Here is a 54954-nt window from a genome sequence, read left to right on the forward strand (position 1 = left end):
GGGGCCGCTGGCAACATCGCCAGCGGCCCCGCTTTTTGCGCGATACGCTATCCTCTACTCGGCATCCTCGACCTCATACGAATCCGCCTCGGCGGGCTCATCGCCTGTCTCCGACGCGGTCTCGCGTGCCTCATCAAACGCTGCCTTCATGGTTTTGTTGCCCCAAGTGAGCTTGCGAATGGTAAGCTCATCAGCCTTGTTGTGGGCCAGGCGCAGATTCTCGGTGCTGCGGCGCAAATCGTCCTTGGTCTTCTCGAGCTGCTTGATGGCGGCATCGATTTCCTTGATCGCCGACTCGAATTGCTTACTCGCCAGGTTGTAGTTGCGTGAGAAGCCGTCCTTGAACTTTTCCATCTTGGCTTCGAAGTTCGTGACATCGATATTCTGCTGTTTGTACTCCGCTAGCTCCTGCTTATAGCGCAGCGAACCCATGGCGGCGTTGCGCAGCAGCGTAATCATGGGAATGAAGAACTGCGGGCGGATCACGTACATCTTCTCATAGCGGTAACTCACGTCGACGATACCCGCGTTATAGAGGTCACTCTCGGGCTCCAGCAGGGTGCAGAGCACCGCATATTCGCAGCCTTTCTGGCGACGATCGTGATCGAGTTTCTTAAAGAAGTCCTCGTTTTTATGCTTGGTCGCGGTCTCATCGTTCTCGTTTTTCATCTCGAACATAATCGAGATGATCTCGTTGCCGCTCGCATCGCACTCACGGAAAATGAAGTCGCCCTTGGTGCCCTCGGACGCATCGTTATCTTTCTCGAAGTACGCGTTGGGAAACGCCGTCATGCGCAGACGGTTGAACTCGGTCTCGCAGTGCTGCTCGAGCGACTCGCCCACCATCTTGGTAGACAGACGAACCTTCATGTCCTTAAGGCGCTCGATCTCTTCATCCTTATAACGAATCAGGTCATCGCTCGCGCGCTTGGCCTGTGCAAGCTCGAGCTCGTGTGCCGCCTTGGCCTGCTCCTCGCGAGAATCGCGCACCGCCAGCTCGCTCGTCAGCTTGGCACGTGCCTCATCGCGCTCTCGTTCCGCCGCGGCGACCGCCTCCGACAGGTTCATTTTTGCCATCAGTTCCTGCTCGCGCAACTGGGCACGCAGGCCCTCGGCCTCTTGCTCAGATTGTGCCTTTGCGGCGGATAACTTCTCTTGCGCCTTCGCGCGGTAGTCAGCAAGCGCGCGTTCGGCCTCGCTGCGAGCGGCATCGAGCTCGCGCTTCGACTCAGCCGCAGCAGCGGCAAGCGCCATCTCCTGGGCTTTATCCGCCGCGGAGAGCTTTGCCTGCAATTCGGCAATCTGCGCATCGCGTGTGGCTAAATCGTTTTGAGCAGCATTGCGCGCCGCCGACTCGACGAGCTTGGCTTCATCATCTTTGCGTTCCAGCTGCGCACGCAGATTGTCGATTTCTCGCTGAAGCTCGGCGTTTTCCTTTTGAGCATCGGCACGGGCCTCAACCGCCGCGCGCTGACTTGCACTCTCGCGCTCTGTGGCAGCGCCCTCGAGCTTGGCGCGCAGCTCGGCAAGCTCAGCATCGCGCTTGGCAACCTCTTGTGCCAGCTTCTGCTCCGCGGCGTTCTTCTGCTCGACAAGCTGAGCGTTGCGCTGAGACTCTGCCTCCTGCAAAGCAGCCGTCGAACGCGAGCGCTCAAGCTCCAGCGCCTGCTCGCCTTCGCGCTGGACTGCCCTCACACGCTCATCCAGATCGCGCGAAAACTCGGCATTGCGCACTTGTTTGACGATATCCGCATAGCCGGACGCGTCGACCTTAAAAATTTCGCCACAATGCGGGCACTTGATCTCGTTCATAGCAGCTCCTCGATGGACGCAAATTTCAACCGCTTACACTCTACCGCGCCGCACGGACAAAAAAAGGCGCCGCCGCCATAATGGCAACGGCGCCAAAACCACCACAAAGGGGACAGGCACCTTTGTAGTGGCTTGTGTGGTGGTTCGAGGATTACAGTTCAAAGAAGCCGAGGATTTGATCACGGCTTACGGGCTTGTAGTCGTTGGCATCGAGACCGACATCGTAGCGAAAGATAGGGCGCTCGCGATCGCGGTTGCGCGCGTTGGTGCGGTCTCCCCTGCTATGGATATGCCCGTGCAGCATGATGGCGCCGCGCGCCTTGCCATTCCAACTGAGCATGGGGTAATGGCTCATCACCAGGCGATGGCCCTTAGCGTAACCGGGAGCAATCTCCAGGTAATCGCGCACGTCTTCCCAAATCTGCGGTACGTCGGGATCTTCCCAGTCACCGTCATGGTTACCACGGATGAGCGTCACGTTCTGGCATTCGATACGCTCGCGCAGGCGCACCGCCTCCGCCAGGGGCAAACGATAGGTAAAGTCTCCCAATATATAGAGGCGGTCGTCCACAGCCACGCACTCATTGATGACATCGATAACCTTGCGGTTCATCTCCTCGACTGAATCAAACGGTCGATCCATGTCGTGCAAGATATTCGTATCGCCCAGGTGCAGGTCGGCGGTAAACCACATCATCGTCTATGCCCTCATTTCGCAACGTGTTCAACTCGTGCTAAGTATACAGACGTAGCGATGCGGCGGTTATCCAAAGAGCCCGCCGAACAGTCCGCGGCGGCGCTTGTCTTGCTTTTTCGAAGCGTCGCCCTGGGCTTTCTTGTCCTGCCGCTTCTTACGGTCCCGCTCCAGCTCGTCATCATCGAGCAGCAGCTCCCACTCAAACGGACCATCTGTCAGATCGAACAGGTCGTCGTCATCAAACATGACCGCCTCCATTGCCAGTTAGCGAGCGTCCACCACATAGTTGAGAAGTCTACGGACCCGTGCGGACACAAATTCATCCTGTCTGCGTCTTTCAATCGCTTGTCGCAACGCTTGCGCGACAGAGCGCTTGCAGATAAGACGGGAACACGGATGGCACCCGTTGCCGCGGATCTTGCCAACTCCGATACACGTTTTCATCGTGAGAAGTGGCCGTCTTCGCTTACGCGGGGGCAGCCACTTTGTTTATTCCTATGCCATCGACTCTAATGCACAAAAAGGCACGCATGCCACGTTGCCCTGACTCTATTGCGCCGCACGGACAAAAAAGGCGCCGCCGCCATAATGGCAACGGCGCCAAAACCACCACAAAGGTGCCTGTCCCCTTTGTGGCGGCTTGGGTCCCTACAGGTCGCGGTAGTCGATCAGGCGAAGATCGGGTTGAGACTCAAGCCAAGCGCGAAGCCCGGGGTCGATCAGAGCATCGACTTCCTTGGTGCGATCGGTCGTAAGCGAGCTGTTCTCGAGGATAAAGCGGTCGAGATAACCCGGATGGCAGACAAAGATCACCGTCTCACCGTCCACCATCTCGCGGACCGTCTGCATGATTGCCTCTTTGGGCTCGTAGTCCGGCTCCATCGAGCGCATCACCATGCGCAGGTCGGTATCTCCGCAATGCACCACCGCCGCAGGATCGAAGCTCGCCTTTTGCTCCTTAAGGCCCAGCTCCCGGGCAACCGCCGAGATCGCTCGGTTAAGGTTTTCGCTCATGACCGCATGGGCCTCAAAGTAATCCGGCTCGCGGCCCACGATCTCGACAAAGCGGTCATGCTGCGCGCGGATCTCGACGCAGGCCTCGTCGAAGTCTATCAACTCCTCGCCGCGCTTAAAATGCTCGCGGAAGGTACGGCTGCTATGGAACTCGCCGTTTTCGTTGAGCATGCTCGGAATGCGCGCCGGATCGGCACACGGCCTGCCCAGACACACGTTGGTATGCTGGCCCACTGCAACACCGGCGTCTGCCACGAGCGACCAGCCACGTGCGGCCTCGGGCATATTGGGCATAAGGCCCACCGAGCGCACCAGCCCCTCATTGACGCTGCGAGCGACGCCTAAGTCAACGGCATACGAATACCCGATATCATCGGCACGGATTAAAAGCCGTTTCATAACAACTCCCCCAATCTATGGAAAACTCACCACAAGGGGATACCTTTGTGATGGTTCGAGAATTACAGTTCGAAGAATCCAAGGCTCCAGTCGCGGCTTGCGGACTTGTGACCGTTGACATCGAGCCCCGCGTCATAGCGCAGAATCGAGCGCTCGCAATCGCGGCTGCGCACATTTCGCCCTCCCCAAACTACTATATTCAGAGGGGCAAGCGGAATGCCGAGAGCCTAGCCCCGACGCCGGGCGATTGCCCAAAACGTGCAGGCGATAGCGGCCGTTGCCAGGCTTGCGCCAACAAGCACCCCCTGCACGCCAAAGGCATCGGCCAAAAACGGAGCAACGACCAGCGGCAGCACGCCGGCGCCGTTGAGGCCCACGCGCATCACGCCCAGCACGCGCCCCACCTTGGCAGGATCGCTCAAGCGCTGGGTGAGTGTGACGCGCACCGGTCCCATGGCGCCAAAACCAATGCCACAGACAAGCTGCCCCACCGCAGCAACGGCAACATGGGCGGTACCCACATACACAACGGAGCCCATACCCGTCACCAGCAGCATCGCCGCAAGAAGCTCCAGCCTGATGCGTCCCGACGGCACGCGCATGATCAGGTACGACCCCAGCGTTCCGCCGATGCCGGCGATGGCCGACAGCCATCCCATCCACTCCGCACCCACGCAAAGAACATCGCGGTAGAACAGCGACTCGAGCGAATCGAACGCCCCATAGGCAAAGAAGCCCATAAAGCCCATGAGAAAAATCAGGCGCAGGTCGGCATCGGCCGCCGTGGCAATAACGCCTTCCCAAAGCGATCGCAAGCCCGTCGCCTCAGCGCAAGACTCCGGCTTAGCGACGCCCTGAACAGCAGCGCCTTCACGCAACGAGGTCGCAAGCAGCAGAGCGGGAACAGGTGCCACCGCAAGCAGGAAAAACACCCCTTGGTTGGAAAAGACCGAAGCGATAACGCCTCCAAGCGCAGGTCCAACGATCACCGCGACGCTTGTCGCGATGTTGTTGAGGCCGTTGATGCGCAGAAGCTCATCGGGGGCCTCCGTCAAAAAGCGCGGATAGGCGTCCATGGCCGTGGTCCCCGCGCCAAACAACAACCCGGTAGAGATGGCGAGTAGCGCAAGCGCGGGATAGGACACGGGGACAACAAGGCCAAAAACGCCCGATGCGCAAAGCAGGACGCAAACGGCCAGAAGCACATGACGCGGGCCCAAGGAGTCCACAAGTGCGCCGGCGCAAAACGTTGCAAAGATGAGCACCAGGTTGAGTCCAAACACGAGCGCGGACGTCTCAAATGCGCCGGCCCCGAGAACGTAGGTGCCGCAGCCAATGATGCCGACAAAATACGTCGACTGAAATGCAAGCTGAATAAAGAAATTTACCGCAACCAAACGGTGCGATGGAGAAAGAAGACGGGACATAGCAAACCCCTCATGCATATGGAAACCAAACAAGACAACCTGAGCGTCATCAGTCCATGTAGGTCTCGAACATATGCATAGTCTCCCCTTCGCTGCGGTCGTCCCGTATTCTAGCACCGATCTGGCGTCCCGCCCCTGCGCGCTGCCATCAGAACGCTCCACGTCCCAGCGCTTGGGCATGAGAAATGGCCGTCTTCGCTTACGCGAGGGCGGCCATTTTACTTGTCTCTATGTCATCGATTCTAATGCACAAACATGCGCACGAACTTGTGCTTCCAGCTTGCGTAAGGGGCATAGCGAAACGGCACGTCCAGCCACGTTGCCTTGTTCACGATGCTCTTCTTGTGGCTAAACGTATCGAAGCTCTCGCGTCCATGGTACTGTCCCATACCGCTCGCCCCCATGCCGCCAAAGCCCATATGGCTCGTGGCCAAATGCATAATGGTGTCATTAACACAGCCACCACCAAAGGACACGTAACGCACAAAGCGCTGCTGAACCTCACGGTCTTGGCTAAAGATATACAGGGCCAGCGGCGTCGGACGATCCGTAATAAACGTCTCGGCCTCGTCTAGGCTCTCAAACGACAGCACCGGCAAGATGGGGCCGAAAATCTCCTCTTGCATCACGGCGTCATCGGGGGACACGCCGTCCAAAATCGTCGGCTCGATCTTGAGCGAAGCCTCGCGCGCGGCGCCTCCAAGCACGACCTTATCGGGATCGATCAGCCCGCGCACGCGCGCAAAATGCTTGGCGTTGACGATATGCCCGTAATCCTCGTTATCGAGCGGATGCTCTCCAAACATACGGCGGGCCTCCTCCTTGATGAGACCCAGCAGCTCGTCGTGCACGCGCGTATCGACCAGCAGGTAGTCGGGCGCCACGCAGGTCTGCCCCACGTTGAGCCATTTACCAAAGGCGATACGGCGTGCCGCGACCTTCAAGTTAGCCGTCGCATCCACGATGCAGGGACTCTTTCCGCCCAGCTCAAGCGTCACGGGCGTAAGGTTTTTACTTGCACGCTCCATAACGAGCTTGCCGACCGGAACGCTACCGGTAAAGAAAATCTTGTCCCAGCACTCGTCGAGCAGCACTTCGTTCTCGGCGCGCCCGCCTTCGACAACTGCCACCAGGCGCGAATCAAACGCTTCTTCGCAGATTTGCTTGAGCACTGCGCTCGATGCCGGAGCATAGGCACTCGGCTTGATGACCACGGTGTTGCCCGCGGCAAGAGCGCCAGCGAGCGGCTCGAGCGTCAGCAAAAACGGGTAGTTCCACGGAGCCATGATGAGTGTGACGCCATAGGGCACGGACTGCGTCTTGCACACACTAATAGCATTGGCGAGGTCGCACGGGCGCAAGTGGGCACGGCTCCATCGGGCCACATGCGCAATCTGATGTCGAATCTCGGAAAGCGAGGTGCCGATCTCGCACACATACGCCTCGTCATGTGACTTACCCAAATCGGTCTTGAGCGCATGGGCAATATCGGCCTCGTGGGCCCGCACCGCATCGCGTAAACTCACGAGCGCACGACGTCGAGCATCGACATCAAACGTGGCGTGCGTCTTAAAGTAGGCGCGCTGATCGGCAACGATGCGCGCGATTTCCTCGGTGTTCATGGGCCCTCCTAGTTCTCGTCTTCAAACATACCACCCGCAACGACCTCGTACATATGCTCGAGCTCCAAACGGTCCATTAAAAGCGGAACGGGGTACAGGGGATTGGCCTCGGCATCGGCATGCGCCGCCATCTCAGGAATGTCGGAGCGGCGAATGCCCGTCACATATTTGGGTATGCCCAAGGCGGCGTTCATGCGGTCGACCCAATCGATAAAGGCCTCAGCAGCCACGTTGTCCAGCGCATTAGCCGGCGCAATGCCGGCCATGCGGGCGAGATCGGCGAGCTTGGGAGCAGCAGCTTCGCCATAGGCGCGAAGCATGTGCGGCAGGATGATGGCGTTGGCCAAGCCGTGGGGAATCCCGTAACGCCCGCCCAGGCTGTGCGCGATGGCATGGACGTATCCAACATAAGAGCGCGTAAAGGCAACGCCCGCTTTATACGCCGCCGAAAGCATATTGCGGCGCGCACGCATGTTGCCACCGCACTCATAGGCCTCGAGCAAATTGTCGTGGATGAGCTGCACCGCCTGGCGCGCCATCTTGCGCGTATAGGGCGTGGTGCTGCGCCCGATAAAGGCCTCGACGGCATGCGTCAGGGCGTCCATGCCCGTTTGCCCCGTAATGGAGGCGGGCAGGCCGCGCGTAAACTCGGGGTCGTGCACCGCAAAGCGCGGGATCAGCACAAAGTCGTTAATGGGATACTTGTAGTGCGTCTCGTCGTCGGTAATTACCGCTGCAAGCGTGACCTCGCTTCCCGTGCCCGCCGTGGTGGGAACGGCGATGAGCAGCGGCAGGCGACGATGGATACGCAACAGGCCGCGCATCTTGTTGATGGGCTTCTTTGGCTGCGCGATGCGCGCGCCCACGCCCTTGGCGCAGTCCATGGCCGAACCGCCGCCAAAGCCGATAATGGCCTGGCAGGCGCTCTCTCGATACAGAGATGCCGCTTCCTCCACGTTTGAGACCGTGGGGTTCGCACGCGTTTCGGCATAGACCGCAGCGCTAATTCCCTTGGACGCGAGCGCTGTCTCGAGCGGTGCCGTGAGCCCCAGACGGGCAATGCCGGGATCTGTCACGATAAGAACATGGTGTATTGAACGCTTTTGAAGCACTGCGGGCACTTCCTCAGCGTGCTCTAAAATGCGTGGCTCGGTACAGGGCAGCACCGGCAATGCGATGCGAAAAACCGTTTGATACGTTCGGCACCAGGCGCGGCGGGCTAGATGCATAAAGGAAGCTCCTTCATTTGTTGATTGGTCAACATTTGCTCGACCGATTGTACTCATCGGAGGTCGCACGAGGTCTAGCAATCGTTAATCAATCAACATCTACACATGCTTAAATTGTTTTATTAAAAATCATTCCTAATAGGCTTCACATTCGGTCTCATTTATGGATAATAGAACTCGTCAAGACGCACGTCCGGAGAGGGCCCTTACGGGACCGGACGAGCGCACCATCGCCATCGATCGAAAGGATCGAATCATGAAGTTTGTTTGCCCCGTTTGCGGTTATGTGGAAGAGTTCGACGGCGACCAGCTGCCCGAGGATTTCAAGTGCCCCCAGTGCGGCGTTCCCGGCTCTCGCTTCCTGAAGCAGGAGGAGGGCCAGCTCGAGTGGGCTGCCGAGCACGTCGTGGGCGTCGCCAAGATGGAGGGCGTCTCCGAGGACATCGTTGCCGACCTGCGCGCCAACTTTGAGGGCGAGTGCTCCGAGGTCGGTATGTACCTGGCCATGGCTCGCGTCGCTCATCGCGAGGGTTATCCCGAGATCGGCCTGTACTGGGAGAAGGCTGCCCACGAGGAGGCCGAGCACGCCGCCAAGTTCGCTGAGCTCCTGGGCGAGGTCGTGACCGACTCCACCAAGAAGAACCTCGAGATGCGCGTTGAGGCCGAGAACGGCGCCACCGCCGGCAAGACCGATCTTGCCAAACGCGCCAAGGCCGCTGGCCTCGATGCCATCCACGACACCGTGCACGAGATGGCTCGCGACGAGGCTCGCCACGGCAAGGCTTTCGCCGGCCTGCTCAAGCGCTACTTTGGCTAAGCCAGCAGCCTGAGAGATAATCTCTAGCTCGATAAGGCCCGGACCGCAAGATCCGGGCCTTTTTCGTGTCTTGCGAACCAGTTAACGTCCCAAAAATAGGACCACCTTCGGCATCTAGAGAACGTTGCCCCTTAGCTGCGATTCAGGGTATTAAGCGCATTTGGACTCAAATCGTCATACTGGACAAGGATTCGGGTTGGGTTTTTAGGGACAGATGCATCATCGGCACACCATAAACAGTCGCTGATATCGATATAAGGGATGCTCGAGCGCGTGAGGGCCCGTGCAAAAGAGCTTCCGCCCGCGTCACGCTCCACGGCCACGACGCAGTAAAGGCCCGCGTCTGCATGCTTGATCGAGACCTCCCCCGCCGGAAACGCCTTCCGCACAAGCGCCACCAGGCCATCGCGCGCCTCGCGAGCGCGCACGCGCACGCGGTTTACATGCCGCTCGTAATCACCCGATTCCAGCAAACGCGCCAAGGCAACCTGGTCAACAGAGCTCACCGACGAGGCGTAAAAACCAAGGTTGTGCTTAAACCGCTCCATTAGTTCATCGGGCAACACCATGTACGCTAGACGCAACGCCGATGACAGGCTCTTCGAAAACGTGTTGGTGTAGATAACTGACTGGGCGGCATCGATCGACGCGAGCGCGGGAATCGGCTTGCCGGCAAGGCGAAACTCACAATCAAAGTCATCTTCGATGAGATACCGACCTGGTCGCTCGGTGGCCCAGCTCAGCAGCGCGTAGCGACGCGCAATGCTCGTCACAAGACCGGTCGGATACTGATGGGACGGCATCAGGTGAAGGACATCGGTCCCGGTTTTCTGCAGAGCGCTCAGGTCCACGCCGTCATCATCCAACGGGATATGTCGTACTTGGCAACCCATAGCCTGATAGATGCGCGTCAGGCGCAAATACCCCGGATCCTCAACGGCATACACCTTGTCGGCTCCAAGCAATTGAACCAACATGGTATCGAGCAGCTGGGCGCCCGCACCGATAACGATGTTGTCGGGGTCGACATTCATGCCCCTCGTCCCGCGTAGATGGTGCGCAATCGCACGTCGCAGCCGAGCGGTGCCCTGCGCCGGCGCGGGCGAAAAGATTTCACGTTCGTCTTCGGATGTCAGCGTCGCCCGTAGCGCGCTTTGCCAAAGCCGCGCCGCCTCCAAAGCGGAAGGAGAAAGCGCATCGAATCGCTCGACCTGTCCGTTGACATCATGCGCGCTGGGGTCCACGGAGGCGACATCTCGGTCGATGCCCTCCGCAGCCGAAGCCAAAACCGGTGCATCCGGAAGTTCGCACGCGTAGTAGCCGCGCCGCGGCTTTGAGCAAATATAACCCTCGGCAAGCAACTGGCTATATGCATTTTCGATTGTAATGACACTGATTCCCAGATGACTGGCAAAGGCGCGCTTAGACGGCAAATGCTCTCCCGCCGCAATGCGCCCAGCAACGATATCATCTCGAATTTGCTGGTAAACATACTCATAGAGCGATGCCTCGCCGCGTTGTTCCAAATTGTAGTCGAGCATGAGTTTGTCACCTGACCTTATCGAGTCATTCAATCTGATATTAGTCTGACCTTGTTATTATCTTGAAAACTGAGTATTTCGCCATACCCAGCTCCCCGATAGGATGTTCCGTCAAGCAATGCACATGCCAACCAAGGGAGCAACCATGGCAGAACAGACCAGCAAGGCCGATCGCGTCAAACTCAACCGCGAGCTCGCGCAGATGCTCAAGGGCGGCGTCATCATGGACGTCACCACGCCCGAGCAGGCACGCATCGCCGAGGAGGCAGGCGCCTGCGCCGTCATGGCTCTCGAGCGCATCCCGGCCGACATCCGTGCCGCAGGCGGCGTCTCGCGCATGAGCGATCCCAAGATGATCAAGGGAATCCAGGAGGCCGTCTCCATCCCTGTTATGGCCAAGTGCCGCATCGGCCACATTGTCGAGGCGCAGGTCCTGCAGGCCATCGAAATCGATTACATCGACGAGTCCGAGGTTCTCTCCCCCGCCGACGATGTCTACCACATCGACAAGACCCAGTTTGACGTGCCGTTTGTCTGCGGTGCCCGCGATTTGGGCGAGGCGTTGCGCCGCGTCGCCGAGGGCGCCACGATGATCCGCACCAAGGGCGAGCCGGGCACGGGCGACGTGGTCCAGGCCGTGCGCCACATGCGCAAAATCCAAAAGCAGATCCGCAACGTTGTTGCCCTGCGTGACGACGAGCTCTTTGAGGCAGCCAAGCAGCTGCAGGTTCCGGTCGAGCTGGTGCGCGAGGTCCATGCCACGGGCAAGCTTCCCGTCGTGAACTTTGCTGCCGGCGGCGTAGCGACCCCCGCCGATGCCGCGCTGATGATGCAGCTGGGCGCCGAAGGCGTCTTTGTCGGATCGGGCATCTTTAAGAGCGGCGACCCCGCCAAGCGCGCAGCCGCCATTGTCAAGGCCGTGGCCAACTTCACCGATGCCAAGCTCATCGCTGAGCTTTCGGAGGATCTAGGCGAGGCCATGGTCGGCATCAACGCCGACGAGATCGAGATCATCATGGAGGAGCGCTGACGCTAGTCCAGCAGAAAGGATCGCGCATGAGCGATTACGCAGACCATACGGTCGCCGTGCTGGCGGTCCAAGGTGCTTTTGCCGAGCACGAGGCGAGGCTGTCCGAGCTGGGCGCACGTTGTATTGAGCTGAGGCAGGCGGCTGATTTGAAGCAGGACTTTGACCGCCTGGTACTTCCCGGCGGCGAGTCGACCGTTCAAGGCAAACTCCTTGCCGAGCTTGGCATGCTCGAGGATCTTCGTGCTCGCATTGCGGACGGCATGCCCGTCCTGGGCACCTGCGCCGGCTTGATCCTGTTGGCGCGCGATCTTGCCGCCCATGACGATAAGGGCACGCCGCGTTTGGCAACCATGGATGTACTTGTCGAGCGCAATGCCTACGGCAGACAGCTCGGCAGCTTTCGAACCAAGGGGCAGGTAGCCGGCATCGACGGTGAAGTGCCGCTGACGTTTATCCGTGCGCCCCGCATCGTCGAGGTCCACGGCGACGCCAAGGCCTTAGCGAAAGTCGACGGGCGCATCGTCGCCGCCCGCCAAGGCAACCAGCTCGGCGTAACCTTCCACCCCGAACTCGACGAAGACACCCGCCTCCACGAACTGCTCCTACAAATGTAGGAAGAACAGAAACGAGAGTGGATAATCCCCCACCTTGAGCATGAATATGGGCTCATACCAGGAGATTATCCACTCTCATACTATGTAGTCGTTGGGGACGTTCTTAAACGACTACTCAAACAAGAACGTCCCCAAACGACTACATTGCGATAGATGACCACGTTTGCCCAGATAAAACCGACCAAAATAAACCTGTCCCTTTTTGGCAGGTTTCGACCAAGGCAATGTCGATGTTTCGGCAACGAAAGCGAGCGCCCACCAGAGCGAACAAATTGGCATGAAAAGAGGACGGCATAGACCTTCTGGTCATGCCGTCCTCTTTGAATGACAAGTTGTCGCTCTGGTGGGCGCGCAGCGTCGAGCAGTTGCGCGGTTTGGTAAAACCGCGCAACCCAATTAGAAGCGGTTGCCGCGGAAGCCGCCACCGTTGCGGCCGCCGCGATCACCACCGCGACCGCCGCGGTCGCCGCCACGGTTGCCGCCGAAGCCGCCACGGTTGCCGCCACGGTCGCCAAAGCCACCACGGTTGCCGCCAAAGCCGCCGCGACCGCCGCGGTCGCCGCCACGGTCGCCAAAGCCGCCACGGCCGCCGCGATCGCCGCCGCGACCGCCGCGGTCACCGCCACGGCCACCGCGATCGCCAAAGCCGCCGCGACCGCCACGGTCACCGCCACGGCCACCGCGCTCGTCACGGCCGCCACGAGGACCGCGGTCCTCGTCCAAGCCCATGGCGACAAGCGGAGCGATAACCTTATCGAGGGCGGCCATCAGCTCGGTGGCCTCCTCATAAGAAAGCTCGGGCAGGAGCTTCTCCTTCTTGTTGGCAAGCTCGACCAGGCCCTCAGCAGCATCCTCGGCAGCGAAGACGACGATCTTGCGCATATCGCCCTCGGCGTCGTCGATGCGGCCGACCAGATCGGCAGCCTCGGCCTCGGCCATCAGGCCATCAAGCTCACGAAGGCGCATGCCCAGCAGGTCGGACATCTCCTTCTGCTCCATCTTGGGCTTGAGGTCAAGGAGCTTGATGGCGCGCTCGATGTTTGCCATGCGCTCGGCCTTGGCCTCCTCCTCCTTGGAAATAGCAAAGCGACGGCTACGCAGCAGGCGGGCGGCCTTCTGCATCTTGTCCATCAGCTCTTCGTCATCGTAATCAGCGGTGGCCTCGACAACCTCGGCCTCCTCCTCGACGGAAACCTCGTCAGCAGCCTCAACCTCGGCAGCTTCGGTCTCCACGGTCTCGACTGCCTCAACCTCGGCAGCCATGGTCTCGTTCTCGGTCTCGTTCATGATCTCTTCGTTCTCGGACATGAGACTCCTTCTTGGCCCTCTCGGGCCTCATCGCCCCATTCGCGGGGCCCGTCGCGCACTCTTTGCGCTTTAAACATTCATGCCTCTCGGCAAAACGTCCATTAGTTTATGGTCTCGCCCGCCAATCTAGCTGCAGAATCTATGTGCACACATTAATGCGACATGTCGCGGTATCATGACCTGAACCAAACGTGTCCATCTTAAGGAGCCCGCCATGATTAAGCCCATCATGAAATCCGAGTTCTTTTTACGCCCGCCCTCCGACGACGCCGGCCCCGAAGACGCCGCGACCGGGCAGGATCTCCTGGATACACTCCACGAGCATGAGCGCGAGTGCGTGGGCCTCGCCGCCAACATGATCGGCGTGCGCAAACGCATCATCTGCGTAAAGGACGGCAACAGGACACTCCTGATGTACAACCCTCAAATTCTTGAGCAGGTCAATGCCTATCAGACGAGCGAAGGATGCCTCTCGCTGATCGGTGAGCGCTCCTGCACCCGTTACCGTCGCATTAAGGTGGAATATTTGGACGAGAACTTCGTCCACCGCATCAAAAACTTCTCGGGCTACACCGCCGAGATCATCCAGCACGAAATCGACCACTGCCAAGGAATCGTTATTTAGACAGCCAAGAAAAATAACCAGCTTTGCTCCGTTAAATGCGAATCGTGATAACGATGCGGGTTGAGCACACGACAGCGAGCGAGCCGCATTTGCACCAAGGTGACGTGAAACGAAAGGGCGCTGACCTTCTGGTCGCGCCCTTGAAGTTGAACGTCAGATTGGTGTGAATGCGGCTCGCGCAGCGTCAAGCGGTCCGCCGTTCGGCAGAACGGCGGAACTATTAATTCTGGCGGTAGTGATCGAAGAAGTCGGCGAGGTCTTCGAGCGACTCTTTGAGCACTTCCATGCGCGGCAGGTACACGATGCGGAAGTGGTCGGGCTCGGCCCAGTTAAAGCCGCCGCCACGCGTGATCAGGATCTTCTTCTCGTGCAGCAGGTCGAGGGCAAACTGCTCGTCATCGGTGATGTTGAACTTCTTAACATCCATCTTGGGGAAGATATAGAACGCCGCACGCGGCTTGACCACCGAGATGCCGTCAATCTTGCTGAGCGCCTCATACACAAAGTTGCGCTGCTCGTAGACACGACCGCCGGGGCGGATGTAGTCGTTGACGGACTGGTGTCCGCCGAGCGCCGTCTGGACGATCGACTGAGCCGGCACGTTGGAGCACAGGCGCATGTTAGAGAGCATGTTGATGCCCATAATGAAGTCGCTCATGCAGCGCTGGTTGCCCGAAAGCACCATCCAGCCAATACGATAGCCCGCGATCATGTGCGACTTGGAAAGGCCGCTAAAGGTAATGCAGGGCAGATCGGGAGCGAGCGAGGCAATCGAGACGTGCTCGTAGCCGTCCATGCACAGACGGTCGTAGATCTCGTCGGCAAAGATCATCAGCTGATGCCTGCGCGCAACCTCGACGATGCCCTCGAGCACCTCGCGCGGGTAGACCGAGCCCGTGGGGTTGTTGGGGTTGATGATGACGAGGGCCTTGGTCGCGCTCGTGATCTTGGACTCCATATCCTCCAGGTCGGGATACCAATCCGCCTGCTCATCGCACAGATAGTGCACGGGATGACCACCGGCAAGGGTTGCGCACGCCGTCCAGAGCGGATAGTCGGGGCTGGGGATCAGAATCTCGTCGCCGTTGTCGAGCAGCGCGTTCATCGAAAGCTGAATGAGTTCGGACACGCCGTTGCCCGTGTAGATGTGCTCCATCTGAACATTGGGCAGGCCCTTGATCTGCGAGTACTGCATAATCGCCTTGCGTGCAGAGAACAGGCCGCGCGAGTTGGAATAGCCTTCGCAGTCGGGTAGCTGCTGGCGCATATCCTTAATGACCTCATCGGGCGTGCGGAAACCAAAGGGGGCGGGGTTGCCAATGTTGAGCTTGAGGATGCGCTCGCCCTCGTCCTCCATACGGGCGGCCTCGTCGACGACAGGACCGCGCACGTCATACAGGACGTTATCGAGCTTGGTGGATTTAGAAAAAGTACGCATGGTGGTGCTCCTTGGAATTTGAGCTGAGGGATGGGGTTCGGGCCTGGAAACGTTGCGGGGCGATGATGCCTCGCTTTGATCGGCGTCACCGGCGAGCAGCCAGGTAACATCGACCTCCAAAATGCGGGCGAGCAGCTCTGCCACATCGCGCCGCGGGATCGTCTTGCCGCTCACATATTGGCTCATCTGACTCTTACCGAGTTTTTTGCCGAACATCTCCGATGCACGAATCACGTCCGACTGTCGAACATCGCGATCGGACATAGCCTGTCGCAGGCGATCGCTAAACGTCTCTTGGGCCACAGGAACCTCCTTGCTGGCAAAGTTCAATTTATAGAACACGAATTGAACCAAGGTTCAATTTAGGCAGCAGTATAGCGCGGCACCTCATTCGAAAGTTCAATTTCATAAGAAAATGTACCGAACTCCAAGATTTGCCCAAGGCGGACAATGGCGTGTACACGTTTAGAGGTATTCAAGGAATCGGGCGGCGGCAAGCGAAACATCAGTCGTGCGACATATCGCATTGATTTGCCGACGGGGATGCCCCTCGAGCGGGCGCACGGCAACATCGAACTGACAGCGGCGCAAGATGAGCGCCGGAAGAATACTCACGCCCAGACCGTCCTCGACCATGGCCATAATCGCATAATCATCCCAGGTCGATAGCTTAGAACGCACCGCCAGACCCGCCCGACGAAACAGCGGCGTAATCTCGTCATCGGTGCCGCGTTCCAGCAGAATAAACTGCTCGTTGGCCAAATCGGCAAGGGAAACGACCTCCGCGGTGGCAAGCGAGGAGTCCGCTGGCACCACGGCCATCAGCTCGTCTTGCACCAACGGCCGCGACGCCATGCCGGCGCCGCGTGGCTCACGCGGGATAAAGCCCAGATCGCAACGGCCCTCTGCCACCCATTGTTCGATCTCTGAGTAATCGCCCATCAGCAACTCATAATCGACGTCCGGGTGATCGGCGCGAAAGCGCGCGATCACCGGCGGCAGTACGTGGGTCGCCACGCTCGAAAACGTTCCGATGTAGATTTTGCCGCGCATGAGCCCACGCATCTCATCCACCCGTCGCTGCAAACGAACAAATTCCTCGCATAACGCCTCGACCGCTGGCATAACTTGCCGCCCATCGGCAGAAAGCACTACGCCCTCGCGGCTTCTATCGAGCACCTTAAAGCCCCAGTCGGCCTCAAGATCGGCCACCATACGGCTCACGCCCGACTGCGAATAGCTCAGCCGCTCGGCGGCGCGCGTAAAACTGCCGGCGCGCACGGTCTCGAGCAGCACCTGCATCTTTTGAATATTCGTTTCCACGACACGCCTCCACCTTTGCATGAGTTTTTGTCATGTTATCCATGCATTATATTCGCTTTTATTCTAAATCCACCTCACCCATAGTGAACATGCTCGGATATAGAGGGGATGTCAGCGCATGAACAACGGACTGTTTACGTACTTAGCAGCATTGCTATTGTTTGGCTCCAACGGCATCATCGCCGCTGCCATCGCGCTGCCGAGCTCCGATATCGTGCTGCTGCGCACCTTTCTGGGAGCCCTCTCGCTTGTCGCCATCCTCATCATCACCCAACGCCATAAGCTGCAGGCGCCATCTCGTCCCCGCGAAGCCGCGGCCCTGATCCTCTCGGGAGCCGCGCTGGGCGCCAGCTGGATTTTTCTGTTCCGCGCCTACCAGACGATCGGCGTCGGCGTATCCTCGCTGCTGTACTACTGCGGCCCCATCATTGTCATGGCGCTCTCCCCACTCATCTTTGGCGAAAAGCTGACCGGCGGCAAAATCGGCGGCTTCATCGCCGTTGCTTGCGGTGCTTTTCTCATTGCAGCGCAAGGTCTAGGCGGCAATATGCCCATTGCAGGTATCGCTTGCGGCATCGCCTCGGCATTTTGCTACGCGCTGATGGTCATCGCCAGCAAGGGTGCGCCACACATCGAAGGCCTCGAAAACTCCGCGCTCCAGGTGAGCGCCGCCTTTGTGACCGCGCTGGTCCTCACGCTCGTCACGCAGGGCGTCCCCTCATTCCTGTCCGCCGGTGCCGCCGCCAGCATTGATTGGCGCGCCGTCATCATGCTCGGTGCCGTCAATACCGGCATCGGTTGCCTGCTCTACTTTAGCGCCGTCGCCAAACTGCCCGTACAGACTGTCGCCGTCGTCGGCTACCTCGAGCCACTTTCGGCGGTCGTGTTCTCGGCCGTCCTTTTGGGCGAAGCCATGACACCGGTCCGCCTGATGGGCGCCGCGCTTATCATCGGCGGCGCGCTCTTTTGCGAACTCGCCGACAAACGCGCAGGCGCCAAGGCCGGCATCGCCCAGACAGCACGTGCTTAAAAGCCCCTCTTCAGTTTTGAAGCATGGGCGCGTCCGCGGTTATCACATTGCAGCACGCCATTCAGCGGATGCGCCCCTGCTTTGAAATGCTGCCTGCGTACATGAATAATCCCCAGATGGGGAATTATTGTCTAAAACAACCTGATGTGCCAAACTGCTCTTGTATGTATAAAGACGGCATAAAGGTTTTCTGTCCTAGACAGATAACCGGATGTCTAGGGAGTCCACGTGGCACACAACAAAATGGAGGTAAGCCCCCAAGACCAGCGTAGTCAAGGCGGGCATGGAGCCATTCCCCTCTCCGCTGGCATGCTGCTCGTAACGCTCGGCGTCGTCTATGGCGACATCGGCACGAGCCCTATGTACACCATGAAATCAATCGTCGCCAACAACGGCGGCATCGGCACCGTCAGCGAGGATATGATTCTGGGCGCGCTTTCGCTCGTCATCTGGACCATGACGCTCGTGACCACGGTCAAGTACGTGGTAATCGCCATGAAGGCCGATAACCATAACGAGGGCGGCATCTTCGCTCTGTTCAGTCTCGTGCGCAAGGTGGCGCCGTGGCTGATTCTCCCCGCCATGATCGGCGGCGCGGCGCTGCTCGCCGACGGTATCCTCACCCCCGCGGTCACGGTCACCACGGCCATTGAGGGCCTGCGTACCATCGAGTGGGGCCACGCGCTTTTGGGTGACGGGCAAACCAACGTCATCATTATTACCATCATCATTATCTGCGGGCTGTTTGCCATGCAGCGCGCCGGCACCTCGTCGATCGGCAAGCTGTTCGGCCCACTCATGACGCTGTGGTTCCTGTTCTTGGCTGGCGCCGGTCTGTTCAACATGCTCGGCAACCTGTCCATCTTGCGCGCGCTCAACCCCATTCGCGGCATCATGTTCCTGTTCTCGCCCATCAACCACTCGGGCATCATGGTGCTCGGCTTCGTTTTTCTGTCGACAACCGGTGCCGAGGCGCTCTACTCGGACATGGGCCACGTAGGCAAGGCGAACATCTATGCATCCTGGCCGTTTGTTAAGGCTGCCCTTATCCTCAACTATCTGGGTCAGGGCGCTTGGCTGCTCGCCAATAACTCCAACCCCCAGATGCTTGCGATGGATATCGTCAACCCGTTCTATATGATGCTCCCCGAGCCCCTGCGCCCCTTTGCCATCGTGCTTTCGGCCGTAGCGGCGATTATCGCCTCGCAGGCGCTCATCACCGGCTCTTTCTCGTTAGTTTCGGAAGCAACGCGCCTCAACCTCATGCCGCACCTACGCATCCACTACCCCAGCGACACCAAGGGTCAGCTCTATATTCCACTCGTCAACAACATCATGTGGGTCGGCTGCATCTTCATTGTGCTGCTGTTCCAGAACTCCGAGCGCATGGAGAGCGCCTACGGCCTCGCCATTACCGTGACCATGCTCATGACCACGACGCTTTTGACGAGCTATATCGCCGGCATCCTCAAGCACAAGCTGGGTGCCTGCGTCTTCGCTCTGCTCTTTGGTGCCATTGAGCTATGCTTCTTCGCCTCGTGCCTCACTATGTTCTTTGACGGCGGTTACGTCATGATCTTCTTGGCCTCGCTGCTGTTTGGCCTTATGTATGTGTGGCGCCGCGGCACCGCCATCGAGCGCACGCAGACGATTCTGCTGCCCGTCTCCAAGTACATCGATCAGCTCAACCGCCTGCGTAACGACGAGACCTACCCCGTGCTCGCCGACAATCTGGTATTCCTCACCAACAGCCCCGACCCGCTCACACTCGACCGCGACGTGCTCTATTCCATCCTGGACAAACATCCCAAGCGCGCCAAGGCATACTGGTTCATCAACGTGCACGTTACCGATGAGCCCTATACGCACGAATACTCCGTTGAGACCTTTGGTACGGACTTCCTGTTCCGCGTGCGCCTGAACCTGGGCTTTAAGGTCAATCAGCGCGTCAACGCCTATCTGCGCCAGATCGTCGGCGACCTGATGGCCTCGGGAGAGTTGCCGCCGCAACATCACACCTACTCCATCTACGAGACGCGCGGCAACGTGGGCGACTTCCGTTTTTGCATGCTGCGCAAGATGCTTGCCCCCGAAACGGACATCAACCGCAACGACCATCGCGTCATGGCCATCAAGTACGCTGTCCGCCGCGCCTGCGGAAGCCCGGCACGTTGGTATGGTCTCGAGAACTCGGCCATCATCATCGAGTACGTGCCCCTCTTTGCCCGTATGCGTCCGGCAGTCAAACTCGTACGCACCCAGGTGCCACTCGAAGTTCAGATCGAGGAAGCCGAGGAAATGGATGTCGATATCTTCTCGGGCGACCTGGTCAACGGCAACGAAGCCGGTAGGGACATGAACGTCGATCCCACCGAGTTGCTCGAGAGCGTCGCCGATACATTCGAGCAACAGCAACTCGACGGCCTCGAGAGCGCCCAACTCAACGACGCTAACTTTTAGCGACGTCGCAAATCGATGACAGCGGCCCTGCACCTCACAGGAGATGCGGGGCCGCATTGCATTGCAGTAAAGCTATCGGCTACGAACGGCGCGGATCGGGAACCACGAGTCTATCGGGGCTCGCACCCTCGGCATCCATCAGGCTCACGTAGCGAATCGAAGGATCCTCGTACGTCGCGTAGTAATAATTGCCCGTACGCGCGCTAAAGCATCCGGTGTAGATGGTCTTCTCGAACTTGCCATCGCCCATCCTGGACGCCCCCTCGATCATCATCACGCCCTCGAGCGAGCGGAACATGCGAATCACGTTTTCGGCCTCGCTCTCCTTTTGCGGATAATTGGCATTGAGGTACGCCGCCTTTACAAAACGGCTCGGCGAATAGCAGTCGCCGGGAATGCCGCGCATGCCGGCACCCGCGCCATAGGGCTTAAGCTCGGCGCCGCGCCACGTCGCCGTCTGCGGAAAATCGTTTGTGGCGGTGATATAGGTGCGCAGGTTTTCCATATGCCACGGGAAGGTGGGCTGATTGGCAAGGGTGTCGACCGGATCGTCGTATACATGCAGGCCGTCAGCCATCATCTCGACCACGATGCTACGCTGGCTGTCGCCGATAATCCAATGGAGCAGCGACACGCCCAGCCCCTCTCCGGCAGATTTGGCGACAATCACCGTGTCGCGCAGCGCGGCCTCGACCTCATCGACCGTCGAGAACGTCGCTGCCACCCACAGGGGAAACTCATAGGCCGCGATATTGGTCTTGCCGTCGACAGGGTCCTCGGCATACTCGGCATAACCCGGGAAATTGAGACCCGCCACGGCGAGGCCCGCATCGTTGCCGCAGTCGAAGAACATAGGGTAGTTCTTGTAATCGATGCACATACCGATCACCGCGTGTGCCGCTGTCGTGTCGTCGATAAACGAATACGGAATGTGAAACCCGCGCGGCATCACGCGAACCTGTTGGCCGTAGTCAAAGCTCCAGTCGAGGTTGCGGCCCAGATACATGTTGCCGGAATTATCGGTAAATCGAATGCTCGTACACATAGCGCCTCCTAGCTTTACGTTCTTGCTAAGTTCATTGTCACCAAACAAAAAGGCGCTAAACACAAAAGCCCGGACATGACAACAATGTCACGCCCGGACCAAAAACGACGAAGTGCGGTGCTGTGGCCGCCCTAGACAAGCTTGCCAAGACAGTGATCGATCATATGCTGGATCATCTGCGCCTCGAAGCCCACAAAGTCCTGCTTGCGCTCGCGCATCTTGCCGTCGACGATCTGGTCAAAGGCAACCTTGCACTTGATATAGCGCGTGGACTTGGTGACCTCCTCGTGCGTCAGGCAGCTCTCCTCCATCTTGCTGGCGCCCAGGCCAAACACCAGACGGGGGTTGTAGAGCACGTGGGGCTCGCCGGCGTCGTCCAGGTAGACGCAGACCTTCTTGGTAACGCCAATCTGGTTAGCGGCAAGGCAGCCGGCATCGTCGAGCGACTTGATGGTATCGATCAGGTCCTGAGCAACCGACTCGTCCTCGACGGTCGCAACCTCGCAACGCTGGGACAGGATAGCCTCGTCGTGGCAAAGCTCTTTAATCATACGTTCCTCCATAGGGGTCGTTGTAACCGCTTAAGTATACGGTACCCACACATTTTCATGCGATAAATACCGTCCGTCTGTTACAAAGCGCCGAACATCAACATGCGAGGAACAGCAAGGTTGTAAAGACGATATAGTAAGTGAGTTCGTGTCAATCGGCCTAAACTCGGGGCCGAACAAGGAAAGGGTATGCATGGACGAACTTTTTCACGTCAGTGAGCGCAAGTCCACAATCGGGACCGAACTTCGCGCTGGACTGACAACATTCCTGGCGATGGCCTACATCATCGCCGTCAACCCCGCAGTGCTCTCGGGCGCTGGCATCGATGCGGGAGCGCTCGCCTGCGCCACCTGCCTGGGCGCCGGCGGCATCATGACCATCTGCATGGGCATCTTCGCCAACCGCCCGCTCGCCTGCGCGTCGGGTCTGGGCATCAACGCCATGATCGCGGGCATCGCCACCACCATGTGCGGCGGCGACTGGCACGTGGCCATGAGCGTTATCTTCCTCGAGGGTATCGTCATCTTGCTGCTCGTCCTGTGCGGCCTGCGCGAGGCCATCATGGACGCCATCCCCGTGGTCCTGCGCCACGCCATCTCGGTGGGTCTGGGCCTGTTTATCGCCATGATCGGCCTGTGCGACGCCGGCATCATCACCGCTGGCGCCGGTACGCTCGTCGGCCTGGGCGACATCGCCTCCCCCACCTTTATCGTCGGCATCATCTCCATCGTCGTGACGGTTGCCCTGGCTTCCCGCAACGTGCCGGGCTCGCTGCTCATCGGCATCATCGTCGCCGTTATCGCCGGAATCCCGCTGGGCGTCACCCATGCGCCCGAGGGCCTCATCGCACCGCTCGACTTCTCGACCTTCGGCGCCCCGTTTGCCAGCACTGCCGACGGCAACCTTGCCATCGTGAAGGTCCTGACCGACCCGATGCTGCTCGTCGTTGCCTTCTCGCTGCTCATGAGCGACTTCTTTGACACCATGGGCACCGCGATGGCCGTCGCCAAGCAGGGCGAGTTCTTGACCGAGGACGGCAATGTCGAGGACATCCGTCCCATCCTGGTCGTCGACTCCGTGGCCGCTGCTGCCGGTGGCTTTATGGGCGTCTCCTCCATCACTACCTTCGTCGAGTCCACCTCTGGCGCTGCCGACGGTGGTCGCACGGGCCTCACCTCCGTCACCACCGGCGTGCTGTTCATTCTCGCCGCGTTCTTCTCCCCCATCGTCACCATCGTTTCCAGTGCCGCCACCTGCGGTGCTCTGGTCTACGTCGGCTACCTCATGATGAGCGAGGCCTCCGAGATCGACTGGTCCGACGTGTCGCAGGGCTTCCCGGCGTTCATGATTGTCGCCGGCGTGCCCTTCACCTACTCCATCTCCTCCGGCATTGGCCTGGGCTTTATCGCCTACGTGATCGTCGCGCTCTTTAAGGGCGAGGCCTCCAAGATCAAGCCGCTCATGTGGATCGCAGCCCTTGCCTTCCTCGTCTACTTCTTCGTAGCGTAGGCGCAAGATTCGCAATACCAAACAGCAAAGCGCGGAGTCGCATCGAGCGGCTCCGCGCTTTGCTTTTAAAGCCAGGCACCACACGGACGCGCGATGTATTGCTTCGCAAGTTTTGGACGTTTTGCTCTCCAAACGGCACTACCGACGGCTACATCCTGCAGATATGCTGGAAATATCCGCATAGGCCCTATGAGGATGGGAGTAACCATGGCCGCCTTGTTCACGACCCCCAAGCGCAATGACAAAACCTCTGGAGCCCATTTTATCGAGCCCGACGTGCGCCGTCGCACGCTGCTCGCACACGGCAGCTGGCGCCGCGTGACACGCCGCATCGTTGTAGGCGCCGTATGCGCGCTTACGGTAAGCTCGCTGCTCATGCCGAGCATCTCGCTCGCAGCCGAGTGGGTCAACGTCGGCGGCACTCAGTACAACACTGCAGCAGGCGACGAGGCCGGCACCTGGGCCTGGGACGGCGCCGACGACATGAAACTCAACGGCTATAACGGCGGTGCGATCCAGGCTGCGGGCAAGCTCAACATTGCCTACGAGGGCAAGAACACCGTGAAAACCGAGCCCGATTACACCGGAGCCGCCATCAAGGCGCAGGATGGCACTAGCCAGAAAGCAGAGTTGAACATAACGAGCTCGAATAGCACGGATGAGCTCAATGTGACAGCTGAGGCCGATGCAATTAAATCCACAGGCGACCTCTCCATTTCTGGCCCAGGCACTGTGAACACCACAAGCACTACTTCCGACGGAATTGAGGCAAAGGGCGATCTCTCTATCACGGGCTCGGGCACCGTGAATGCAACGGGCGGTACCGAAGGCATCCAATCCAAGGGCAAGACCACCATCGATTCCTCTGGCACAGTGATCGCTAAAGGAAGCGAAGGTTACGGCATCGCCGCGGGCAGTGACCTGATCATCAAAGGCGGTGGCAAGGTAGAAGCAAGCTCGATAGAAGAAGCGGCGATTTGGGCTGACGGCAACATCGACATCTCGGGCGGCAGCCAGGTCGAGGCAAGCTCCCAGGGAGATCTTGCCGTCGACGCTGAGGGTAGTCTCGCGGTCACGAACGCCTCCCTTGACGCAAGCGGTGTTGAATATGGTGTCTATGCCTACAAGGGCGTTACGCTCGATCACGCGACCGTGACGGTCCGCACAAGCGCGAGCGGCGGCCAGGCCATCGCCCTCATCACTGACGGGGACGACATCGTCATCAAGAATGGTTCCATCGTGGACGCGTTCGCAGAAGGCAAATTCTCGGTTGCAATCTCTACCAGAAACCACCAGCCAAACGTCGCTGGCGGCCACATCTACATCAGCGACTCCGTTGTTAAGGCTATAGCCCGCTATGTCGAGACCGGTGGCGATGGCCCCGATCACTACAGCAACGACCAAAGCGGCGAGGTCATCCCTGAGCCTAGGGGTCTGAACATCGGTATCTTCGCCCAGACCTACGAGGGCATCACACCCGCGAGTATCTCGATCGTCCGCAGCAAGCTCACGGCCGAGGGAGACACGGCGGCAATCTTCGCTCTTGCCATAAGCGAGGATGGCAAGGCGATCGGCACCATCGAGATCGAAGGCGCTCCCATCCAGACGCCCGCAGGCGGCAAGATCATTAACTATCGCTACGAAGAAGAGTGCGGCCCCAGCATCTCCTACGAGGCAGGTCAAACCATCGGCACGGGCGACGCCACGATCGACTCCCCCTATGACGCCGCTGTCGCCAAGCGCACGGTCACCGTGCCTCCCGAGGAGATCAAACCCGAGGAAAAGTCCGGCGAGACCAAGCCCGAGGGTTCCAAGTCCGAGGTCACGAAGACAACCAAGACCGTTGCAGTTGCAGCCACGGGAGCCAAGATCGCCGGCAAACTCGCAGCAACCGGCGACGCCTCGAGCACAGCCATCGTGGCAGCCGCCCTTGCGGGAACAGCCGCCATCGCCGCGGGCGCCGTGGTGAGCCGCAAGCGCTCGTAAACACTTTTTCGCACAGGACGGGTGGATCGCAGCCCTTGCCTTCCTCGTCTACTTCTTCGTAGCGTAAGGGCAAGGCTGCAAAAGCTGAACAATAAAGCGCGGAGTCGCCATGCGGCCCCGCGCTTTTCTTTTAGCGCCGGTCCCTGCGCCGGCGTGCGGCCTATTTCTCCCCCATTTTGGCCATTTTGCCCTCCAAACGGCACTACCGCCGGCAACATCCAGCAGATACGCTGAATCTAGTCGTACAGGCCCTATGAGAACGGGAGCAGCCATGGCAGCCTTGTTCACGACCCCCAAACGCAATGACACTACCGCCGGAACCCATGTTGCCGAACCCGACGTTCGCCGTCGCATAGGACTCGCACACGGCAGCTGGCGCCGCGTGACGCGCCGCATCGTCGCGGGCGCCGTGTGCGCGCTCACGGTGAGCTCGCTGCTCATGCCGAGCGTCTCGCTCGCAGCGGAATGGGTCAAGGTCGGCGGCAACAAGTACAACACCGCGGCGAGCGACGAGGCCGGTACCTGGTCGTGGGACGGCGCCGACGACTTGAAGCTCAACAACTATAACGGCGGCGAGATCCAGGCCGCAGGCAAGCTCAACGTGAATTACTCGGGAAACAACATCGTCACTGCCGACTGGATCGAAGGCATCAAGGCTTCTCATGGCACTAACGAGAATGCCGAGCTCAATATCCAAGGCGACGCGGGCAGCACGCTCAGCGTGACATCTACTGAGGACGCTATCCTCTCCACGGGTAATATCAACATCGACGGAGCCGGATCCGTCAACGCCACGAGCACTGGGTTTGACGCCATAAATGCCGGGGGTGATCTCGCTATCAAAGGTTCGGGCAACGTCAACGCCACGGGTGCATCGGATGGCATCAGGGCAAACGGTAATATCACGATTGACGACAGCGGAGCCGTCACCGCCAGGGCTACCGAGGACAAGGGTATTGGAACCGACAAGAACCTCACCATCAAGGGTGGCGGGACGGTCGAGGCAAGCTCAGCTGATGGTGAGGCCCTTTGGAGCGGCGGCAATATCAACATCTCGGACGGCAGCCAGGTCAAGGCAAGCTCCGAGAAAGACGCTGCCGTCGAGGCCAAGGGCAGCCTCGCAGCCACAAACGCCTCCCTCAACGTAAACGGTGTTGAATATGGCGTCTATGCCCACAAGGGCATCACCCTCGATCATGCAAACGTGACGGTCCGTGCAGGTAAAGGCAGATACGGTGGCGCCATCGCCCTCTTCACCTACCAGGACGACATCGTCGTCAAGAACGGCTCCACCGTGGACGCGTTTGCGGAAGGTGAGGTTTCGGCTGCATTCTCCACCAGAAACGATCGACCCAACGAGAAGGGTGGCCACATCTACATCAGCGACTCCGTTGTCAAGGCCATAGCCCGCTATGTCGAGAACGGCGACGGCCCCACCCCCTACAGCGAAAACCAAGATGGCGAGACGAGCCCCGAGCCCCAAGGCGAGAACATCGGCATCATCGCCCAGACCAGCGAGGGCGTCACACCCGCAGTCATCTCGATCATCCGCAGCAAGGTAACGGCCGAAGGAGATACAGCGGCAATCTTTGCCCGTGCCATGAGCGCTGACGGCAAGACAATCGGCACCATCAAGATTGAGAACGCCGCCATCCAGACGCCCGAAGGCGGCAAGGTCATTGGCTATCGCAAGCTCCGTGACGACATCTACGAGGCAGGCCAAGCCATCGGCACGGGCGACGCCACGGTCGACTCCCTCTATATCAAAGCAGTCGCCAAGAGCATGGTCATCGCACCTCCCGAGGTAGCCAAGCCGGAAGACCCCAAGCCCGACGAGACCAAGCCCGCAGAAAGCAAGCCCGCGGAGTCCAAGCAGAACCCAAAGCCTGAGGGCTCAAAGCCGACCAAGGCCGTTGCGGCTTCAATCACGAAAGCCAAGACTACCGGCGTGCTCGCGGCAACCGGCGACACCTCGGGTGCGGTCATCGTGGCAACCGTCCTTGCGGGAACAGCCGCTATCGCCGCAGGCACCATGGCGAGCCGCAAACGCTCGTAGACACCCTTGCGCACATGACAGCTCCCGCGAAGACCCTGAGCCCCAGCACCGTTTAACAACGCCACCGCCGAGCTCCCCTCCGGCGGTGGCGTTTTCCATATGCGTCCGCAGGGTATGCACGAGATTGTCTTTGGTCTAGCCCAACCTGCATGAGCCGGCGTGCGACAATGGGGGCCGTCGATATCACAACGCCGAGAGAAGCCCGTCATGAAAGCGCATCAAAAGCAGATAACCGTTCATGCACAGCATGCCGAAAGCGCACCAGTCATCTATCTTCCCGTGGTCATAGGCGACGGCACGGAGGTTTATGAACGCTGCCGAGAGCTCAACTGCCCGCCCTTCACGCTTGTCGGCATTGGCAGCCTCAACTGGAATCGCGAGCTGAGCCCCTGGGGATGCGACGGTACCGTGCGCGATGCCGAGCCCTTTGGCGGTCAGGCTTCCGGATTTCTCGATGAGCTGTTGAACTGGATAATCCCAGAGGCCGAGTCATCGCTTCCTCAGCCGCCCACCTGGCGCGGCATTGCCGGCTACTCGCTCGCGGGCCTCTTCGCGCTCTGGTCCCTCTGGCAAACCGACGCCTTTAGCCGCGCCGCAAGCGCATCGGGGTCGTTGTGGTTTCCCGACTTTGTCGATCGCGCCAGCACGGCCCCTTTTGCCGGCAACCCGCAGGCCGTCTATCTGTCACTCGGCAAAAAGGAGACCAAGACACCCAACCGCATGATGCGGCATGTACTCGACGACACACGCGCGATGGAAGCGTTGCTCGTCGCGCGCGGCATTCCAACAACGCTGGAGCTCAACCCCGGCAATCACTTTGCCCAAACCGATCTGCGCATGGCACGTGGCATCCACTGGATATTGACGCATTAAAAATGACGCCCGCGCGTACGCATGGGCGCCATTTTTTGATTCAGCTGGACGCAGTTGTTACTCAGCAGCCTCCTCAAGCTCGGAGACATCAAACTCAAAGTCGTTACCCGGCAGGATGGCGTTGAGCACAATGCCCACCAGCGAGCCCACGGCAAGACCGGAAAGCGAAATCGTCACGCCGCCCAATTCCAGCACGATGGCGCCGGCGGTGCTGTACGCAATGCCGAGCGAAAGCACGAGCACCAGGGCGGCCACCAGCACGTTGCGGTTATTTTGGAAATCGACCTGGTTCTCGATGAGGTTGCGGACGCCCACGGCGCTGATCATGCCATAGAGCACGAGCGACACACCGCCGATTACGCACGCCGGCATGGCCGCAATGACAGCCGCGAACTTGGGGCAGAACGAAAGCACGATGGCGCAACACGCGGCAATGCGAATCACGCGCGGGTCGAACACGCGCGTCAGGGCGAGCACGCCGGTGTTCTCGCCATAGGTGGTGTTAGCCGGAGCGCCAAAGAGCGATGCGAGAATGGTCGCCAGGCCGTCGCCAAGCAGCGTGCGATGCAGGCCAGGATCGGCGATGTAGTTACGCTCGCAGGTGGAGCCGATAGCCGAGATATCACCGATATGCTCGATCATGGTCGCAAATGCCAGCGGCATAATGGTGATGATGGCCGTCGTGGCAAGACCGCTATCGAACTGCGGCCCAAAGAGTGCAAACACGGTGTTGTCCCACACGATGGGCAGACCGACCCACGGAGCGGCGGCAACGCCCGAGAAATCAACCTCGCCGAGCGCAGCCGCAACGGCATAGCTCACCACAACGCCCAGCAAAATCGGCACGATCTTGACCATGCCACGGCCCCAGATGTTGCAGATGACGATAACGGCAACGGCAATGACAGCCACAAGCCAGTTGGTCTGGCAGTTAGCAATAGCGGAACTTGCCAGGATCAAGCCGATGGAAATGACGATGGGGCCAGTCACTACCGGCGGGAAGAAGCGCATAACGCGCTTGGCACCAAACGCGCGAAACAGGGCCGCCAGCACCGGATAGAGCAGGCCGGCACAGGCTACACCTAGGCAGGCGTAGGGCAAAAGCTCGGCCTCGCCGTTGGGCGCGATGGCGGCATAACCGGCAATAAAGGCAAACGAAGATCCCAAAAACGCTGGCACCTTGCCGCGCGATAGGAAGTGGAAGAGCAGCGTGCCCAGGCCGGCAAATAAAAGCGTTGCCGAAACCGAAAGGCCGGTGAGCACGGGCACCAACACCGTGGCGCCAAACATGGCAAACAGGTGCTGCAGGCCGAGCAAGAACATGCGCGGGCGACCGAGCGACGACGCATCGTAGATGGCATCGGCGACGGCGGGCGTCGAGGATTGGGACATGGATGTCCTTTCATAATGGAAGGGCGCCCGGGCATATCGGATTACCTGCCCGAACGATACGATCCGAACCATTGTACGCGATGCATGCCGCTCCGACCACGACGCCCCTGCGAACGGCAGCACTACTTCCAGACACGCTCGGCAATGCGCCTAACCAGCGCAATCTTTGCCCACTGTTCGTCCTCGGTCAGCTTGTTGCCGATCTCGCAGCTGGCAAAGCCACACTGGGGCGACAGGTACAGGTTCTCGAGCGGCACGTACTTTGCGGCTTCGCGGATGCGCTCGACGATAACATCCTCGTTCTCGAGCTCTGCCGCCTTGGTGGTTACCAAGCCCAGCACGACCTTCTTGCCCGGGGCAACGTACTTGAGCGGCTCAAAACCGCCGGCGCGCGGCGTATCGAACTCCAGGTAGAATGCGTCGACATCCTCATGTGCAAACAGGTACGGCGCGATGGGGTCATAGCCGCCCTCGAAAGCATAGGTAGAGTGGTAGTTGCCGCGGCACACGTGCGTGTTAATGACGAGGTCGTCGGGCTTGTCCTCGATGGCGGCGTTGTTGAGCGCCACGCCCAGCTCGCTCACCCTTTGCAGGTCAACCGGGCTCATGCCGGTCTTGGACACAAAGTCGGTATCGCAATAGATGCCCCAGGTGCAGTCATCAAATTGAATGTTGCGGCAGCCTGCGGCATACAGGTCGGCGATCACCGTGCGATAAGCGGCTGCAATTGCGTCGGCAAGTTCCTCATCGGTCTTATAGACAGCGCGCAGGCTCTCCTGCTGGCCATCGCAGCGGTCGAGCGTAACCTCCGAGAACGTCTGAATCGGCGCCGGAATGGTCTGACGCGCAACCTGACCCTCCCCCTCGAGTGCCTTGACAAACTTAAAGTGCTCGACGAAGGGGTGGTTCTCGCCGCTGATGGGGCCGGTCACCACGGCGGTATCGGCCGTGGTCTCCTCGTCGTGGAACATATAGCCCGTACGCGAGGTGCGGCGTTCAATGCCGTTGAGCCCCCACATAAAGTCGAGGTGCCAGTAACTGCGACGAAACTCGCCATCGGTAATCACCTGCAGGCCAGCGGCCTTTTGCTTGTCCACCAGGTCGCGAATAGCCTCATCCTCGACGGCCTTAAGCCCCTCGGCATCAAGCGTGCCTGCCGCATAGGCAGCGCGGGCATCCTTTACGGCCTGCGGACGAAGAAAGCTGCCGACGATATCAGCGCGAAACGGCGCGTTCGGTTGAATTGAAGTGCTCATAGATATCTCCCTTTGCATTGGTTGCTTTACTGGGACAGAGTATGAGCGCTCATATAGCCATCGTAAAATATACGTTTATAACAGTTTGATATAGATGCTTCCTATATCAGTTGGGACTGCCATGAAGAGATTTGACCTGTGCAGGACGCAGCAGTCTAGATATGCTGACGGATCGCGTCGATATAGGCTTGACCGTAGCGCGTAAGCGTCGTGTTCTTGCGCGTGATGATGCCGATCTCCATGTACTCATCCACATCGAGCGGAATCGAGATAATGCCGGGGCCGTTGAGTTCGTGGCTAATCACGCCCGAGCACACCGTGTAGCCGTTGAGGCCCATGGCCAGGTTGAACAACGTCGCACGGTCGCGCACGCGGATATTCTTGCGACGCTCAAACGTCGAGGTCAGCTCCTCGGAATAGTAAAACGAGTTGTAACTGCCCTGCTCGTAGGACAGGAACGGGTAGTCTTCCAAGTCCTCGAGCGTCACGCTGGAGCGGGCCGCCAGCGGATGGTCGGCGCATACAAAAACGTGCGGCGCGGCGCAAAAGAGTCCCTCAAACACAAGCTCATTGGCAGCGAGCATGCGCTCGATGACCTCGCGGTTGTGCTCGGACAGATATAGGATGCCCAATTCGCTTTTCATATGCGCGACGTCCTCGATAATCTCGTGAGTCTGCTCCTCGCGCAGGGTAAAGTCGTAGCGCGCGGCATCGAACTCACGGATCACATCGACAAACGCGTTGACGGCAAAGGAATAATGCTGGCAGCTCACACTAAAGTGCGGCACCTGCTCGGACGCGCCCTTGTACTTGCCTTCGAGCAGATCCGCCTGGTCGAGCACCTGGCGCGCGTAGCCCAAGAAGGTCTCGCCCTCCTCGGACACAATGACACCCTTGTTGGTGCGCTCAAAGATGTGCACACCCATCTCGTTTTCGAGATCGCGGATCGACGCGGTAATCGAAGGCTGCGACACAAAGAGCCGGCGCGAGGCCTCGGTGATGCTGCCGCATTCGGCAACTTTGACGACATACCTGAGCTGTTGAAGCTTCATGATGGCCTCCCTAGACGTCCGCGAAACCCGAACCCGCCGCATCTGCCTGACGCATAAACGACGGCATCTCCCCCGTCGCGGCGCAGGCGGCAATCTGATGCAGAGCCCCGGCAACCGCATCGTCTGCCGCAGCGCCGATATGCCAGCGCGCGGCAGCCGTGACGGCCTCGTTGGCATTGGCGACTGCAACGGAGTTGGGGACGGCACCGATCATGGGCAGGTCGTTATCGGAATCGCCAAATACGGCCACCTCGTCGGACGTCAGGTCCAAAGCGCGCGCCAGCTCCAGCGCAGCGCAACCCTTGTCCCAACCTGCTGGAAGAATGTCGAACAGGCGCACACGATTGTTGGGAAACACGAGCGAGAGTTCCGGCACCTCAGCGGCAACGCGCTCGCGTAGCTCCGCGAGCTCCTCACGCGAACGAGCACTCCAGATATTCGCCTTGAACACCGACGCGTCATCGACGACAGGACGGCACGGGGCCTCTTCGCCCTTGAGCCATGCGTTGCCGCCCGACTCCATGGCGCGGCGCACGCGCTCGGGGTCGCTCGTCACACAATAGGCATCGTTGCCCCAAAAGTCATCACCCAGGCCGTAGACCTTCAGATACGTATCGTCGGTCTCTTGCTCCAAGTAGTCAGCCAAGCGCATAAGGGCGGCGTTGTCGGTCGCATGCGAGGCTACCACCTCGCCGTCCACAAACATGACCTGGCCGTTGCAGAACGCGCCGGTCGAGAAGCACTCGGCGCGATTGCGGAACATCCAGCCCATCGCGGAGGGCTGGCGACCCGAAACCGGGCCAAAGTGCAGACCCGCCGCCTGCAGGGCATGAATGCCCTCGATGGCGTAGTCGCTGGCGCCGTCATGCCCGGCTGGAATCAGCGTATCGTCCATATCGGTCAGCACAAGTTTAATCATAAGGCCCCCTCGGTCATTCTTAATCCCGTCTATTGTACCGACCTGCCAAAAAGAGACAGGTTTATATTGGCAGGTTTTATCTGGGAAAACGCAAAGCCCCAGTTGTTACCTGCCAAAATAAACCTGTCCCTTTTTGGCAGGTGCGCTAGTATAGGGAACAACAGATTCGATGCGGGAGTGCCGGCGGTGCAAACCACAAGGCTGAGAGGGCATGGGGCCCAATCCTTTGAACCTGTCAGTTAATGCTGGCGTAGGGAGCATGCCGCCTTTTTAGGGGCGCTGTCTATGCACAGCGCCCCTTTTCTATGCCAAGGAGGCATGTGCAGTGATCGATTCGAAACAGCTCAAGCAAAACGTGGTCAAGGCCGTGGAGGAGATTCGCGCCACCAATCCGATGGCGGGCTCCATCACCAACACGGTGACGATTGACTTTGTCGCCAACGCGCAGCTCGCCGTGGGCGGATCGGCCGCCATGGTCTATCTGCCCGACGAGGGCGAGGCGCTCGTTGCCGGCGGCGGCGCCATCTATCTGAACATGGGCACACTCTTCCCCATCTACGAGCAGACGATTCCCCGCGCGGCCAAGGCGGCCCACGACGCCGGCAAGCCCTGGGTGCTCGATCCGGTTGGACTGGGCATCGGCAGCCTGCGCACCCAGCTGGTAAACGAGCTCAAGCAGTACAAGCCCGCCATCGTACGCGGCAACGCCTCCGAGATCATCGCACTCTCCGGCCTGTGGGGTCTTGAGGGCGAGTCGGCCGATCTGAGCCGCGTACGTGGTGTCGATACCACCGACACGGTCGACGCCGCCCGCGATGCCGCCGTGGCGCTCGCTCGCTACACCGGCGGCGCCGTTGTGGTCTCGGGCGAAGTCGACCTGATTACCGACGGCACGACCGTGGCCAAATCCCACGGCGGCAGCCCGCTCATGTCCAAGATTACCGGCTGCGGTTGCTCGCAGGGCGGCGTGCTGGCCGTGTACGCCTGCGCTGCCGATCCGTTTACGGCAGCCGTCTGCGGTACCGCCGTCTACAACGTCGCCGGCACGCGTGCCGCCGCCGTCGCCGATGCCCCGGCAAGCTTTAAGGTCGCCTTTATCGACGAGCTCTACCGCGCAACCGCCCAAGACATCGCCGATAACCAACTCGAGCTCGAGGAGGCATAAGCCATGTCCGAGCCCGCAACCAATGCCGGCATGAACACGCTCGTCGCTGTGGCCATCGCCCCGTGCGGCACCGGCGATGAACTGTCCGCCGAGGTCGCCGAGGTCGTGCGCGTCATTCGCGAGAGCGGCCTTCCCAACCGCACCACCTCGATGTTCACCGAGATCGAGGGCGACTGGGACGAGGTCATGCAGGTCGTGCGCGACGCGACCTTTGTGTTAGCGAACAAGGGCATCCGAACCGAAGTCGTGCTCAAAGCCGATATTCGACCTGGATTTACCGACACCATGACCGGCAAACTCGAGCGCATGGAAGCGCAGATCAAAAAGCAGGAGGAAGCACGATGAGCATCCGCGACAACCTTGATATCTCGGCCTATCTGGTGCTCGGCCCCGAAAACACCCTCGGACGCCCCGTGGGCGATGTGGTGGCCCAGACGCTCGACGCCGGCTTTACCTGCATTCAGGTGCGCTCCAAGGTGGCAAGCGCCCGCGAGATCATTGCGCTGACCGGCGACGCCGCGCAGGCAATCGCACAGGCCGGCAAGACCGGTCAGGTCGCCTTGCTGATCGATGACCGCCTTGACTGCGTACTCGCCGCACGCGAGCAGGGCATTGCGGTCGACGGCGTGCACGTGGGCCAGAGCGATATTCCCGTCGAGGTCTGTCGCAAGCTGCTGGGCCCCGACGCCATCGTGGGCCTTTCGGCCCGTTGCGAGGAAATGCTCGAGTACGTCAAGACCGCCGACATGAGTCTGGTCGACTACCTGGGCATCGGCCCGCTCCACGAGACCGAGACCAAGCGCGACTGCGGACGCGCAGCCGATGGCTCCATCATCACCAAGAGCTTTGAGGACCTGGCCGCACTCCACGCGGCAAGCCCCGTGCCCATCGTGGTGGGCGGCGGCGTTAAGACGGCCGACTTGCCGCAGCTTAAGGCAACCGGCGTCGACGGCTTCTTTGTGGTGAGCGCCGTCTGCAGCGCCGACGATCCCTACGCCGCGGCCAAGGAGCTTGTCGACACCTGGCAGCAGGCATAGGCATAGGCCGAACAGCTGATTCGCAGCCTCATATCTTCAGCAATGGAAAGCGCATCCCAGTTTGGGCCTCCATTCCGGGATGCGCTTTCCATATAGAGGCTCAACGGGAAACCGCATCCCAGTCTGAACGCATATTCCGGGACGTACTTTCCGAAACCCCACCGCTTGGGAAACTGTAACCCGTTCTGAGCGCTCATTCTGGGACGCGCTTTCCGCCGAGTCCACGGCAGCTTGCCCTACCCCGCCAGATACGCTTCCAGCGCGGGCAACGTCGCCTCCGCATCGCGGCGGCCGATCTGGTAGATGCGCTCGAGCTCATCGGGCTCGCGGCACAGCGACGGCACCTTCACCGATTCGCTCGGCCGCACCACAAAGATCTCGCCAGAGGCCTCGCGGCGCGCCAGGTCATCGAGCGTGGCATTGTAGACCTCATGCCGATGCTCAAGCGCCGCAACAAACTCCGGATAGTGACGATACACGCGACGCAGCATAGGCATCACGCTATTGGGCTGCTTTACAAAGCCCGCCGGCTGCGTCAGCACCACCACGTTGCGGTCATAGCCTTGCTCAAACAGCCAAGCGCTGGGAATGGAATCCGCAACACCGCCATCCAAATACTTACGACCCTCAATGGCAACAGGACGTGTCGCCACCGGAATCGCCGACGACGCCCGGATCCACTCGATATCGCGCTCGTCGCCATAGGGCAAGTCATGGTAGACGGCCTGCCCCGTCTTAAGATCGGTACATACGCACGTAAACCGCATGGGGCAGGCGCGATATGCCTCCAGATCGATGGGATCGCGCTCGATGGGCACCTCGTGATAGGCAAACTCGGCATTGAACATGTCACCGGTTCGCAACCAGCTCGTCACGCTCGCATAGCGCTTGTCGGCGCAATAGGCCTTGTTGTAGCGAATGGCGCGGCCGATCTGGCGCGATTTAAAGTTGTAGCCAAACGCCGCGCCCGCCGAGACACCCACCATATGGTCGCAGGTTAAGCCGTGCTCCATCCATACGTCGAGCACGCCTGCCGTATACATACCGCGGTAGCCGCCTCCCTCGAGCGCAAGCCCCACCGTGCGCGTCGTATCTGGCTGTGCCATGCGACCATCTCCGTTCCTGCGTTTTAAACCGGAACAAGTATACCCGTCAACATATATCGCCTCGGTCGCATTTCCATCGAACATCGCATCGTCGCGCCACCATTTGGCGAATAATAGCCGCCCGCAGCATGAACAGCCATATACAATCCAATATTGTTGTTTATACTGCTGAGCAATCATCAACAGCGAACACGGACCGACAAATTAAACCAGCGACGCAGCAAGGCGGGGGCCTGGATACACGCAAAGCGTTGAGCAGCAACGCGTGTGTACAACGAGCTCGCCCGACGCAATACACCCCGACCTCAGAAAGCCGCTTGCAACATGGATACCCCCAGCAATTACACCGAAACGCTCGAAAAGACCATCCGCGACCTTCTCGAGCGTCAGGACGATCTGATCAGAACCGCCTTTACCGACCAGCTCACCGGGCTGGGCAATCGTGGCGCCTTTACCCGTTCCCTAGAGGAACTCTGGGAGCAGGAACTGCCCGTGACCATGGCGTTTATCGATATCGATAACCTTAAGCACTGCAACGACATCTTTGGGCACGACGAGGGCAACCGCTATATCTTGCAGGTAAGCTTCTACCTCAAGCTGTATATGAAGGTGGACGAGGCGGCATTTCGTCTGGGAGGCGACGAGTTTGCCATCCTGTCTACGATTGCGACCGAGGATGACCTTGCCGAGCGTCTGGAGCACTGTCGAGAGGTCCTGCTCGAAAACAACGATTCCAAGATGCCCCACTCGTTTAGCTACGGAGTGTCGCACGCCGACCCCGCCCTGGGTGAGGCCTCCAATCGCATGACGCTCGATGCCGACCATCGCATGTACGACTTCAAACTACGCCACGCCGTGCACCTCGATCGACGCAATATCACGCAAGTTCACGCCGACGACTTCGAAGTTAGCGATCGCATTTTCGACGCCCTTTCGATGCTCAACGAAGGCCGCTATTTCTTTATCGAAAACCTGGACAAACATCGCACCCTTTGGTCACAAGGCGCCCTGCGCGATCTCGGTCTTCCTTCCGAGCATATCGACAACTGCCACGATTACTGGAAAACACGTGTCCACCCCGATGACCTCGAGGCCTATAGCGACGATATCGACCAGATCTATAACGGCTCCAAACACCGTCGCGTCATGCAATACCGCGTGCGCAATGCCACTGGTGACTACGTTCTCTGCCGCGCTCGCGGGTTTCGTGTCGACGGCGACGAAGGCGTCCCTTCGCTCTATGTCGGCGAGCTCGTCAACCACTCGCTTGCCGAGACCGTCGACGCCGCCACGGGCCTTGGAACGCAGCGCATGCTGCTCAACGCTATCGATGCCTGCCGTCGCGACTGTTGCGAGACGGGACTTATAGCGGTGCGCGTTCGCGGCACGACAAAGCTCAACGAGCTTTACGGAGCCGAGGCTGTCGACAACATGCTCGCCGAATACGCAGGCCGCATGTTGTCGATCACCCGTGGCAGGAGTCGCGTCTACCGCTCACGAAGCGTCCAGTTTGTCGTACTCAGCAACGATTTGGACCACGGGGCATTCGAGCAACTAGTCCATCATCTAAAAGAGGCCGTTTTCGCTCCTGTTCAAATCGCGGGCGATACCATTACCCCCGTCTGCCTCGTCGTTCCGGCCTTTTACGAGCGCTTAATCAATCAAGCGACCGCCGTTTTAGGCGAGCTCGACCGTCGTCTTCGTGCGGCCGGCGGGCTTGTTCCCAACGACAGCCTCCCCATACCTGAGATTGAGCGCAAAAGCGCCATCGCCGAACGCATCGATTCGCTCACGGGTCTCTATCGACCCAGCGAGTTTATGCGCCGCGCCAACGAATTTCTCGAGACAAGGCGCAACGGCGCCTGGTGTATCGCCACCGTCGATATGGGACACATGCGACTGTTCAACGAATGGCACGGACAGGCCGAGGGCGACCGCATGCTCGCCGATGTGGGCACGGTCCTCAAGGACATCGAGAATGCCAACATGGGCGTCGCAGGGTACTGGGGCCAAGACGACTTTTGCATACTCATCCCCTTTGAACACGACACCGTCCATCAGATCTATAGCCGCGTTCGCCAGGCCGTGGCCAAGTATGATGACGGCGTGGGATTCTGGCCGTCCATGGGCGTCTACCCCATCGACTCCAACGAGAAAATCACCATCGATGCGCAGGCCAAGGCCATGTTTACCAATCGGCGCGCAAAAAACGACTTTAAGGAGCGCATTGCCATTTTCCGCCCCGAGGAGTACGAGCGCGAAATCGCGTTCCACCGCACGCTGACCGAATTCCAGTACGCGCTCTCCAACGGCCGTATTACCTACTACCTGCAGCCCCAGGTCGACATGGAAACCGGCGAGATCATTGGCGCCGAAGCGCTCACGCGCTGGATCGACAAGGATGGCTCCCTCATTTCGCCCGCCACCTTTATCCCCGCTCTCGAAGAAAGCGGTTTTGTGGTGACGCTCGACAAATACGTTTGGCAGGGCGTTGCCTTGTGGCTGCGCGAGCGCATCAATCGGGGGCTTCGCGTGGTTCCGATCTCGCTTAATGTGTCGCGCGTGGATATCCTCGCCTGCAACGTTGCCGAGCATATGGGAGCGCTCGCCGCCCAATACAACCTGCCGCCCGAGCTCATGCGCATCGAGATCACCGAGACAGCTTATACGGGAGAGTCCGAGGCCGTGGATAAACTAACGGCCGACCTGCACACCCGCGGCTTCTCGACCTATATGGACGATTTTGGCACCGGCCAGTCCACGCTCGCGATGCTCAAGAACGTCAACGTCGACGTCATCAAGCTCGATCGCACGTTTGTGCCCGATAACGGCGATGAGGGCCGCAGCGTGCAAATCATCTCATCAATGCTCGAGATGGCGCAGTCACTCCATCTGCCCGTTGTGATCGAAGGCGTCGAGACGGACAAGCAGGCAAACATGCTGCGCCACATGGGCGCCCGCTACGCTCAGGGATTCCTCTACTACCGCCCCATGCAGGCGGAGGATTTTGAGGCATTGCTCGATGGTGGCAACGACAACTAATACGCTCGCACGCAAAACGCCACCGTCGAGGGGAGCGTTTGTTCCCATGAGCTAACTAATACTCCCATCTAAACCGAATTGGGAGTAAGATACAAACCATTGTTCCATCCAAGGAGGCAATCCATCATGAACGAGTCGTATCGCCTGGGCGAGCAATCAATCATCGCTCATCTTCAGCGACTTGCGAACGGGGCCTCAACCACCGAGCTCGATGTTGCCGCGCTGCCCCCGGAGCTGCGTGCCATCGGTGAGCAACTGCAGAAAACGCTCGCCATCCTGCAACAAGAACGTGAGTTGCTTGAGCACGGCGCCTATATCGACTCGCTCACCAATCTTGGCAACCGTGGCGGACTCGACCGCCATGTCGATCAGCTCTGGCGCAAAGGCACCCCCTTCACCTGTGCCTATATTGACATCGATCGCCTCAAGCATTGCAACGATAAGTTTGGCCACGCCGAGGGCAATCGCTACATTCTGAGCATCTGCCGCGCACTCACCGAGACAATGGAGCACGATGAGTTGCTGTTCCGTATCGGTGGAGACGAATTTGTACTTATATCCCCCACGACAAACGAAGCCGAGCTCGAGCAGCGCCTGGAGTGGACGCGTGCCAATCTTATCGAGGCAACATCGGACGGCAAGGCGCCCATGATCGCCAGCTTTAGCTTTGGCTGCTCGCGCGTCGACCCGCTTGCAGGCGATACGCGTCGCCAGATGACAAAGGACGCCGACCGCAAAATGTATCGCTACAAGCTCATGTACCGTGTGCAACAACCGGAAGAAGGCGATGCGCTGCAACGCCCGATCACCGAACAACCCCCCTGCAACGACCGAGTGTTTCAAGCGATCTCCATGAGCTCCGAGACACGCTATCCGTTCATCATTAACCTCGACACCGGCGAATCGCAATGGTCGGTTAATGCCGTGCGCGATTTTGACCTACCCTCCCAGCATCCCTACAACTCGCTCGATATATGGCTTGCCCGTGTTCACCCCGAGGACCGCGACAACGTACGTGCCGAGCTCGATATGGTGGTAAACGGCACGTGGCACTTCCACTGCATGCAGTATCGCGTCATGAATACCGCCGGAAAATACGCGCTTTGCGACTGCACGGGTTACCGCCTGGACGGCACCGATACCGAGCCCAACATGTATGTGGGCATTGTCACCAACCGAAGCTTGGCAGATACGACCGATTCCGTGACCGGTCTGGGCGATATCCACGCCTTGGTCAACGCCATTGGCGAGATGCGTCGCGTGGCACGAAACGCGGGCTTGATCGCCATTAAAATCGACGAAATCGCACAGGTCAATGCCCGCTTTGGCTTTGATGCAGGCGACCGCGTTTTGGCAGAAAGCGCCGCCTGCCTCATGGATTGCTCGCGCGGCAAGGGTCGTCTGTTCCGCTCGACCGGACCGATGTTCGTGGCGCTCTTCGACGACTTTGATCCCGAAGAGACCGACGCGGTTGCAGACGAAATCGAACGGTTCTTGGGATCGCCCGTGCTCCTTGGCTCATTTGAATATCAGCCGCCCCTTCGCGTGGCGACGCTTCATCTGGACGCCGTCGACCGACAGCCCGTTTCCATTTTGAACGAACTTAATGCGCTGATTAAAGAGGCGCCGCAGGTACCGGGCACCAAGCTGGACTAGCGTTATGGGGCGCATGATGGTTAATTTCCGATCTCAACCGAACACATTGGGCAAATAGGTCGTACCCGCAGTTAGCCGAACGTCCCCTCAGTCCCTCCCGGGGCCCGGGGGCACCGTTTCGATACTCTTGGTTTACTTTGCCTGATGCAAATAAGTGCTCAACAAGATAGAACCTATCCCCCGCCACGGATATGCCCTCGAGTAAATCTGTTAAGCCAAGCCTATCAAATTCTATTGACAATTGGCTGCATTGGTCCATTTTGTCGTCCAGCCACTTCCGCTGGCTATCGCCTCATAAACACAAACCTAACGAGCCGCACGAACGACAAAGAGGCCAAGCTGAACAGAAGTAGAACCAAAACTTCAAAAACGCTGGTATTCCAATCGCGTACCCAGCCCTCTACCGCCCACAAGAAAAACAGCAGCCCCATCCATAACGTCACAGAAGAAATCAGCTTTGCGTAAGGGCGTATATCAATCTCGCTCTCCCTTTTTGTGACATCATATCCAGCAATTGAGCAGAGCCATCTTCCTCTTCGGTATTGGATTGAAAGGACAATCAAGGCAATCGAAGTCATCAAGCAAACAGCATCCTCTGTTTCCATAGAGTTTCCTTTGCTTTCCATCCTAGTTACGCATTCACAATCGAATCAAACCAAGTATGAATTACTCGATAGCAACCGCCTTAGTATAAACCATAGCCGCCGCAGCAGCCCGCCTTCCAAGGCCTCAAAGCTCGCCATCGAGGGCGACCCGCCCAGACCCCTTACAATCTGCTCGCACGAGGCCCCGCACTCCAACATCCTCTGGACCGTATCCCGCTCGTACCTGGTAAGCGTGCCTGCCGTGGGCCCTCGGGGCCGGCATCGTGCCCCACGCCATCTGCCCGCTCGTGCGATAATCCTCTGCAGAAGTCACCGACAGCAGAGGGAGTTTGTGATGAAGGTTCTTTTGGTCAATGGCAGCCCCAAGGCAAACGGCAACACGGCCCGCGCACTCGCCGAGGTCGCCGAGCAGCTTAACGCCGAAGGCATCGAGGCCGAGATGTTTCAGCTGGGCGCCAAGCCCATTCGCGATTGCATTGGTTGCGGCCAGTGCGGCAAGCTCGATTGCCGTTGCACCTTTGACGACGATGTGGTCAACGAGCTGATTGCCGCTGCCGAGCAGGCAGACGGCTTTGTCTTTGGCTCGCCCGTCTACTACGCACATCCCAGCGGACGCATCCTCTCGGCACTCGACCGCGCATTCTATGCAGGCAGCAAGGCCTTTACGCACAAGCCGGGCGCCGCTGTCGCCGTTGCCCGTCGCGGCGGCACGTCGACCACCTTCGACGTGCTCAACAAGTACTTCACCATCAACCAGATGCCCGTGGTAGCATCCACCTACTGGAACAACGTCTTCGGTGCCATGCCGGGCGAGGCCGCCCAGGACGCCGAGGGCCTTGCCACCATGCGAAACATCGGTAAAAACATGGCCTGGCTGCTGCGTTGCATCGAGGCGGGAAAGGCCGCCGGCATCGAAGCCCCCGAGGCCGATCGCGAGCGAACCAACTTTATTCGGTAGAACGGCGGAACATAAATATGAACGTGCAAATCTTCGGCACCAAAAAGTCCTTCGATACCAAGAAGGCCCAGCGCTATTTTAAGGAGCGCCGCATTAAGGTGCAGTTTATCGACCTTAAGGAAAAGGAGATGAGCAAGGGCGAGCTCACGAGCGTGATGCAGGCGGTCGGCGGCATCGACAAGCTGCTCAACCCCAAAGCCAAGGACGAGGAGACGCTCGCGCTCATCCAGCACCTCACTCCCAGCCAGCGCTTCGACAAGCTGCTCGAGAACCAGCAGGTTCTGGCCGAGCCCATTGTGCGCAACGGCAAAAAGGCCACCGTCGGCTATTGCCCCGACGTATGGGGAGCCTGGGAGTAGCCTGTGTTTTTTGCCCGTGCGTGGGTATAAGAGCAGGCGTTTGGCATAAGATTCAACTGTAAGCCTTGTCTAACAAAGGAGGGCACATGCCCAACAAACCCGTGAAGATCATCATGCTTACCGGATACCTCGGTGCCGGCAAGACCACGCTGCTCAACCACATCCTCGCTAACGACGGCGGCATCCGCGCCGCCGTGATCGTCAACGATATCGGCGAGATCAACGTCGACGCCAGCCTTATCGCCGACGGCGGCCTTTCCGAGACCGACGACCTCATCCCGCTCACCAACGGCTGCATCTGCTGCACGCTTTCGGACGACCTGGCCAACCAGCTGCAGGGCATCGCCGATTCGGGCAAGTTCGACTACATCATCATCGAGGCCTCGGGTATTTGCGAGCCCATCCCCATCGCCTACACCATCTCGAGCTTCTGCGACGAGGCCAAGGTGGGCGGCGAGCCCAAGCTCGCGCTCGACAACATCGTGGCCGTGGTCGACTGCGCCCGCATGTACGACGAGTTCAACGGCGGTCGCGATCTGCTAGCCGAGGATATCGACGAGGACGACATCGAAAGTCTGCTCATCCAGCAGATCGAGTTTTGCTCCACGCTGATCCTCAACAAGACCGATACCGTCACGCCTGAGCAGATTGCCGAGCTCAAGGCCATCGTGCGCAGCCTGCAGAAGGACGCCGTGATTGTCGAGGCTCAAAACGGCGAGGTCCCCATGGAGGAGCTGCTCGACACCGACCGCTTCGACTTTATGCGCGCCTACAACTCCGCCGCCTGGATCGAGGCCATGGAACATCCCGAGGAGCACGACGACCCCGAGGTGCTCGAGTACGACATCGAGACTTTTGTGTACTCGCGCCGCAAGCCGTTTGACCTGCAGAAGTTCACCGATTTTGTTGAGCAGGAGTGGCCCGACGAGGTCATTCGCGTCAAGGGCCCGCTGTGGCAGACCGGCGATCCGGACATGTGCTACATGTTTGAGCAGGCCGGCCACCAGATGCGCCTGATGGAGAACGGTCTGTTCGTTGACTCCGCGCCCGAGGGCGAGAAGCAGAAGATCATCGACGAGAACCCCGAGATCATGCAGATTTGGGACGACGAGACGGGCGACCGCATGACGAGCCTGTGCATCATCGGCCGTCACATGGACAAGGATGCGCTCATCGCCTCCCTCGATGCCTGCCTGACCGACTGGCACCGCGCCTAGGTTTATCCAAGCGGGCATTTTTCTGCCTACGTAACCGCCAAACCACCACGAAGGTGCCTGTCCCCTTCGTGGTGGTTTTTCGTTCTGAGCCAAGGAGATTCATGTTCAACATTGTGCTGTATGCACCCGAGATTCCGGCCAATACGGGCAATATCGGCCGCACCTGCGTGGTTACCGGCGCCCGCCTGCATCTGGTGGAGCCACTGGGCTTTTCGCTCGACGACAAGACGGTACGTCGCGCCGGCCTGGGCTACTGGCAAAACTTGGATGTGACGACCTATGCCGGCTGGGAGGATTTTCTTGCGCGCAACGACCTCTCCCCCGCCGACGAGCGCCTACATCTGCTGACCAAAAAGGCACGCCGCACCTATGCGCAAAGCACCTACCGCGACGGCGACTACTTGGTCTTTGGCAGCGAGAGCTCGGGCGTTCCCGAGCCGCTGCTTGCCGCGGCGCCCGAGCGCTGCGAGCGCATCCCCATGCTGCGCGATTGTGATTCGCTCGATAATGCCGAGGCCTGGGAAGCCCACGAGGAATCGCTCGGGCATACCGAGGACAGCCATGAGGCCATCCTTCAACAGGATATCTGCGGCAACTTCGTCAACCCGGACGACTACCGCATCAGCGCACTCAACCTCTCCAACAGCGCCGCCATCGTCCTCTACGAGGCTCTGCGCCAAACAGGCTTTCCGGGAATGTGACAAAGGAACTGTCCCTTTGTCACATTCGGTTAGAGGTAGCGGCCGGTGATGCTTGCGGAGCAGGCAGCGATGTCGCCCGGCGTGCCGACACAGACGATTTGTCCGCCTGCGTCGCCGCCGCCCGGGCCCATGTCGATCACGTAATCGGCATTACGGATAAGATCGAGGTCGTGTTCGATCACGATAACCGTGGCGCCCTTGGCAACGAGACCGTCGAACACGCTCAGCAGCACCTGAACATCGAGCGGGTGCAGGCCGATCGTGGGCTCGTCGAACACAAACACGGCATCATCCTGCACGCGGCCCATCTCGCTCGCGAGCTTAAGACGCTGCGCCTCGCCGCCCGAAAGCGCCGGTGTGGGCTCGCCAAGTGTGAGATAACCCAAGCCCAGGTCGTGCAAGGTCTGCAAGCGCGCCTGAACCTTCTTGAGTCCCACCGTGGCGTCGAGGGCCTCGTCCACACTCATGTCCATAAGCTGCGGCAACGTCAGCAAGCTCCCGTCCTTGCCCTCGCGATGGATATGCGAAGCCGCATCTGCATAACGTGAGCCGCGACATGCCGGGCAGACGATCTCGACGTCGGGCAAAAACTGCACGTCGAGCGATACCGAACCCGTGCCATCGCACGTAGGGCAGCGCAAAGCGCCAGTGTTGTAGCTAAATGCGCCTGCCTTGTAGCCGGCTGCCTTGGCCTCGGGCGTGCGGGCGAAGGCGCGACGCAGTTCATCATGGATGTCAGCATAAGTTGCCACCGTCGAGCGCACGTTGGCGCCGATAGGCGTAGCGTCAATCAGATTTGCACGGGCAATGCCCTCGGCATCGACCCAACGCACGTGCCCCGGCAGGCGCTCGCCGGCTGCCTGCGCCTTGAGTGCCGGAATGAGCGTCTCGAGTACCAACGTCGTCTTACCCGAACCCGAAACGCCCGTCACCGCGACCAAGCGACCGCGCGGGATATCAACTTCGAGCGGCTTGACGGTATGGATGGCATCGGTCGCCATGCGGATATGGCCCCGGTCGAACATTTCCTCGTCGGACACCTGCGGGCGCAAGCGCTTGGACTCTGCGCGCAAAAACGGGGCGATGCGGCTGCCCTGCGATTGTTCGACCTCGTCCACCGTGCCAGTGGCAATCACATTACCGCCGCCTGCTCCGGCAACGGGGCCCATCTCAACCAGATAGTCGGCTTCCGCTAGTACGCGCGTATCGTGGTCGACAACAACCACGGTGTTGCCGTCATCCACCAGATCGCGCATTACGCCCACCAAGCCGTCGACATTGGCAGGATGCAAGCCAATCGAAGGCTCGTCCAGCACATAAAGCACGCCCGTCGATCGGTTGCGCACCACGCGGGCGAGCTGCACACGCTGGCGCTCACCCGTGGAGAGCGTAGCACCGGCGCGGTCGAGCGAGAGGTAATCGAGCCCCAGGTCGACCAGGCGACGAGCCGTGCTCAAAAACGAATCGCAGATATCCACTGCCATGGGCTGCATCTCGGCCGGCAAGGATGCGGGCACCCCGCGCACCCACTCAATCGCCTCACCCAACGTCATGGCCGCGGCCTGCGCCAGATTGATACCGCGCACCTGGGGCTGGCGCGCAACCTCGGAGAGACGCGTGCCGCCGCAGTCACGGCACGGGCCCTCGCGCAAAAAGCGAGCCACGCGCTTTAGTCCCTTATCGTCCTTAACCTTGGCGAGCGCATTCTCGACCGTATAGACGGCGTTGTAATAGGTAAAGTCGAGCGGCGTGGCGCCCTCGCCGTTTTTGGGAACGTAGAGAATATGCTTCTTAACCGCCGGACCATGGAACACGATGTCGCGCTCTTGAGGTGTGAGCTGGTTAAACGGCACATCGGTACGCACACCCATCTCGCCGGCTACCTGCTTCATCAAGTCCCACATGAGCGTGCCCCAGGGAAGCACCGCGCCTTCGTTGATGGTCTTGGACTCGTCGGGCACCAGGCTCGCTTCGTCCACCTCGCGCATGACACCGGTACCGCCACAGGTGGGGCATGCACCGCCGCTATTGAAAGCCAAATCCTCGGCACTCGGCGCGTAGAACTCGCGGCCGCATGTCGAACACGTGAGCGACAGGCCTGCGGCCACGTTAAGGCTCGGCTCCACACGCGCCCCGCAATGTGGGCACACGTGATGGGCACAGCGGCTAAAGAGCAAACGCAGACTGTTGTTGAGCTCGGTCATGGTGCCAAAGGTCGAGCGTACGCCTGGCACACTAGGGCGCTGATGCAACGCGAGCGCCGCCGGCACGTGCAGCACTTCATCCACCTGAGCGTGCTCGGCCTGGGTGAGCCGTCGACGGGTATAGGTGCTGAGCGCCTCCAGGTAACGGCGCGAGCCCTCGGCATAAAGAACTCCCAACGCCAGCGAGCTCTTGCCCGACCCCGACACGCCGGCAATACCCACGAGCTTTCCCAGCGGAATATCGATATTGATGTCCTTAAGGTTGTGTACGCGCGCACCGCGCACCTCGATAGCTTGCGGGCTCATCTTCTGTTCCGTCACCTTTATCACCCTACTCATGCCATAAAATGCGGTCGCGGATGTACTCGCCCAGCATGGGCACGGTAAACCGGACCAGGCCGTATCCGGCAGCCTCGATGACGCGCTCGCGAATCAGGCTTGCGCGATATTTACTCGCCCAGCTCTGAGTGCGATCGCAGCGCTCAATGATATCCGCCATGCGCGTCGGCTTACCCTCGTCAGTAGCCATGGCCTCGATAAAGAGACGTTGCGGACTGCGCAATCCATAATACAGGGGCGCGTCGACCGCTTCGTAGAACTCGGAGACGGCATCCGCATGGCCATCCTCGACATCGTGCTTTTCGATGACCTGCGAGCCACGCCGGACAGCAGAGCGCCACATGTAATATCCCACCAGCTGGACCATGTAGGGATGCCCCATACTCTTGCGCGCCGCAAGGTCCGCCGTCTCCGCGTCAACGTAAAGACCGGCGTCCTTGACTGTCTGGACATATGAATCGCGCACCTTGGGCAAAGAAATCGCCCCCAGCGCACGCTGCTGAGCACGGCGCAAAAACGTCACGCTCGGCTCTTCGAGCAGGTCGTCAACCATACTGGGCAAGCCGGCAAATACCAGCGCAAGACCGCGCTGGTCGCTATCGGACAGGCCCGTAGCATCCTGATCTCCGAGCACCTGCTGATAGAGAACGGCAAGAGCCGCCAGTTCCTCGATTGACGCAGATTGCGCCTCGTCAATCGCAAACAGGATGCCCTTGCCTGGACCGAGCTTCTTGAGGCGCTCGTTGACCAGCCCCCGTAGCGTCTCGCCCTTTGCCCGAGCCGCCTCGACCGACATCCGACCAAACGACAGCCCAAACTCCATTGACGTCACAACGGGTTTATTCGAGCGAAGCGCGTCGGCCAGGCGATCGCACAAGCCAAGCGAAGCAGAATCGGAGACAACCGCCCATCCGCGCTCATTGGCTAGACGTTGCAGCTCCCGCAGGAGAACCGTCTTGCCGCAGCCGCGGTTTCCCGTAATGAGCATGAGCCTGCCCGGCGCTCCGGCGCCGTTATCGAGCCCTTCCTCGAAATCTTCGACGACCGACTCGCGACCGATGAGCATCGGAGGCCGCTTGCCTGCCGTTGGCTTAAAGGGATTTGGATTCATGTCGGCCTCCTCGGATTGGCAAACCCTGGTAATAGTTATACCAACTTGTACCGAGTTATACCAATAGCATGTGACAAAGGGACTGCCCCTTTGTCACATGTGGCCGAAAAACTCGGCGTCGGCTGCTCGCCAGGGGCGGAAGGTGGCGGGATCGACCTTTACGTGCGCCGCGGCGGGCACGTCGTACCATTTGACCGTGTAGCCCGCGCCGTGGGCGCAAAAGACCGAGTCGGGCGTGTTGGGCAGATCGGCCTCGGGCTCATAGGCGGCCGCCTCGATGACGCGCTCGGCATCATGGCAAGCCGCATAACCGGCGAACTCCAGGTACAGATGCCCGCGACCGCTCGTGTAGGCAGCTACCTCCAGCGCATAATCCTGCACCTCGGATGCCGGCACGCGACCCACAAGCTTCGCCCTCTCGCCCGCCATTGCCGGCGGCTCGTACTCGGCACCCATGCGCGTGGCATCCGAGAGCGCCCGGCCCACGCACTCCCCCGGCACCTCGAGCTCAAAGTGGTACCACGGCTCCAGCAACACGTCTGCGCCGGCCTCGCGCGCCTGCATCAAACCCTGGCGAATCGCGCGGTACGTGGCCTGGCGAAAATCGCCGCCCTCGGTGTGTTTGGCATGCGCGCGGCCGCCCGTGAGCGTAATGCGCACATCGGTGATGGGCGAGCCGGTCAGCACGCCCAGGTGATCGCGCTCCATGGCGTTGGTGAGTGCCAAACGCTGCCAGTTAAGATCGAGCTCGTCGGTCGAGGTCACGGTGCCAAACTGCACGCCCGAACCTGCTGGCAACGGCTCCAGGCGCAGATGTACCTCGGCATAGTGGCGCAGCGGCTCAAAGTGGCCCACGCCCTCGACCGGCTGCGAGATCGTCTCCTTATAGAGAATGCCGCCGGACTCAAACGCAATCGAAAAGCCAAAGCGATCGGCCAACACCCGCTGCACGACCTCGAGTTGCACGGCGCCCATCAGCTGCAAATGAATCTGCTCAAGATGCGTATTCCAGCTTACGCCGAGCATGGGATCTTCGTCCGCCAACTCAGTCAGCGCTTTAAACACCGCATGGACATCATGTTCGCCCGGGAGCACCGTATAGGTAAGGACCGGCGCAATGACGGGCGCATCGCACCCGGGCTCCGCACCCAAGGCATCCCCCGGGCGAACGTGCGCAAGACCCGTCACGGCACAAATACCGCCAGCGGCAACTTCCTGGGCAAGCTCGTACTTCTCTCCGTTATAGATGCGCACCTGATCGACCTTCTGCTCCCATGCCTCGGCGCCGGAACGTCCGTCAATCATCTGTTTGGCATGCAGTGTGCCGCCGGTCACTTTAACCCAAGCCAAGCGCTCGCCACGAACACCTCGGCTGACGCGATAGACGCGCGCGGCGAACTCCGGGGCCCACGCCTGTTCACGCATCAGCGTGCACATGCCATCCAGCAGCTCGCCCACGCCCTGGTCCTTGAGCGCCGAGCTGGCAAAGCAGGGAAAGAGCTTGCGCTCGACAACCATGCGCGACAGCGTTGCGACAGAAAGCTCGCCCGTCTCAAGAAACTCATCGAGCGCCGCCTCGTCCAACGCAGCAGCGTCCTCCTGAACGGCACCACCCGCCAGTAGTTCGCTGGCATCTAGGCAGCCCTCGGAAAGACGCTGCCCAAGTTGTGCCAGCAAAACATCGCGGCCGGGATTCTCCAGATCGATTTTGTTGATAAAGACGAACGTCGGGATGTCATAGCGCGCAAGCAGGCGCCACAGGGTTTCGGTGTGTCCCCGCACGCCATCGTTGGCGCCCACAACCAAAATCGCGTAGTCGAGAGCGCGCAATGTGCGCTCTGCCTCGGCCGAAAAATCCACGTGACCGGGGGCGTCCACAAGCATGACGTGGGTATCTCCGTGGTCGAGTACGGCCTGCGACGAGAAAATCGTGATGCCGCGCTCGCGTTCGATAGCGCTGGTATCCAGGTGCGAGTCGCCGTCGTCCACACGGCCGCGCTTGCGAATGCGACCTGCGTTGAACAGCATGGCCTCGGCCAGCGTAGTCTTGCCGGCATCGACATGCGCCAAGATTCCAACGACCGCTTGCTTCGACATGGCTCTCCTCTTATTGCAAGCCCACCGCACGCGGCAACGGGCATTCTCGTTCCACACTGGATGATACAATTTACGGGCCGGCGGGCGAAGCGGGCCCTATCCCCCGACCGAGCTCATCGCCCCGCGTTGCCGCGCGGCGATTTTCGTGGGTTCGCGCCTTGCGAAAGCCGGCACCTCCCCTTAACAGCGCAGCGATCAATAATGGCCCCGCCCGGGGCCATTTTCATGTACATGGATTGTTGATGCGTGCCCCCGCTCTTATGCCTCGCGCAGCCAGTCGAACGCAACGCGCGGCGTGCCGTCGGACACATACACGACGCCGGCGCGCTCGAACCCTGCCTTGAGGCTCGCACCCTGCATGGGCAGGTTGTCCGCGTGCGTATCGATACGCAGATGGTCGGCACGCTCCTTGGCAAAGGCAAACATCGCGGCCGCGATACCGTGCACGGTGCCGTCGGACGCCACGCGGTGCAGCACGGCGTACGGAGTGTCGCTGCGCCACTGACCGTCCTCGATGACGTCATAGCACTCGTCCGGGCCCGGCAAAAAGGCAAACGTCGCCACCACGCGACCGTCGACTTCGCACACATAGCTGCCACCGGCGGCGATATCGGCAGCCAGCTGCTCGGCCGAAGGCGTGCCCTCGGGCCACTGCGTGGCGTTGCCATGCGCGCGCATAAAGGCGCGGGCGGCATCATAGATAGCCATGACGGCGGGAATGTCGGTATCGAGGGTTTTTCTGATCATCACGCGGCGACCTCACGTTTATTGGTATCACTTTGATTGAGCAATGATACCAGCGTTTGGAAAGGGCAAGGAGCGGATGGGGAGCAAAAAGCGAGCCGCCTGGTCAAAGGCCAAAAGCGAGTTTTTGGGCGCTGCCACCGGCGGCGATATGAGCGATCTGTTTGCGCGCGAAGACGAGCGCCGCGACGCACTAGACGCCGAGCGCGATGAAGCCTGGCGCTACAAGTCGTGCGAACGCAAAAACCGTTACGACACGCGCGCCGAGGCCGAGGCAGTTATGGCCGACTGCGAAAACCGCGGGCGGCGCGGCCTTGCCTGCTACAAATGCGAATACTGCGGCGGATGGCATCTGACGTCGCACCCCTGGAAATAGACCCCGCATCGGCACGGCGCTGGCGAAGCGCCGGCCATCGCACGCAAGCTACGGGCGCGGCGGCACCAAAACATCGTAGCGAACGGCCTTGCCCGCAAGCTGATAGCTCGGCTTAACGCCGGCAAGCAGAGGCCCCTTCACCGGCCGCTTGATAACGACCTTGCGCGGGTGCGGTGCAAGCGCAGCTTCGACCAGCGTCTCCTCATCGGCGCACGGCTGCTCCAAATGGTGCAAGAGCTGGAACTTCTTTTTAACCGCCGCGCTCTTGGTGCGCTCGGGAAACATGGGGTCCAGATACACCACGTCGGGAGCCGCGAGCTCACCGCGCTCGACCAGCTCAGCCGTATGGCAAAGGCCGGCAATGCTGTCCTCGCCCGCATGTAAGCGCATACGCGCCACGGCAGCCGCAAGCGCCGGATCATCCGCCGCGCGGCCCAAGGCATCCTTGAGGAGCGCCGCGATCACGCAGTCCTGTTCATACAGATCGACGGTAAAGCCCGCTGCCGCCAGCAGCAGCGAGTCCTCGCCAAAGCCTGCTGTGGCATCAATCGCCCATGGTTGTTCGATGCCTTTTGTGCGCGCAGCCTTTACCAACAGCTCTTGCTGCAGACGACCCTGCTTGAGCCGTGGAAGTATGCGGCCAAAATCGGCACGCAACTCCATCGTGCCGTCGGTGAGCGTAAGGCCCTCGGACGTCCGCACGAGCTCGAGCCCAGCAGCCCGAGCAACAGAAAAGGGATCGACGACGCCCATGGACACTCCTTAGCAAGCAAAGCGGATACGTGAGCGCCGTTGATGTCGGCGCCCAACCGTCCACTATTGTCCCACATGCGACATGGCCCACAGCATCCCAATGCAAAGCACCGCCATCAATCCCGTGCACACGGCAGCGATCACAGAATCGCCCATGCGCTTTCCTAACGACCGCGGCTCGCGCGCTTGCCCTGTTCCGTACATCATGGCTCCTCCTTAGACCAACTCCTTGTTACGCCCTCATCATTGCAGCGCCGCACATGGGCTGCCATCGATTTGACTTACGTCCAGCTTTCCTTTTTGAAAGGTTGGACCGTGCAGGCAAGAGACGCTTTCAGGCGCATGCATCGCCGCGTTGAACTACAATGTGCTTCACCATATGTGCAGTACATAGGGTGCGCCAGGTTGGCGTACTCGTATCGAAAGGACCAGCCATGAGCTTCACTCGCAAGACTCTCAAAATCCTTGCCCTGATTTATTTTGTTCTGGGCATCGCCAGTCTCGTCATTGGAATCGCCGGCATCGCGACCGGCAAGTTCGAGTCCACCTACGGATCGAACGCCATGCTCGCGGCGGCTGTGATTATCGCCAAGGGCCTCATCGATCTTGCCGCGGGCGTTGCGGGCATCAAGGGTGCCAACAAGCCTTCGCAGGTTGACGGCGCGTTTAAGCTCGGTATCGTTGCTGCAGTCGCCACGCTTGCCCAGGCGGTGCTCACGCTTCCCGCGTTTGGCGGCGACGCCATCAACTTTGGCGCCTTTGTCATCGTGGTGTACGACCTGTTCTTTGTTCAGCAGGCCCACGCCGTCAAGGCCGAGAACAAGGACCGCCTGTAAGCGCTCGCTTCTCATAGCCTCTGCAGCCAAGCAACTAAAAAGGGCCGATCGCACATCTCCGCGGTCGGCCCTTTGCATTTGCCCAGATAAAACCTGCCAAAATAAACCTGTCCCTTTTTGGTAGGTTAGTGGCGGTACTCGGCGATGATGAAGTCGATATCGGTCTGAAGGGTGTCCAGGTTTGCCAGGCGCTCTTTGTCGGCAGGGCGCGTGCGGTAGTAGTACGGCGTCATCTGAAACACCGCCTCGATATCGGCCTGCGTCTGGAGCGTAATGTTCGCAGACACCCGTTTCGTGCCAACCAACTCGAGCTCGGTTGTCTGCGGCAACTTCTCGTCGTTGAGATACGGCGTGTCGTAGAGCACCTCCTTGAGCCCAAACAGATGCCGCGCACCCGGCACCACGGTGTAGAGCGAGCCCTCGGGTGCCAGCACGCGGGCAAACTCGCGCTCGTTAAAGGGGGCAAAAAGCTCGGTCACCATATCGAAAGCGCCATCAGCCACGGGGATGTCCTTCATGTTGGCCACGAAGTAGGTCGCATCGCCGCGCTTGGCAGCCAGGCGCACCATCTCTTTGCCCAAATCGAACCCGTAAACATCCGCACCCGGCACCGCGCCCATAGCGCTGGTGTAATAGCCCTCGCCACAGCAAATATCGAGCAAGGTCAGCTGCTTGTCCGTAGACACCCCGTGCTCTGCCGCCCGCGCGCGCACCAGCTCGACCATCGCATCGCGCAACGGCGCATAGTAACCGCGGTTCAGAAAGTCACGACGGCTGCGCGCCTGCGACTTGGGATCGCCCATGGAGTCGCCGCTCTTGGACGAGCGCAGCAGATACAGATAGCCCTCGCGCGCACGGTCAAACCGATGTCCGCCCGCGCATGCAGCACCGCGCTCGTCGTCCACCAACGGCTCATGGCAAACGGGACACAACAACATGGCAACTCCTTAGCGCGGACAACACAACGCCCACCATTGTCGCACGCCTCCCCCACCTAGTCATTGGGTGTTCCTATAGTTTTGTCAACCTTCGACGCTACTCCCGGTAGGGCACCCGGTCGCGCATCACGGCGTATATCGCCCTGAGCCGCCTCCTCGCGACGGCCTTGAGCGCCCGCCCGTGCCCCATGCCCCGCGCCCTGCAGGCCCGGTAGTACTCGCCGTAGCGCCCCGACGACCTCACCAGGCTGTTGCACGAGAAGATCAGAAGAGACTTGAGCCTCGCGTCGCCGCGCCTGGACGCCCTGACCGACCTCACCGACGTGCCGGAGCTCCTCACCCTCGGGGCTATGCCGCAGTACGAGGCCAGGTGGTCGTGGTCCGGGAACCTCCCGATGTCGACCGACACCGCGAGCTGCGCCGCGGTCCTCGGGCCGATGCCGGGCACGGTGAGCAGGCACGCGTAGGTCTCGTCGCCCTCGAGCAGCGCCGCCGTCTCGGCCTCGAGGGCCCCGGCCTCGTCGAGGGCCTCCGATATCCGGGCGGCCAGGAACCTGACCTGCCTGTTCTCGGCCTCGACGAGCGCCGGCGGGGGCGCGGTGGAGGCGGCCGCGGCCTCCCCGGCGGCCTCGGCCCGCGGGCCCCCGGCCCCGGAGCGGGCGATCCCCCACGCCCCGCCGAACC

At 60.0% G+C, this 54954-nt stretch carries 47 protein-coding genes and 1 riboswitch; of the genes, 21 read left to right on the forward strand and 26 right to left on the reverse strand.

What is annotated here, in order from left to right:
* Positions 1-54: 54 nt before the first annotated feature.
* From DXC79_RS06015 to DXC79_RS06045, 7 genes are all read right to left on the reverse strand, one after another.
* Positions 55-1812, reverse strand: coding sequence for a DUF2130 domain-containing protein (locus tag DXC79_RS06015; RefSeq protein ID WP_117635499.1), 1758 nt, complete (start codon positions 1810-1812; stop codon positions 55-57).
* Positions 1813-1963: 151 nt separating this feature from the next.
* On the reverse strand, positions 1964-2509 hold the full coding sequence (locus DXC79_RS06020; RefSeq protein WP_117635500.1) for a metallophosphoesterase: 546 nt from the start codon (positions 2507-2509) through the stop codon (positions 1964-1966).
* A 66-nt stretch (positions 2510-2575) separates the two neighbouring features.
* Positions 2576-2755, reverse strand: coding sequence for a hypothetical protein (locus DXC79_RS06025; RefSeq protein ID WP_117635501.1), 180 nt, complete (start codon positions 2753-2755; stop codon positions 2576-2578).
* Between the two features lie 402 nt (positions 2756-3157).
* Positions 3158-3922, reverse strand: coding sequence for a ChbG/HpnK family deacetylase (locus DXC79_RS06030; protein WP_117635502.1), 765 nt, complete (start codon positions 3920-3922; stop codon positions 3158-3160).
* A 227-nt stretch (positions 3923-4149) separates the two neighbouring features.
* Positions 4150-5349 carry an MFS transporter gene (locus DXC79_RS06035; protein WP_158550978.1) on the reverse strand — a complete coding sequence of 400 codons (1200 nt, stop codon included), beginning with the start codon at positions 5347-5349 and terminating at the stop codon, positions 4150-4152.
* Positions 5350-5591: 242 nt separating this feature from the next.
* Entirely contained in the window at positions 5592-6971 is a 1380-nt protein-coding gene (locus tag DXC79_RS06040; protein ID WP_117635504.1) for an aldehyde dehydrogenase, read from the reverse strand.
* An 8-nt stretch (positions 6972-6979) separates the two neighbouring features.
* Positions 6980-8257: an iron-containing alcohol dehydrogenase gene (locus DXC79_RS06045; RefSeq protein WP_370445756.1), complete on the reverse strand. Its 1278-nt coding sequence runs from the start codon at positions 8255-8257 to the stop codon at positions 6980-6982.
* Between the two features lie 196 nt (positions 8258-8453).
* Here DXC79_RS06045 and DXC79_RS06050 point away from each other — a divergent pair, with 196 nt between their 5' ends.
* Entirely contained in the window at positions 8454-9017 is a 564-nt protein-coding gene (locus tag DXC79_RS06050; RefSeq protein ID WP_070097113.1) for a ferritin family protein, read from the forward strand.
* Between the two features lie 131 nt (positions 9018-9148).
* Here DXC79_RS06050 and DXC79_RS06055 read toward each other — a convergent pair whose 3' ends face one another.
* Entirely contained in the window at positions 9149-10558 is a 1410-nt protein-coding gene (locus tag DXC79_RS06055; RefSeq protein WP_117635506.1) for a PLP-dependent aminotransferase family protein, read from the reverse strand.
* A gap of 145 nt (positions 10559-10703) precedes the next feature.
* Between DXC79_RS06055 and pdxS the strand changes: the two genes are divergently transcribed.
* Together pdxS and pdxT are read left to right on the forward strand one after the other, a co-directional pair.
* A complete protein-coding gene (gene pdxS, locus DXC79_RS06060) occupies positions 10704-11588 on the forward strand; it encodes a pyridoxal 5'-phosphate synthase lyase subunit PdxS (protein ID WP_117635507.1) in 885 nt (294 codons plus the stop codon).
* Between the two features lie 26 nt (positions 11589-11614).
* Entirely contained in the window at positions 11615-12202 is a 588-nt protein-coding gene (gene pdxT, locus DXC79_RS06065; protein WP_117635508.1) for a pyridoxal 5'-phosphate synthase glutaminase subunit PdxT, read from the forward strand.
* Positions 12203-12598: 396 nt separating this feature from the next.
* Here the strand turns inward: pdxT and DXC79_RS06070 are convergent, their stop codons facing one another.
* Complete coding sequence (locus tag DXC79_RS06070; protein ID WP_117635509.1) at positions 12599-13510, reverse strand: hypothetical protein; 912 nt, start codon at positions 13508-13510, stop codon at positions 12599-12601.
* A 214-nt stretch (positions 13511-13724) separates the two neighbouring features.
* Between DXC79_RS06070 and DXC79_RS06075 the strand changes: the two genes are divergently transcribed.
* Entirely contained in the window at positions 13725-14135 is a 411-nt protein-coding gene (locus DXC79_RS06075; RefSeq protein ID WP_117635510.1) for a peptide deformylase, read from the forward strand.
* Positions 14136-14355: 220 nt separating this feature from the next.
* On the opposite strand, the gene DXC79_RS06080 is transcribed toward DXC79_RS06075, so the two are convergent.
* Entirely contained in the window at positions 14356-15837 is a 1482-nt protein-coding gene (locus tag DXC79_RS06080) for an aminotransferase class I/II-fold pyridoxal phosphate-dependent enzyme (protein ID WP_117635542.1), read from the reverse strand.
* A 201-nt stretch (positions 15838-16038) separates the two neighbouring features.
* The gene (locus tag DXC79_RS06085) at positions 16039-16896 is read right to left on the reverse strand and encodes a LysR family transcriptional regulator (protein ID WP_233503026.1); all 858 of its coding nucleotides are present in this window, start codon (positions 16894-16896) and stop codon (positions 16039-16041) included.
* A 118-nt stretch (positions 16897-17014) separates the two neighbouring features.
* Between DXC79_RS06085 and DXC79_RS06090 the strand changes: the two genes are divergently transcribed.
* Together DXC79_RS06090 and DXC79_RS06095 are read left to right on the forward strand one after the other, a co-directional pair.
* The gene (locus tag DXC79_RS06090; protein ID WP_117635512.1) at positions 17015-17926 is read left to right on the forward strand and encodes a DMT family transporter; all 912 of its coding nucleotides are present in this window, start codon (positions 17015-17017) and stop codon (positions 17924-17926) included.
* Between the two features lie 243 nt (positions 17927-18169).
* A complete protein-coding gene (locus tag DXC79_RS06095) occupies positions 18170-20386 on the forward strand; it encodes a KUP/HAK/KT family potassium transporter (RefSeq protein WP_117635543.1) in 2217 nt (738 codons plus the stop codon).
* Between the two features lie 79 nt (positions 20387-20465).
* Here DXC79_RS06095 and bsh read toward each other — a convergent pair whose 3' ends face one another.
* Both bsh and DXC79_RS06105 read right to left on the reverse strand, forming a co-directional pair.
* Positions 20466-21431, reverse strand: a complete 966-nt coding sequence (gene bsh, locus DXC79_RS06100; protein ID WP_117635513.1) for a choloylglycine hydrolase — start codon at positions 21429-21431, stop codon at positions 20466-20468.
* Between the two features lie 131 nt (positions 21432-21562).
* Positions 21563-21982: a peptide deformylase gene (locus tag DXC79_RS06105; protein ID WP_055250721.1), complete on the reverse strand. Its 420-nt coding sequence runs from the start codon at positions 21980-21982 to the stop codon at positions 21563-21565.
* Positions 21983-22175: 193 nt separating this feature from the next.
* On the opposite strand from DXC79_RS06105, the gene DXC79_RS06110 reads away from it, so the two are divergent.
* The 4 genes from DXC79_RS06110 to DXC79_RS06125 all read left to right on the forward strand — a co-directional run bounded on the left by DXC79_RS06110 (position 22176) and on the right by DXC79_RS06125 (position 28407).
* A complete protein-coding gene (locus DXC79_RS06110) occupies positions 22176-23492 on the forward strand; it encodes an NCS2 family permease (RefSeq protein ID WP_117635514.1) in 1317 nt (438 codons plus the stop codon).
* Between the two features lie 207 nt (positions 23493-23699).
* Complete coding sequence (locus tag DXC79_RS06115) at positions 23700-25478, forward strand: LPXTG cell wall anchor domain-containing protein (protein WP_158550979.1); 1779 nt, start codon at positions 23700-23702, stop codon at positions 25476-25478.
* A 271-nt stretch (positions 25479-25749) separates the two neighbouring features.
* Positions 25750-27534 carry a carbohydrate-binding domain-containing protein gene (locus DXC79_RS06120; protein WP_158550980.1) on the forward strand — a complete coding sequence of 595 codons (1785 nt, stop codon included), beginning with the start codon at positions 25750-25752 and terminating at the stop codon, positions 27532-27534.
* Between the two features lie 207 nt (positions 27535-27741).
* On the forward strand, positions 27742-28407 hold the full coding sequence (locus DXC79_RS06125; protein WP_117635517.1) for an alpha/beta hydrolase: 666 nt from the start codon (positions 27742-27744) through the stop codon (positions 28405-28407).
* 57 nt (positions 28408-28464) lie between these two features.
* On the opposite strand, the gene DXC79_RS06130 is transcribed toward DXC79_RS06125, so the two are convergent.
* The 4 genes from DXC79_RS06130 to DXC79_RS06145 all read right to left on the reverse strand — a co-directional run bounded on the left by DXC79_RS06130 (position 28465) and on the right by DXC79_RS06145 (position 33026).
* Positions 28465-29799, reverse strand: coding sequence for a uracil-xanthine permease family protein (locus tag DXC79_RS06130; RefSeq protein WP_117635518.1), 1335 nt, complete (start codon positions 29797-29799; stop codon positions 28465-28467).
* Positions 29800-29921: 122 nt separating this feature from the next.
* Complete coding sequence (locus DXC79_RS06135) at positions 29922-31055, reverse strand: 5-methyltetrahydropteroyltriglutamate--homocysteine S-methyltransferase (RefSeq protein WP_233503027.1); 1134 nt, start codon at positions 31053-31055, stop codon at positions 29922-29924.
* Between the two features lie 155 nt (positions 31056-31210).
* Complete coding sequence (locus DXC79_RS06140; RefSeq protein WP_117635520.1) at positions 31211-32107, reverse strand: LysR family transcriptional regulator; 897 nt, start codon at positions 32105-32107, stop codon at positions 31211-31213.
* A gap of 10 nt (positions 32108-32117) precedes the next feature.
* Positions 32118-33026: an HAD-IIB family hydrolase gene (locus tag DXC79_RS06145; protein ID WP_117635521.1), complete on the reverse strand. Its 909-nt coding sequence runs from the start codon at positions 33024-33026 to the stop codon at positions 32118-32120.
* A 163-nt stretch (positions 33027-33189) separates the two neighbouring features.
* Positions 33190-33300: riboswitch (TPP riboswitch) on the forward strand.
* Positions 33301-33351: 51 nt separating this feature from the next.
* Here DXC79_RS06145 and thiM point away from each other — a divergent pair.
* Genes thiM through DXC79_RS06160 form a run of 3 tightly spaced genes read left to right on the forward strand, consistent with a single transcriptional unit; the run spans position 33352 to position 35228 of the window.
* Positions 33352-34191 carry a hydroxyethylthiazole kinase gene (gene thiM, locus DXC79_RS06150; protein WP_117635522.1) on the forward strand — a complete coding sequence of 280 codons (840 nt, stop codon included), beginning with the start codon at positions 33352-33354 and terminating at the stop codon, positions 34189-34191.
* Between the two features lie 3 nt (positions 34192-34194).
* On the forward strand, positions 34195-34536 hold the full coding sequence (locus tag DXC79_RS06155; RefSeq protein ID WP_233502661.1) for a thiamine-binding protein: 342 nt from the start codon (positions 34195-34197) through the stop codon (positions 34534-34536).
* On the forward strand, positions 34533-35228 hold the full coding sequence (locus DXC79_RS06160) for a thiamine phosphate synthase (protein ID WP_117635523.1): 696 nt from the start codon (positions 34533-34535) through the stop codon (positions 35226-35228). Before DXC79_RS06155 ends, DXC79_RS06160 begins: the two co-directional genes overlap by 4 nt.
* Positions 35229-35464: 236 nt before the next feature.
* Here the strand turns inward: DXC79_RS06160 and DXC79_RS06165 are convergent, their stop codons facing one another.
* Positions 35465-36334: a patatin family protein gene (locus DXC79_RS06165; RefSeq protein WP_117635524.1), complete on the reverse strand. Its 870-nt coding sequence runs from the start codon at positions 36332-36334 to the stop codon at positions 35465-35467.
* Positions 36335-36658: 324 nt separating this feature from the next.
* Here DXC79_RS06165 and DXC79_RS06170 point away from each other — a divergent pair, with 324 nt between their 5' ends.
* The gene (locus DXC79_RS06170) at positions 36659-39376 is read left to right on the forward strand and encodes an EAL domain-containing protein (protein ID WP_117635525.1); all 2718 of its coding nucleotides are present in this window, start codon (positions 36659-36661) and stop codon (positions 39374-39376) included.
* Positions 39377-39502: 126 nt separating this feature from the next.
* The gene (locus DXC79_RS06175; protein WP_117635526.1) at positions 39503-41032 is read left to right on the forward strand and encodes a diguanylate cyclase domain-containing protein; all 1530 of its coding nucleotides are present in this window, start codon (positions 39503-39505) and stop codon (positions 41030-41032) included.
* Positions 41033-41316: 284 nt separating this feature from the next.
* Here the strand turns inward: DXC79_RS06175 and DXC79_RS06180 are convergent, their stop codons facing one another.
* Entirely contained in the window at positions 41317-41637 is a 321-nt protein-coding gene (locus DXC79_RS06180) for a DUF3784 domain-containing protein (RefSeq protein WP_117635527.1), read from the reverse strand.
* Positions 41638-41971: 334 nt separating this feature from the next.
* Between DXC79_RS06180 and DXC79_RS06185 the strand changes: the two genes are divergently transcribed.
* From DXC79_RS06185 to DXC79_RS06200, 4 genes are all read left to right on the forward strand, one after another.
* Entirely contained in the window at positions 41972-42595 is a 624-nt protein-coding gene (locus tag DXC79_RS06185; RefSeq protein ID WP_117635528.1) for a flavodoxin family protein, read from the forward strand.
* Positions 42596-42612: 17 nt separating this feature from the next.
* Positions 42613-42954 (forward strand): arsenate reductase family protein, encoded by a 342-nt coding sequence (locus DXC79_RS06190; RefSeq protein ID WP_055252194.1) that lies wholly within the window; start codon positions 42613-42615, stop codon positions 42952-42954.
* An 86-nt stretch (positions 42955-43040) separates the two neighbouring features.
* Positions 43041-44171 carry a GTP-binding protein gene (locus DXC79_RS06195; RefSeq protein ID WP_117635529.1) on the forward strand — a complete coding sequence of 377 codons (1131 nt, stop codon included), beginning with the start codon at positions 43041-43043 and terminating at the stop codon, positions 44169-44171.
* A gap of 101 nt (positions 44172-44272) precedes the next feature.
* Positions 44273-44872 carry a tRNA (cytidine(34)-2'-O)-methyltransferase gene (locus DXC79_RS06200; protein WP_117635530.1) on the forward strand — a complete coding sequence of 200 codons (600 nt, stop codon included), beginning with the start codon at positions 44273-44275 and terminating at the stop codon, positions 44870-44872.
* 29 nt (positions 44873-44901) lie between these two features.
* On the opposite strand, the gene DXC79_RS06205 is transcribed toward DXC79_RS06200, so the two are convergent.
* From DXC79_RS06205 to DXC79_RS06220, 4 genes are all read right to left on the reverse strand, one after another.
* Complete coding sequence (locus DXC79_RS06205; protein WP_233503029.1) at positions 44902-47397, reverse strand: excinuclease ABC subunit UvrA; 2496 nt, start codon at positions 47395-47397, stop codon at positions 44902-44904.
* A gap of 10 nt (positions 47398-47407) precedes the next feature.
* Positions 47408-48526, reverse strand: a complete 1119-nt coding sequence (locus DXC79_RS06210; RefSeq protein WP_117635532.1) for an AAA family ATPase — start codon at positions 48524-48526, stop codon at positions 47408-47410.
* A gap of 93 nt (positions 48527-48619) precedes the next feature.
* Positions 48620-50623 carry a translation factor GTPase family protein gene (locus tag DXC79_RS06215; RefSeq protein ID WP_117635533.1) on the reverse strand — a complete coding sequence of 668 codons (2004 nt, stop codon included), beginning with the start codon at positions 50621-50623 and terminating at the stop codon, positions 48620-48622.
* A gap of 258 nt (positions 50624-50881) precedes the next feature.
* Positions 50882-51370: an N-acetyltransferase gene (locus tag DXC79_RS06220; protein WP_117635534.1), complete on the reverse strand. Its 489-nt coding sequence runs from the start codon at positions 51368-51370 to the stop codon at positions 50882-50884.
* Between the two features lie 76 nt (positions 51371-51446).
* Between DXC79_RS06220 and DXC79_RS06225 the strand changes: the two genes are divergently transcribed.
* A complete protein-coding gene (locus DXC79_RS06225; protein ID WP_055310006.1) occupies positions 51447-51743 on the forward strand; it encodes a hypothetical protein in 297 nt (98 codons plus the stop codon).
* A gap of 48 nt (positions 51744-51791) precedes the next feature.
* Here DXC79_RS06225 and DXC79_RS06230 read toward each other — a convergent pair whose 3' ends face one another.
* Positions 51792-52496 (reverse strand): class I SAM-dependent methyltransferase, encoded by a 705-nt coding sequence (locus DXC79_RS06230; protein ID WP_117635535.1) that lies wholly within the window; start codon positions 52494-52496, stop codon positions 51792-51794.
* 434 nt (positions 52497-52930) lie between these two features.
* Between DXC79_RS06230 and DXC79_RS06235 the strand changes: the two genes are divergently transcribed.
* Positions 52931-53332 carry a hypothetical protein gene (locus tag DXC79_RS06235; protein ID WP_117635536.1) on the forward strand — a complete coding sequence of 134 codons (402 nt, stop codon included), beginning with the start codon at positions 52931-52933 and terminating at the stop codon, positions 53330-53332.
* Positions 53333-53457: 125 nt separating this feature from the next.
* On the opposite strand, the gene DXC79_RS06240 is transcribed toward DXC79_RS06235, so the two are convergent.
* Entirely contained in the window at positions 53458-54270 is an 813-nt protein-coding gene (locus DXC79_RS06240) for a putative RNA methyltransferase (protein WP_117635537.1), read from the reverse strand.
* 97 nt (positions 54271-54367) lie between these two features.
* Positions 54368-54954, reverse strand: a 587-nt coding sequence (locus DXC79_RS06245) for a transposase (protein ID WP_147327483.1), incomplete at its 5' end; no start/stop codon positions are given.

The organism is Collinsella sp. TF08-11AT, assembly GCF_003437035.1.
Classification (GTDB): domain Bacteria; phylum Actinomycetota; class Coriobacteriia; order Coriobacteriales; family Coriobacteriaceae; genus Collinsella.

Excerpts from the sequence above, each read along its gene's own strand:
- DXC79_RS06185 (WP_117635528.1), top strand. The coding sequence starts at position 41,972 with ATGAAGGTTCTTTTGGTCAATGGCAGCCCCAAGGCAAACGGCAACACG.
- DXC79_RS06215 (WP_117635533.1), bottom strand. The coding sequence starts at position 50,623 with ATGTCGAAGCAAGCGGTCGTTGGAATCTTGGCGCATGTCGATGCCGGC.
- DXC79_RS06210 (WP_117635532.1), bottom strand. The coding sequence starts at position 48,526 with ATGAATCCAAATCCCTTTAAGCCAACGGCAGGCAAGCGGCCTCCGATG.
- DXC79_RS06110 (WP_117635514.1), top strand. The coding sequence starts at position 22,176 with ATGGACGAACTTTTTCACGTCAGTGAGCGCAAGTCCACAATCGGGACC.
- DXC79_RS06115 (WP_158550979.1), top strand. The coding sequence starts at position 23,700 with ATGGCCGCCTTGTTCACGACCCCCAAGCGCAATGACAAAACCTCTGGA.
- DXC79_RS06170 (WP_117635525.1), top strand. The coding sequence starts at position 36,659 with ATGGATACCCCCAGCAATTACACCGAAACGCTCGAAAAGACCATCCGC.
- DXC79_RS06075 (WP_117635510.1), top strand. The coding sequence starts at position 13,725 with ATGATTAAGCCCATCATGAAATCCGAGTTCTTTTTACGCCCGCCCTCC.
- DXC79_RS06180 (WP_117635527.1), bottom strand. The coding sequence starts at position 41,637 with ATGGAAACAGAGGATGCTGTTTGCTTGATGACTTCGATTGCCTTGATT.
- bsh (WP_117635513.1), bottom strand. The coding sequence starts at position 21,431 with ATGTGTACGAGCATTCGATTTACCGATAATTCCGGCAACATGTATCTG.
- DXC79_RS06200 (WP_117635530.1), top strand. The coding sequence starts at position 44,273 with ATGTTCAACATTGTGCTGTATGCACCCGAGATTCCGGCCAATACGGGC.
- DXC79_RS06240 (WP_117635537.1), bottom strand. The coding sequence starts at position 54,270 with ATGTTGTTGTGTCCCGTTTGCCATGAGCCGTTGGTGGACGACGAGCGC.
- pdxT (WP_117635508.1), top strand. The coding sequence starts at position 11,615 with ATGAGCGATTACGCAGACCATACGGTCGCCGTGCTGGCGGTCCAAGGT.
- DXC79_RS06175 (WP_117635526.1), top strand. The coding sequence starts at position 39,503 with ATGAACGAGTCGTATCGCCTGGGCGAGCAATCAATCATCGCTCATCTT.
- DXC79_RS06095 (WP_117635543.1), top strand. The coding sequence starts at position 18,170 with ATGGAGGTAAGCCCCCAAGACCAGCGTAGTCAAGGCGGGCATGGAGCC.
- DXC79_RS06025 (WP_117635501.1), bottom strand. The coding sequence starts at position 2,755 with ATGTTTGATGACGACGACCTGTTCGATCTGACAGATGGTCCGTTTGAG.
- DXC79_RS06105 (WP_055250721.1), bottom strand. The coding sequence starts at position 21,982 with ATGATTAAAGAGCTTTGCCACGACGAGGCTATCCTGTCCCAGCGTTGC.
- DXC79_RS06120 (WP_158550980.1), top strand. The coding sequence starts at position 25,750 with ATGGCAGCCTTGTTCACGACCCCCAAACGCAATGACACTACCGCCGGA.
- DXC79_RS06235 (WP_117635536.1), top strand. The coding sequence starts at position 52,931 with ATGAGCTTCACTCGCAAGACTCTCAAAATCCTTGCCCTGATTTATTTT.
- DXC79_RS06140 (WP_117635520.1), bottom strand. The coding sequence starts at position 32,107 with ATGAAGCTTCAACAGCTCAGGTATGTCGTCAAAGTTGCCGAATGCGGC.
- DXC79_RS06220 (WP_117635534.1), bottom strand. The coding sequence starts at position 51,370 with ATGATCAGAAAAACCCTCGATACCGACATTCCCGCCGTCATGGCTATC.
- DXC79_RS06230 (WP_117635535.1), bottom strand. The coding sequence starts at position 52,496 with ATGGGCGTCGTCGATCCCTTTTCTGTTGCTCGGGCTGCTGGGCTCGAG.
- DXC79_RS06070 (WP_117635509.1), bottom strand. The coding sequence starts at position 13,510 with ATGTCCGAGAACGAAGAGATCATGAACGAGACCGAGAACGAGACCATG.
- DXC79_RS06145 (WP_117635521.1), bottom strand. The coding sequence starts at position 33,026 with ATGATTAAACTTGTGCTGACCGATATGGACGATACGCTGATTCCAGCC.
- DXC79_RS06135 (WP_233503027.1), bottom strand. The coding sequence starts at position 31,055 with ATGAGCACTTCAATTCAACCGAACGCGCCGTTTCGCGCTGATATCGTC.
- DXC79_RS06130 (WP_117635518.1), bottom strand. The coding sequence starts at position 29,799 with ATGTCCCAATCCTCGACGCCCGCCGTCGCCGATGCCATCTACGATGCG.
- DXC79_RS06160 (WP_117635523.1), top strand. The coding sequence starts at position 34,533 with ATGAGCATCCGCGACAACCTTGATATCTCGGCCTATCTGGTGCTCGGC.
- DXC79_RS06080 (WP_117635542.1), bottom strand. The coding sequence starts at position 15,837 with ATGTCCGATCGCGATGTTCGACAGTCGGACGTGATTCGTGCATCGGAG.
- DXC79_RS06225 (WP_055310006.1), top strand. The coding sequence starts at position 51,447 with ATGGGGAGCAAAAAGCGAGCCGCCTGGTCAAAGGCCAAAAGCGAGTTT.
- DXC79_RS06030 (WP_117635502.1), bottom strand. The coding sequence starts at position 3,922 with ATGAAACGGCTTTTAATCCGTGCCGATGATATCGGGTATTCGTATGCC.
- pdxS (WP_117635507.1), top strand. The coding sequence starts at position 10,704 with ATGGCAGAACAGACCAGCAAGGCCGATCGCGTCAAACTCAACCGCGAG.
- DXC79_RS06155 (WP_233502661.1), top strand. The coding sequence starts at position 34,195 with ATGTCCGAGCCCGCAACCAATGCCGGCATGAACACGCTCGTCGCTGTG.
- DXC79_RS06035 (WP_158550978.1), bottom strand. The coding sequence starts at position 5,349 with ATGTCCCGTCTTCTTTCTCCATCGCACCGTTTGGTTGCGGTAAATTTC.
- DXC79_RS06020 (WP_117635500.1), bottom strand. The coding sequence starts at position 2,509 with ATGATGTGGTTTACCGCCGACCTGCACCTGGGCGATACGAATATCTTG.
- DXC79_RS06015 (WP_117635499.1), bottom strand. The coding sequence starts at position 1,812 with ATGAACGAGATCAAGTGCCCGCATTGTGGCGAAATTTTTAAGGTCGAC.
- DXC79_RS06195 (WP_117635529.1), top strand. The coding sequence starts at position 43,041 with ATGCCCAACAAACCCGTGAAGATCATCATGCTTACCGGATACCTCGGT.
- DXC79_RS06090 (WP_117635512.1), top strand. The coding sequence starts at position 17,015 with ATGAACAACGGACTGTTTACGTACTTAGCAGCATTGCTATTGTTTGGC.
- DXC79_RS06165 (WP_117635524.1), bottom strand. The coding sequence starts at position 36,334 with ATGGCACAGCCAGATACGACGCGCACGGTGGGGCTTGCGCTCGAGGGA.
- DXC79_RS06040 (WP_117635504.1), bottom strand. The coding sequence starts at position 6,971 with ATGAACACCGAGGAAATCGCGCGCATCGTTGCCGATCAGCGCGCCTAC.
- DXC79_RS06045 (WP_370445756.1), bottom strand. The coding sequence starts at position 8,257 with ATGAGTACAATCGGTCGAGCAAATGTTGACCAATCAACAAATGAAGGA.
- DXC79_RS06055 (WP_117635506.1), bottom strand. The coding sequence starts at position 10,558 with ATGCTCGACTACAATTTGGAACAACGCGGCGAGGCATCGCTCTATGAG.
- DXC79_RS06125 (WP_117635517.1), top strand. The coding sequence starts at position 27,742 with ATGAAAGCGCATCAAAAGCAGATAACCGTTCATGCACAGCATGCCGAA.
- DXC79_RS06190 (WP_055252194.1), top strand. The coding sequence starts at position 42,613 with ATGAACGTGCAAATCTTCGGCACCAAAAAGTCCTTCGATACCAAGAAG.